Raw genomic sequence first — 57,671 nt, 5'->3', positions numbered from 1 at the left:
ACTCTTACCGTGGTCAACCACGCTGCCTCAAGAGTGTCGCGTTCCTACGAAATCTAAGTAAATCTTAACATAGGCCCACATCTACATAATAGGTGTGGGCTGTTTTACGCTTACCTCTGTATAATTCTCATCATCATCTTCTAGACCATTATCTGTCTCGAAAAGTGTATCTGGTTCACCAATAATTTTCAATCCGTTCTCCCATTCTATTATTAGTTCACCACTATTATTTTTTAATGCATCTATTAAAGGATCATATCCCATAAATATCCTCCTTTTTTACTTTCTAAGTGGTTCTGATGGTACAATATGAGCGCCACCAAGCTATCATAGCTTCTATACTCTTCTGGATGTTTTTTACTTGTGTATGTACTTGTTCTAGGCGTGATATCGTTTTGTCAATATAGCTATGGAGGTCGCTCACATAAAGCTTTTAATGAACATCCCCTCCCATCTTAGTTAAAACTTAATTCCCCCTTTAGTTGCATTATACTAAATGCACAAAATTTATTGAATTGTTTATGTATAATTATTGACATAAATTACATATTAAGTTATTTTTGTTATGGGAGGAGATTTTTATGAGAAAAGTGAATTTTAGGTATTTTCTTTTGCTTATTTGTACTGTTTTGTTAATCTCTAGTATTTCCTTATCTTTTGGAACTTCAGCGCAAGCTGCAGAAAACGTTACTGCACAACCAGTTTTAGAGGAGGAACTGCTATCACAAAACAGTGACTTTGTTAATTTTTTGGATGGGGTTGAACAACTTCCTTCTGTTATAATTGAACAAGGTCCAGAAAAGACTGCAAATTGGCTTTCTGAAAAGACGGGGGTTGAAGTCACTACTGATGGCCAAAACTTATATATACCATCTTTGGCTAATGTAAATCTAGAGGATAATCAACCTCTTGTCGAGTCTCGAATAACGACTTTTAGTACTTGGGGTTGCATAACTGCTATAGGATTGATGATAGGATCGGTCGGTTTTCCTTTTTCAAAAATCTTAAAGCTGAAAAGCTCTATTAAACTTTTGGGTGGCGTTAAAAAAACCGTTCAATCAATTCATAAAAATTATAAAAAGTTACGTAAAAACAGATGGAGAAAGAAAGATGCGTGGAAAGAAGCGGTGAGGCAAACTTCCAGTGATCTTCCAACAGAAGTTAGAGACGCTTTTCTTGATTTTTTTAACATAAGCAATGTTATTAATCAATGTACTTAATGTACAAGAAACAGGTGATATCCATTAAAAGGTCTAAAACACTACCATTTAAATTGGCGGTTGTTATTTTGGTTGTTTTCCAGTTATATACAATCTTTGAAAACTGGAATGGTGATCTTAAAACAAACATAATTTCTGCATTAATTCTTATAGGCTGCATTATTTTAATAACACTAGATATTTTTTTAAACAGATAATTGATTAAAGAGAATTACCCAAAGAAGTCGACTGTTCTGAAAAAAACGGTCGACTTTTTTAAATGAAATTCTTAAACGACCACCTGCTTTAGCAGGTGGTCGTTTGAGACTTTTCCCGCTGGAATAATAGAAGCGCCAGTCCATAATCTTTCACCTGTAGAGGTCTCTGAGTCCAGAACGGTTTTTATATCATCTACAATAACAAAGTCTAACGCTTTCTTGGAAAGTTTTAAGCCCGTTTTTCCAGTCTTATGTCCTGCTAAACCTACGTGTAAACCTGCTTTGGCTATTCCTTGTGTTGTCTTTTCAATCCAATTCTTTTCCGGATCTTTCTCATTCTGGCAATATTATTTTCGTCTAAACCTACTTTTTTAGACAATTCATTCTTATGGCGTGAGGCATTTTCAAATTATTACATCAAAAAAGGAAATAATTTTAATTTTTCGTTTTTAGCATAACACTCTACATGATAAGCCATTCTAGAGTGTTATTTTGGACTACTTCATATCCGACGGTACAAAATCATAATTATTCACTCTCTTTTGCTCAAATCCCATAGTAAGCATTTTTATATTATATGGAGCAACTATTTTTTCTGTATCCTACTTAGATTACAAACGAATGTTCCTATATAAAAAGGGGCTGTCGCAAAATGCATAAAATGCATTTGCTGACAGCTCCTTATTTTTCGTTGAAGTTTTGATTCCATTATTTTATGTTATTTAAAAAACACCCTTTAAAGACTCGACTGATCAAATATTGCGACTAAATTTAAATTAAACTCATTATCTCATCAACTGACTCTTTAAACATATCAGGGTCTTCATTTTTTATTTCAATTAATAAGCCTATAACCACATTTCTGGTTGGTGAATCTAATTGTGAAAGTATTTCCCCGTATGTTAGCCTAACTCTAGAGTGATTAAGAATTCTGTAATGTAAAATTTCTGCCCACTCTTTGCCTCGGTTCATAATTTTAGGAATGCTTTTAGCAATTAAGGTAAGACCTTTTTCCATATTATTTTTATATAAATTTTCTATACTATGGATCAAACCAAACATGATTTCATACTGCTCAGTTTCATCATCAAAAGCTAAACATAACCTTGGAATAACCGATACATCCCCATAATACAATATCTTGGACAAGCACTCTTCAAAAATTTGTATTTCTGTTTCGTTTTCTAAAAGACGATTATCATATAATTTATTTAAATAGAGCTTAATATCCATAGAACCATCCCTTCCATAACTATTTTTTGAATAAGTCTGGATATAATTCTTTATTTTTTCTAATCACACTTTTAAGCCCTTTCCGGATTTCATGTGTATATAATTGATCTTTCAAATATATCCTTCTAGCATCAAATATATCATGGGCAAGAGCATTACGATGGCTTAAATCTAAATATTCATCTAATTTTTCACCACTGAGGCCATAAGTATAAGTCTCTCTATGTCGACCTCCAGAACCTGGATGAGGCTGTTCCATATTCATGCTCACACCATTGTTTCTTTTGACCCCAGCTTGCTTCATTTTTTTTGCTGAAGGCATATGATGAGGGGTAATATTATCAAATGCCGTACCCTGTTTTGCAAGCTGTTTAAACGTACCTGCTTTACCTTCAGAAGCAAGCAGTGTTGTACTGTTACTTTTATTATTCGCGTTGATCTTCTTCCCTTGCAATTTACCCTTATCCGCAAATTTAATAACTCCACCAGCCTTAACTAGCTTTAAGACTTTGCCCGCTGGAATAATAGAAGCGCCAGTCCATAATCTTTCACCTGTAGAGGTCTCTGAGTCCAGAACGGTTTTTATATCATCTACAATAACAAAGTCTAACGCTTTTTTGGAAAGTTTTAAGCCCGTTTTTCCAGTCTTATATCCTGCTAAACCTACGTGTAAACCTGCTTTAGCTATTCCTTGTGTTGTCTTTTGAATCCAATTCTTTTCCGGCTCTTTTGGCTTGTGTCTGTCGGCAGGAATAGCATCCACTAATTCATACTCAGCGTTTCCGAATTCTGATTGATATTTCCTTACGATTCTACCATCTGTCAAAGTATAGTAAGTTCCCTGGTGTACTTTTTTATAGTCGGAGATCTTTACTGAGGAAACTACTTGATGTTCAATGGTAGTAAATTCCCTTGTAGTTAAACTATCTCCTGATGCTGCCACAGCTGCCTGCATTGCTCGGTAGCTATAATCCAATGTTTGTAGCCCGAATTTTTTCTGTAGATAATGCACGAACAAGTTTGCTGGTCGCAAATACTGAGATAATAGATACTTTCCAACCTCACCAAGCACCGTCTCTAGCCCAACGGCATTTCGAACAGCCTTACTCCTAATGCCGCTTATTAGCTCTTTATGAAACCTTTGATCTGCTAATTGCCGTGCTTGGTAACTCCCAATATGTATTTGGCCATTATTTCCTAACTCGCGGATTTGGCTAATGTAGTTTTTCATCATGTGAATATCTTGTTCAATCGGTTCCAGCTTAGCTGTATTATGACGATCCAATTCATACAACTTTTCTAGGGTCTTATGGGTCTTTTTCTTTCCATGTTGTACATTATCCAAGAACTCGCTATCTTCTATCTTAGGTAAGTCCACAATATCACTTACCGATTGGATAATAGCATTCGCTTCATCTGTTAAATCCATCGTAACTTGTTCCATTCGTTCTAATCCCCGTCGTACATCTTGAGAAAGAAAATCTTCTCGAATAACCCCGTCTTTATCTGGCTCCATGTACTGAATCGACTTTTTCATTTTCTGTAAAGTATCGGTGTAATTCGTAATAAACCCCTCTAGAAACAACAAAAACGGCATGTGCACCTCTTGATAAAAGGCACGAATGGAATTAGCCAGTTTCCCTTTAAATTCATCCTCCAAAGCTATCAGAGCTTCTATACTCTTCTGGATGTTTTTCACTTGTGTATGTATTTGTTCTAGGCGTGATATCGTTTTGTCAATATAGCTATGGAGGTCGCTCACATAAAGCTTTTAATGAACATCCCCTCCCATCCCCATTGGTAATAATTTCAATGTAACCCTTTTAGTTGCATTATACTAAATGCACAAGGAATATGAAACGGTTGATCTGCAATTCATTTTCTATGCAACAAACAATATATACTACTGGTTATAAAAGAATAAAACCAACAACTTTTATCACTTTAAATATATACTGTGATATATTTTATTTCTTTTATATATTTCATTATATATTTTAGTATGTTATAATGTATATAAACAATAAATGACATGGGAGGAATTTATATGTTAGCTTTTTCGTTTGATGTGGGGAATGGTTTTGTAAAGGCAAGAAATAATAAAAGGAGTATGATTGCTCCAAGTTCCATTGCTAAAAAAGAAAGCATGGGAAGTTCAAGCATTACAGACATGTCTTCGAGCTTTGACGCCTCATTTGGTTACCGTGAATTTGAATCTAGCTTAGATGACGGAACAACATATATTTGGGGAGAAGAAATTGCTGATGTCGTGGATCCAAGTTCATTACTTCCTACATATACACATAACCACCGTTATACGCAAAAGCGTTTCAAACTTCTGTGCTCTTTCATTCTTGCTGAGCTTGCTAGCGATTATGAAGAAGATGAACTACGTGATGTCATTGTTGTAACGGGGCTTCCGTCACAAGAAGTAGGAACAACAGAGGCCGAAGACTTTAAGCGCTTTTTACAACAAAAACACATTGTGAAAATTAATGGCAAACAGTTATTCATCCATGTTACTGATGTACGTATTATTGAGCAGCCCTTAGGCACTCTACTTCACCAATACATGAATGAATCTGGACAAGTTCATAAGGAATTTTTAAACAACACATTAACCGTCATTGACTTCGGCGCAGGCACAACCATCATGGACACCTTTAAAAATGTAAAGCGCCTAGAAGATAAATCTGAAACATATTATGAGGGTATGAACGATATTCATAAACGAATTGCTAAACGAATCGAGCGTGAACATGGCATTAAAGGTTTAGATGCAAGCTTTGTAGAAGAAGGCTTTCGCAATAACACAATGGTTGCCACCGTATCCGAGCGAAAAAAATACTCTTTTGAAGACATAGCAAAAGACATCATTACAAACTTTATCGAGAAGCTTATCTCTGATATGGACGCTGTACTAACAAATCGAGATAGTATCGATAAATTCATATTAACCGGAGGCGGTGTTCACATCGTATCCACTTATTTTCAAGACACATTTGGTGAGGATTCCGTTCTTATAGTGGAAAACTCTCAAGAAGCAAATCTAAGTGGCTTTTACAAGTTAGCTTCTACCATTAGTCGTAAAGAAAAAGCTAGTTAAAATAGGGGATATCTCTCCCCTATTTTGCTTTAGGATGAACTATAGTATATACTATTAAACGTATTACATATTAAAATGAAAGGGGTAAACGCATGACTACACATCGGAAATTATTCTCCTATGACAGCTTAGAAGATGCTGATATTCATGAATTCTTTCAATCTTTACCCGATCGCCAAGCTTCCAAATATATTCGCATCGCTATTAGGAAACTAATGAAGGAAATGGAGGAAAAAGGGGAAATCAGCCCCATTTCAAAATCCTCTAGCTCTTCTACAGAAAGCAAAGAAGAGAATACAAATAAGCAACACCAGGAATCAAATAATGATACCTTTATAAACAACGACGATATTCTTAATTTAGGAAAATAGGTAAAGGTTATATTGTGCTACTCGTTATAAATAGCAGTAGCGCAATTTACTTTTAAGCTTCCATAGAAAGGGCTGCTTCTTTTTGTTTGTTGTTTTCTTTTGTTTTCTTTTTTTCATAAGGTTGCATCCCAAATTCAGCTAATTCATCAGCTGTTAGCTTTCTCTCATAAGCTACAATACCATGCTTACCTTCACCTTCTTTCCAATCCACAAATCCTTTGGGTTGAGAATTGTCCCCTATCGGCCTTTCTTTCATTTCATACCAGAATAAGTTGTTCTTATGATTGATTGTATCCTTATTTTCTTCAAATTCATGCTGCATAGTTTTTTGCTTATTTAACCCTTCTTCCATTGCTCCAATAAATTCTGTCGCTGTTTCTCTTACTTCTTGTAAAAGTTTTTCCTTGTCGTGTAAATCCTTGCCCTTAGTCCAATTTGCTAAATAACTGAGAGAATAATCACTTGTATCTATACCAAAATAACTTGCTACAGTATAAGCAGTCATTTCTGCTTGGAATTCCTTTTCAGCAGTAGAAAGCTTCTGGTGATTTTTATGCTTTACGTGATGTAATTTTGCATGTGCTAATTCATGTAGCAATGTTTTAACATTCTGCAATTCACTATTCCGAGGATTTAAACCAATGTGACCATTTCTTTTACCAGAATCGTCATAGTAAAAAGCTCCTTTTGCATCACCTAATTCATCAAAAGGTTCTCCTACTGATATATTCATTTCATTGGCCATATTTTTGAGACTTTCCAGGGTAGCTTTATAGTTTTCCACCTGTCCGTCTAACCATTTATTTGGAAAGATATGAGGTAAATCATTTGATGTAGCTTCTGTCTGACTAATATCAAATACATGTCCCACTGAAAAAGAAAGACGGCTTCTTCTCTTCTCCAATTGATTTGCTTTTAATTTTTCTTTTTCCTCATCTGTTGCATCCTCTATACGTTTCCATTTCCCATCCTCTGTTTTAAACTTGGGATCCGTTTTATTTGGCACGAGTATTTGAATTCCTTTTTCCCCTTTCTTTACCGGAAAACCATTATCCTTCCAATACTTAGCACTGGCTACTGCTGTTGCTCCCTGAAATTGGCTGTGAATCAATGCTGTGTTTCTAAAGGAATATTGATGAAAATTTCCTATAAATGATAAATATTCTTTGAGACGTTCAGGAGTTACAAAATAATCTTCAATATCCTGTTCTATTTCATTCGTCAAATGTTCAACTTGTTGCTTTTTATCTATTTTATTATTACGCGTATAATCATTTTCAACTCCAGTTAAAAACTCGCTCTGTTTATAGGGAGCTTCCATCGTTCTATTATTAGCCCTTTGAGTACTTGCTTCTTTTTTGCTGTTTTTTTGCGTTTCCACTAATTCTTGGTGCATTTTTCTTTCTTTTTCTAATTCTGTTTCTATCTGCTGAAGTTTTTCCTGTTGAGCTGGCGTTAAATCCATTTCTTTGATTTCATCCAATACTTCTCTCTTAAGCGCATAAACAACATCATATCCATATTTTTGTTCGAATTCCTTCGCTTTGACTTCGTATTGCTGCTTGTTAAATGGAGTCGCTTCTTTTTGCTGATTTGGTACAGGCTCACTTAACTCTTCCAAAACTTTTTGCATGAACAGCTTTTTAAAAGCTTCTCTGTCTTTATCACTGTCTAAATCATTCTCCACATTTTGCTTGTACAAGCCAGCAAATTCTTCAAGCTCATTGATCACCTGTTTTTCCATTGCTTCTAACTGTTCTTTTGGTAACTTCGATCTAAGTACGGCATCCCAATACTGCCTTTCTATTTTCTCACGCTTTTTTACATAGCCTTTTTGTTCTGGATACCTCTGTTCATTTTGCTTGGCAAATAGAAGCTCGCTATACTTTCTTCTTAAATCTTTTTCTGTGTTCATCTCCTTATTCTCCCTTCCATTTGTTATTAAAGATAAAAATCTCCTTTAAAATTTCATCCCTGCATTTTGTGAAAAAAAAGCTGTGAACAGGAAGTACCTTGCTCACAGCTTTTTAGGGAAATAACCTATATTATTACTGTATCATGTAAATTATTGAGTTTCGTATAGAATTCGTATGCAAAAAGTATATCTATTTTTACTTTTGTTAATTTAACTTTTTAATGTTTTTAGCCAAGAAGTCTCCATCTTCAAGCGTGTGAAGGGTGAAATCCCAGCGGTAAGGTGGAGATGAATGGGCTTTCGATCAAGTACGTCTTTAGACATGCTAATTGACCGAACGCATGTTACCATAAGAGCATGAAGTGTTCTTTGAAAACTGGATATATGAGGTTGCATGGAGAAACTAATAATGCGAAAACCAAGCGAATCCTTCCATGCGTAAAATATCCAAGGTACGAAAGAAACTCCGATTCGTCGGACATCTAGGGCAGGAACTTCCCGAAGTAACGCTCATGGAGACGAAAGGTTGCTTTCGTCGTGGAAATGAGAAACTCCCACTTCAAGCGAAGCTAAGTGGTGAGTAGTTCACATTTAACTGATTCTTCAGCTTTACGAATTGTTTCATCATCAAAATCTTCATGGTTTGAGTTCACAACACAATCTCCTAATAGTATAATTGTGATAATAAAAATTGTTGCAATAAAAAGTTTCATTCGTATCACATCTTTACAAGAAATAAGAATGGGAACAGATCCAGTAAAACCTGATACGGACGGAGATGGCATTCCGACATTATTGATCGAAACCCTAGAGTTAGTGATACAGATAGAGGAATTGAATTGGAGTTAGGCTTGTAAATATGGATACAAGGTGGTGTAACATATGAAAAAAAGTAAAAAATACATTTTAACTGATGAGTATTTACAAGATGTCTTAGTGAGGTTGGCTCATCATTCATCTGCAATAGAGGGGAACACAATTAGTTTAGCTGATACAGTTTCCATTATTCTTCACGATACAATACCAGGAAACACTTCAAAAAGAGAATATTTTGAAATAGAAAACCATCGAGAAGCATTTAGATATGTCATTGATCATGTTGCAAATGGAGTAGAGATGTCTATTACCGTTATTAAGGACATACATGAAAGACTAACGGATCGCTTATTAGTAGATAAAGGACAATTTAAACAATCAGAGAATGCTATTTTGGGGGCTGAATTCCCTGCAGCAAGCCCCCGGGAAACTCCTACATTAATGAAACAATGGGTAGATAACTTGAATTACCAGTTGAAACACGCACAATCACAGAAAGATATAATAAGTGTTGTTGGTGACTTTCACATCCAATTTGAACGCATACATCCTTTTTCTGATGGTAATGGCCGAACAGGTCGAATGTTAATGAATTATTCGCTACTTGAAAAGGGGAGTCCTCCATTAATTATAAGAGCAGAAGACAAGGCGGAATATGTAAATATACTAGCTAATAGTGATATAGCTAAGTTTACTCAGTTTGCTACTCAAAGAATACAAGAAGAGTCTAAACGTTTAGAACGTTTCATGAATATGAATGAAAAGGCAATAAGCGATCCAAAAAGTACAAAGAATCATGATTTAGAATTATAGCGTGTAAAAAAACGTTTTTGATTGCATACAAAACGCATTCTAAATATAATACAACATATAATTACAAACCAACCGTTCAACGGGTGGTTTGACCCAGCCCTATACATAAATGAATAGGCTTTTTCATCTAACATAAGCAAGGGTATCTAGTTTTATCAACATAATGTTTAAAAACTAGCGAAAGACGTGTATCATGTTCACCTACTTTACGTGTTTCAGTAGCAACTAAGAGCTGAACCATAAATTATGTTTAGCTTTCACTAATATATATTTATATATGGAAACGGTTAGTTTAATTTAAAAAATTAACAAGTATAAAGGAAAACAAGATTTATATATGAAACAAGCACCGTAAATCCTTAATACTCTCAAAGACGTCGCAAATTTTCAATCGAAGGAATTATCATTACCGATAAACGCTTGAAAAGATTAATGGAAAAATGTTGTTAATGTAATAAGCGAAACTTCACCAAGCAAAGGAAAATCTATTCGCTTTATACCGTTTTTTCATTCGAAACTCCAGATGCGATGAAATCACTCTGTAATGAACTAAATGAGAGAATGGGCACAGAGGATGTAAAACCACTCGTTTTAATAAGTGTGATTATACTGGACTTTTTTCTATACACCCAAAAATCCTATTATGAATTTAAATAAATTTATAGATATTTCTAAGAATGTTATATACCATTAAAGGAGTAATTATGACTTCATTACAAAAAGTTTTTATTATAGTTATACTTTGTTTCGTAGCAGCCATTATAGCAACTTTTACTATGCCATTCTTGGGGAATGCGCTGCGTATGGTAAATGTACGTCCCATTTTTGATCTAACCATCTTTTTCATGTTAATCGTCTTGCTAAAAATTACAATTGATAAAAATAATTAGTTACTTGCAATAAAAATAAACGTTCTCTAAGATGATAAAATGAATAAAGACTCAAACAACTCGCTGTGAACTTTATAGCCATTCCTCTTGCAATAGCTGTATTTCAAATATGACCAAACAATATTTTGATGGTTTTCATGATCTTGGATTTTACCTATGAGGCCATTAAGAGCTACTTCTGTATTGTGTGTCGTCAGGTGTGAAGTAAAAAAACGTTGTATTCACTAGCTTAAAAATTATAATTTCATTTTCTTGGATGTCACTAATTTGAAAATGCCCCACGCCATTAAAGATACTATAAAACTTTCTAGCAAGGTTCTACCGCTTAATTTAACAGTTAAAAACGCAAATATAATAAAAGTCCCTGCTCCTAAAACCTTTTGTATAGAACCCTCTTTCAATGTTAACGACCTCCTTTTTCCCTAACCCTAATTGTAACAATTGAAATCTTTCTTTTCTTATAAAGATCACCACATGCCTTTAACTCGTCTCGATTATGATTGCAGGAGGTGTTTTTATTATGAGCAAAAGCTTGCTATGTATTGAATGTTTAGAAACACGATTTTCATCCTGAGTTTTTACTCATGTTTATTTTTATTTGTTTTATGAAAATTAGATCGAATCGTTTGATTTGTTTTAAAGGTTGGCAAAAAGAATGCGCAAGCCAGAAAAACACCAAAGAAATTAAAGGTTGATTCCCCAATATAAACCACTCCGTGCAATATATAGATGATTGATAATCCTATTACAAGCGTGATATTATCTCTTATATTTATTGCTTTTATTCTTTTTTCATCGTTATAATAAGATCTAATCTTTTTTGCTGTTAAATATAAATAAATCGCCAAAAATAGAAATACAATTAAAAGAACAATCCACCTGTTTTTTACTCCGAATAAATCAAACGATATAATGCCTCCAATTACTAATACAATTATTAAAACGTTAGAATACCCCATATAGACAATAGATCGAACACTTTTACTAGTTTCACTAGAAGATTTATCATTAACGTAATCATCAATCAAATCATTAAATTCTTCCTTTGTTAAGGAACCCCCTTCTACATCTTTTTGTTGAATATGACTTAACAGCTTTTTCATCCTCACTTCAACATAAATATTTATCATCATAAAAATGATGGCTACACCAAATAGATAAATATATGGGATATGAACTAAGTTACTTAGTGCAAAAAAATTAAAAAATAAAATGAAACACCGTGACAGAAAATCTATAATGGACAATTTCCTAACCGTTCCACTTAGTATCTTCTTTGAATTCTCTATCATTGAAGTTGTAAAGAGAATAGAGATAAAAGGGGTAAAAAACCACAGAGCTGCAATGCTATTTAATCCAAAGAGATATACAAGTAGGATCAGAATAAAATTGTTTATATGAAAAACTGTATTATAAAACATCAAAATATTTAGTTTTCTATTCATTTTTACATATTCCTCTCCAATATCTTACTCAAGGTCCATATTTTACGAAAATGATACCACGTTAATTTGCTTCATACTTTACGTATACCATTTATTGTAATTGATAAAAATTAATTAGTTACTTATAATGAGAACAAACGTTCTAAAAGGTGATAAAATGAATAGAGAACTCAAACAACTCGCTGTGAACTTTATAGCTATGCCTCTTGCAATAGCTGTATTTAAACACGACCAACAATATTTTGATGGTTTTCACGATCCCGACTTTTATCTGGACTTTACGGATGAAGCCATTAGACTCATTGGAATAGATTTAGCTACCACTAAAAGGCAACTGTATAGCCAATACCATTTGGATATTAAAAGGATTGGCAAAACCACATATAAGTGGCAGCATAAAAATAAAACCGGGGTTTGGGAATATACGCCACATCAACTGCGAGAAATGACCGCTAAAATTTGTACCAGATATTTATATAAGGCTGTGGGCTTTGAGCAAAAGAGAGCCACTTATGTTAATTTTATGCCACCGGATGTGGAGTAATAAAATGGTTTATTTAATAGATTTAAAATTATTATTTCAATTTTTCGCCAAAAATCTATGTTTAAGATTTGCAAAAAGAGAAAGACTAAGTTTTTTTTTTATTTTTTCTTGAGCTTTGAATTGTATTCACTCACATATTTTCTTTAAATATTGATTTTACTTTATTCTTAAAATCAATGTCGGTGGCTATACTGAATATGAAATCATTAAAGATATTTTGTATCCAATATGAATCTTCGGCTTTTTCATCACGCATGAATAGTGAAATAACAATAGAGTGCTCTGCGTTTTCTTTATACAGAGAAGAAGTTAACACAAATGGAGTTGCTCCTCCTTTATACCAGAAGTAATCATCTTGATTTCCTTTTATATTTTCCCCAATTAATATTTCACTAAATAATTTTTTCTCTTCATCACTAAGAATCTCTTTTCCAAGTTTATACATAAGGTCTACGTAATCCTTTGTAGTAGAAGATGGAAGCTTCTCAGTTATTAAATACTGAATTTTCCGACTCAACATTCGTGATGTTTTTTCTTTTAAATCTTCACATTCTCCTTGTTCCGTTTTCTTAAATAGTTCTTCTGATAATGATTGGTAGGAAGCGGACTTCATAGTTTGCATCTTTGTAGTTGCTATTTTCTTCTTATTTGATAAATATCCCGGCATTAATACGGAAGGCGTTAGATAAGTGATTTTATCGTGTGTATTAATTTGCAAATCTCTTAAGCTCTCATTAATAACATCTAACCCAATTCTATTCATTAGATAATCTGTACAAGCATTTGAACTAAATTGCATCATTCCTTTAGCTACGTCTAACAATGATACTTCACTAGAATTATCCATTGATTTTTTCCATTCAGGATGTGCCCCACCATCAGTATTTACAACATAAAACTTGTCAATATAGCTGAGACTCACTTTTTCAGATAAAGAAAGTTTACAGGTTGTAACCAATCTGACAAAATTAAAAGCAATTATTATCTTTACTGTACTTGCCAGTGGAAATTTAACATTTTGATTAAATGTTAAAGTGTCATGTCCATCTTCTTTTATAGTGATTGATAAGTTATCTTTATGTTTCTCTAAATATTCTAGCAAATCATATTCATTATTCTTTAAATTTCGTTTATACTGTTTTATACCAACAAGAAAACTTATAAAAACCATAACAATTACTATTAACGATAATATTATAACGACCATAGTTTCTAGTCACCTACCTTTGTGTCTTCTCTCGAACACACATTATTTCACTAGCGTTGCATTAATTAAAACAAAATATTAAAAACACCCTAAATATTCACTAATTTACATTTTTTGGCTCTCTTAAGAAAAAATATTAAAACTGAAATTACGACGTTATTTATGCAACGCTAGTGAAAAAGTATATCTTCTTTTGCTTTTGTCAATTTGACTCTTTTAATAATCACATGTTCTTTCTTTGCATTCCTCTTTTATTTCAGGAAATTCATTCCCTTCGGATATCGAACCAACTCTAAAGTTACTTTGATAATCAATGCCGATAGAGAAAGTCGCTTCTTTATTATTATTAACTATTCCGCTAATTACCATTCCTCCCATAGGAGTACTATAATCACCTTTTTCAAAATCTACTGTACGGATATCTTTATAGTTATTTTTTAAAAACCTTTATCAACAGCAAAGATTTTATAGCAATTTGGGTAGATTTCAATAATTACAGTCTTTTTCTTTACATTGTTCTTTTTCTTCCGGAAAATTCTTGCTTTTTACCACAAGACTTCTAACTTTTAATTTATCAGTAAAGGTTATAGAAAATTCTTCATTACCATTAACTTTACCATCAACTGTTATACTCCCCATAGGCGATTGATATAGCTCACCTAATTCAATATCTTCGATGCCATGATAATTATTGATTAAATAACTCTTAACAATTGACTTTGCTTTTTCTGATGTTTCATCATCATAAGTTTTTTGACTAGAGTTCACATTACAACCTCCTAATAGTATAATAAATATAATTAAAACAATATTAAATATTTTCAAAGCGGTTCACCTCATCTAATTAAAATAATAAGGGGCAGGATAAATTGAATAATCACATTAAAGATTTAGAGGCTGCTACTATATCTGAAAATACATATCAAGATGACGTTCTACAAATAAAAATAAAGATAAGTGATGACGCAAAAACTTCTTGGTATCCTATCGAAACCATTAAAAGCGCTGATACTGGATTAGACGGTTATGTACTCAAAAACCCCGCCACAAATGAAATCGTTATCAGTTTCAGGGGCACAGAGCCAGATTCTCTTAAAGATTATGAAGAGGATCTTCATGGAATTATTCTTGGTGATTCCGATTATACCAAAAAAGAACATGGAAAAACACCTTATTTAGGAACCCCGTCTCAAGACGCTGCTTTAACAACGGGGAAGGCAAAACTTAACTCCAAAGATAAAACCCTCACGTATACGAACAAAAACCAATTTACAGAAGCTGCGCCCATTGTTGAAAAATATGTAAAAAAACACGGAGCAAACAACATCGTTTTTACCGGACATTCTCTAGGGGGAGGTCTTGCGCAGTATTTCGCTGTCAAACATGACTCAAACGCTGTCACGTTTGCTTCAGCTGACGTGTTTGATCTGTTATCCAAAGAAGATCAAGAACGGGCTTTAAATGGGGAGTTTAAAGATAATATTATTTCTTACACATACCCTGATGACTTCGTGGGAACTTTTTATAAGCACTCTGTTGGTTCTGTATATTATGTCGGTGATCCAGCAGAGAACAATGGAAAAACCCTTAAGACACATCGTATCAAGAACTACGTAAGCGAGGATATGTATAATGAAGAAGGATATTTTCTTCCACACTTATTATATGGTGAAAAAATTAAAGGAAAGTTACAATCCTCTCCACTGGAGTTGAAAAATAGTGGCGTTCATGACTTTCATATTCGCATCCAAACAGAACTTATGCATCAATTAGCCACGGAAATGGAGGAAAGTGAAGAACTACTTGCAACCACAAGAGCTGCGCTAATTCGATTACTGGAAGATCATCTAGATTCAATGAAACAATTAAGAAATACATATAGAAACATAGTTGGATCAGGAAAATACGATAAATTAAATACCTCTCATGTGGATGAAATATTTCGTGAATTAACAAATGTTGGGGCAGATGGAATTCCTTCTTTAATCGATATAGATGTGTTTGAACATCTTTTGGAAAAGCTTCGAAAGAATCAAAATGATACAGGAGAAATAGCTTACCATATGGTTAAAATGAGTAAAAATTTTAAACAAATCGATCAAATACTTGCTCAATGGCTACATATACGTTAATAAGGGGATTGTGAAATAATGAGTAGTAGAAGTGATTGGTGGAAAGATTACCTAGAAACTAAAGCACAGAAAGAAGCGTTAGAGAAGCAAATTAAACAGAACTTAGAAGAAAATGTGGACATTACAAAGATGCAATTAGAGCACAGTTACGCTGTTTTGTCACTTTTACAAAAACATCAGGTTATTTTAAGCAAAATCAACCAATATTTTGACGGAAAAGCAAATCACGCCTTAATGGAACGCTTTATAGATAATATAACTCAACTCAAAGAAATGGATCGTATTTACAAGGAAAACTATGAAAATATTCAACTTAAACAATGGTTTTGGTAGCAATAAATCTTAATAAAAGAATACATTCATTGAAAAGAAGAAGCTTTGAACTAAAGTAAAGAAAATATATACAATTATATACTTGGTCTGTCATATTTAACTGGAATCAGGAGATGTTACGCATTATTAACATTGACACAATTAATAAAGAGTTAGTAAAAGACATTAAAAAGGAAACAAAATACAAAAGAAAAAATGCTCAATTTATTAAAAGCCAACAAATTTTTTTAGAATGGAAAAACAGATAAAAATTAAGCGATTCTAACTTAGAAAACCATTTACTTCCTTACATTCAAATAAAAATAGATGAACTAGAGTCATACTCTATTAAAAATTTTTAAAGTCCGTTATTCCTTCTACAATTGTTTCTTTACCTATAGCATTTTTAGCTTTTTTATTTACGCTTTTCCTTAAAGATACAGATTCCTGGAAAGACGGGATAGGTGCTGTTATGAATATGATTTCTTCTGCATACGGCATGATAGCCCTTGTTTATTTTTAGTCGGGATTATAATGTATAAAGGTATTCTTTTTGTACATTATAAATTTACGTTCGAATTTTCAGATAGAGTGTATTATAAAGTAATCCAAACTATATTTTATGATCATTTAATTAAAATTAAATTCAACTACTCAGAGATTACTAGATTAAATAAATAACAATTGGATCCATTAGTATACAATGAGCTGTAGTTAAACCTAATTTAAACTACAGCTCTAACCTCACCCAAAATATAAAACTACGATTTCCTCCTGCCTCTCTTCGGGAATTCAAAGGTTATTTTCCCTTCTAAATCCAACGTTAAATACGCATCAAACTTCTTCCCTTTCTTACTTTTAAACCCCTTAATCAAATTCGTTCGCTTTCCTTTTAAAAGAGATTGAACAGCTGTTTGGGGCAACTTCTTCGTTAACATTGTTTTAGGCAGGCTAAATGTACAGCCGTCTTGATAGCCACTACATCCGTAAAATTTCCCCTTATCTTGCAATTTACCGGTTTGACACATGGGACAATCGCCAACATAGGATTGCTCTGACACCTGGTTGATTTCACCTTTTAACGTTGCTACTTGATTAGGTGCTTGTTCCAATAAATAAGTAACGAATTTCTTTATATTAGCTACAAATTTATCCTGAGAGCCTTCCTTTCTCCCTATTTTCGCTAGATAAGTTTCCCATTTTGCTGTCATTTCTGGACTAGCTAGCAATGTCCCATCTACAGCTTGGCAAAGGATTTTCCCTTTTGATGTTACGTACACCACATTTTTCTTTATTTCAATATACTGCTGGTGTTTTAACGTTTCAATAATACTTGCCCTAGTAGCCTCTGTTCCAATGCCTTCCTTTTGTTTTAAAATATGCTTTGCTTCTTCATCCTCAACGTCCTTTCCTGCATGTTTCATCACCTGAATTAAATTACCCTCCGTATACGGTTTAGGAGGTTGCGTTTTTCCTTCTTTTATAAATACATCGATCATGCAAGCATCGCCTTGCTTCATGGCAGGAAGCTGCGCAGGTTGTTCCCTTTGCTTCTGTTGCTTCTCCTGTGGAAATAATACCTTCCATCCTCGATTCTTTTCTACTTTTCCAGTTTTATAAAAGCTTAACCCTCGCACATCAATGATTACTTTTGTTTCTTCATATTCATAATCGGGTGCAAACATGGCCAAGGTTGTTGCTAAAATTTCTCGATACACATCCTTTTCTTTTTCTGTCAAACGTTCCAGCTGTGGAACTTGTTTGGTTGGAATGATGGCGTAGTGCTCTTGTACCTTCGAGCTATCCACGTACGCTTTTCTTGCTGCTGGATACTTCACAGAAAAAGAAATACCTAAAGACTCTTGATAGGCAGTCAAGTTTTGCTTCACATAAGCAAATTCATTCTCTGTAATAAAGTGACAGTCCGTTCGAGGATAGGTGACCAATTTCTTTTCATACAACCCTTGAACAATCTCTAGCACCATCGATGGACTATACTTCCGTTGTTTGTTCATCTTTGTTTGTAACGTAGATAAAGAGTGCAGCTTCGGAGCTCTCGTTTTCTTTTGTGCCTTTTCTAGTTCTTTTACTTTCCCATCCTGCTCACCTTCTTGAATACCATGAGACTGTAAAATATCCATCGCTTTTTGTTTGGTATCATAGCGCTGATTATGTTTAGCTTCAAAGCTTTGCTCATGCACCGTCACATTTCCTCCCAGCTCAAAAAATGGCTGGGACGTAAAGTTTGCAATTTCTTCTTGACGTTTATAAATCAAATAGAGCGTTGGTGTTTGTACGCGCCCAACACTAAATACCCCTTGTAACCCTTTCTTTTGCAAAAGCAATGTGTATAAACGAGAAGCATTCATGCCAACTAACCAATCACTGTACTGTCTTGTTTGTGCTTCTTTATATAAAGCAATGTAGTTATTGCCATCTTGTAAGCGTTGCAATCCTTTTTCAATCTCTTCGACTTCCAAAGAATTGATCCACAATCGTTTTATCGGTTTATGGTTTGCACCAGCTTGTTGCAAAATACTTCTTGCAATATTTTCTCCTTCCCTGTCACTATCTGTAGCGATAATAATGCCTTGCACTTGGTTGCATAAATGCTTCACCACTTGAAATTGTTTCTGCTTATCTTTAGCTACTTGAAACTGAAACGCCTCAGGCATAATAGGCAACTTATTCAAATCCCATTTCTTCCAACTCTGATTATATGCTTCAGGAGGCACAAGCTCCACTAAGTGACCAAATCCCCAAGTAATATATGCTTTTTCTCCATTAAAAAAACGACTATCTTGCACTTCCAGATACCCGTCTCGTTTGCTTACATTTTGAAACACATCGCCATAAGCTTTTCCTTGACTTGGTTTTTCAGCTAAGATTAGTATGTTTCCCATTTAGATATTTCTCCCTCTTTCCCGCTCATAATTCCAGCTCAAATGCCATTTGTTTACCTCTTTTTATCTTAGCCTGTTTTTGAACAAAACTGCTATAATCTTTATTTCTACATACATATTCAGGAATATATTTTGCAAATGAATAAACACTTTCTTTTCCGACAATAAAATGATCTAAAAACTGTATATTCAGTTTTTCCGATACCTCTTTCAGACCTTTGGTAATTTGTTTATCTTCAGGACTTGGTTCAGGTATGCCTGAAGGATGATTATGAAAAACAGCAATCTTTGAAACATCGTCTTTTGACAATAATGCCTTTGTAAACACCTTTCTATCTACAATACTTGCATTCGGTGACCCTTTAAAAAGTTCATTTACAAACACTACCTTATAATCGGAATCGCAAGCAATAATCCCAAAGGATTCTTGCCAATCATATTGATAACCAACTTTTAAGCTTTTCTTCACCTTTGCATTGTCTTTTAACAAGTTACTTCCTACAATCTCTTGATTAGCAAAAAAAGAGCTGAATTCATCAAATCCATGAAAAGTAGTGATAGCGTTTTTCATTTCATAAGCCGTCCCCCTACCACCATCTCTTTCGGCAACCTCACTAATAGGCGGGGCATATTTACTAAGACGATACGGGATCATTTCCCTATTAGATGTAATTGTATCACTAATTTCGTTATAACTAAATCCATCAATCACATCTATACCAAACGTCTTAAAATAATTCCCCATTTCTACCTCATTATCCGTAGACATAGTATCGTTTGATAGATAAAACAGGGATACGCCACCAGCATTTAAACCTTCTTTTAACACCCTTTTTAAATCAATTTGATCGTGCTTTTGATACCGAGTTAAATATAATGGTTTATTTTTAGTTGAACAAAAAACAAGTGTTGTTTCACTCTGAGAAGGCATTTTACTCTTCGCTACAAATTCGATAAAATCCTGTGGAGAAGTGATTGCTTTTTCTTTACTATTCATTTGCCCCTTTGAGAAATCGATAAAATCTACTAAACTTCGTACAGAATCATCACCTTTTGTTACCTTTTGATAGAGTTCTTCTTTGGAAGAACAACCAAAGTACTCATACAAGTTATTCATCCGTATTACCCCCATATTCCATACGAATAAGCAGTTCCTTCAACAAAAGAACATCTTTATCTTCTGGATGCTCTTGCATAAACTCCAGTAATTCCTTATGACTATGCACACCAAAATAATCTAAAATACTCTGTTCTTTGTTTCTCACTCCAACCATTCCTTTCCCATTTTTTTACGAAACCAATTCGAGGCATTTATATTTATCTTTTATGATTTGCTTTATTTAATAAACGCTTTTTTTCTTAGTACTTCCTTTGGAGATTGTTCAGGATTAATCTTGATAATAAACTGTTCTAGTTCGTATCTATTCAATAGTTTTACTCCACACGCTTTAGCAAGCTCTATCGCTTGCTTCGTAAAAAAGGAATTGGTTATCACCCAAGCCTCATCTGCTTGATAAAACGCTTGTGCTGCATACACTTCTCTTACAGCATCCATACTAACACGATTCTTATAGCCATATCGTTTTGCTTGAATGACAACTTTATTCTTCCCTTTCAAAATGACATCCGCCCCATAATCTCCAGATTTTTTCGTAACTACAGGACGATAACCCAGCTTTTTAAACAATATTTTGAGATACGCTTCAAATTGAAATCCATCCATACGATCAATATCTTTTATTCCTGACTGAGCCATTCGTTTCTGTGCTTTCCACTTTAAAAATTGTTTATAGAAGAATGAACTACACTTTACAGCAAGTATAGTTAAAATAAAAAAAAGAACCATCATTATAGCAAGTACTTCATTTTGCTGAAACCATTCTAACATATTCTATTCCTCCTTGTATTTTCATCACATGGTAATATGTTTATATTATTTCTTTGCCCCTTTTCACCTCCCCTAGTAGTGTCATAAAAAGAAAAAGCTTTGAACAAGAAACACCTTGCTCAAAGCTTTCAGGAGATATTTTAAAAATATCTGTTGGGAGTCAATTTCAATAATTATTTATTTTGATCTTTTAGAAAGATTTCTTTAGCTAATAAATTGGCATATATTAAACCAATAAGGTATGGGACAGTTAAAATATTAGATGAAGTAAAATGAATGTATATTCCCACAACAACTAAAACAACGGTTAAAAAATTAATAATTTGTTTTCCCATTTAAAAACCTTTTACGATTATAAGGATAGTTGCCAATATAATAAACAAACCAAGCACAATAAATAATATCATTTCCCTTTTATCTTTATTACGGTACGAGTTATAGACCCATTTAATTGATAAAGTTAAAAATATAATGTTGAATGTAATAGCCCACAAAGTATTGTCATTATCTAGATAATTATAAATTGATACATAACTTATGACATATACTGTAGCAAAAATCCATAAAAAATTAATCATTCGATGTCTCTCCATTTAAAGTCGTGGGTTGACAATCTATGATTGTCAACCCAATTAAATTTAGATTGGAAGTATAAAAGTAATTGTTTTCGCTATTATGTCAGCTACATATCCTGGAATAGGCGATATATCCGTTATTGCACCAGATATAGCATCTTCAATTGTACCAGTAAAATCAGTATAATGAGAAAGCGCCTCAATTAGAGCATAAACGGTTACTGCTTCTTTCCATCTTTCTTTTAATGTCTCTTTAACGAACGGAATCTTATCTATTGCTGTATTAATACCATTATCAATTTTAGTTTTATGGGCTTTCATATAGTCTATAGTTGCTTTAATCATTACGCTTCCTTTACTAGCAGGTTCTACTTGAGGAAGGTCTGAATTGTTTTTTATATACAAATTGTCTGAGTTTTCCTTCACGTATAAAGTCAAAGAATCAAATGACTCTTTGGCCTTTATTGCATTTCCTTCAGACATACCCATAGACATAGCCTTTTGAGTATCAAATAAGTAAGTTCCATCTTTCTTCACTTCTAAGCTTTCAGTAATAATATCTGTTTTCGAATAATCTACTTTCGAATTTTGCGCAAATGCAACAGATGGTGTAAGCGTGGTGATCAACATTGCTAAGATCATAAGTGGTGCTACTACTTTCGCTTTAAATTTTGTTCTAAAAATAAATAACATCCCCTTTTCTCTCTCAGATATTTAACAACAAGGAATAGTAAAACTCAAGGTTTATTGCGCATAGTAAGAACTCAATAAGTTCTTAAACAGCAAATCGATTCTATCCAACTATAATTCTTGTAATAACACTATTCCAAATATTAAATACGAGAAATATTGTTTACTTACACTAAAAGCGTAACAAAGATTAAGAGATTTATGCAATAGTTGCGAAAATTTTTTATTAAAAATTTTCGCAACTATAAAGAGAATATTCCCAATTAACAACAGTTACAAACAATCAACATGTTGTTTCCCCCTTAGTTATTTTTCTTCCATCATTCGGTCAAATTCTTCAATGTTTCGTTCACGTTTATAGTCATGATAGGTTTTCCTTAGACTGTTATTTAACCTCATCAAAGAATAATTAATATTTAGCTTTCGTTCCCAAGCATACGGGATATACGTAAAATTAGAATATGGACGACCTTGCTTTTGTTGATAAAAACGCTTAGCACGATCTTCTTTTATCTGTTCTCTCATTTCTGTTAAAACAGCATTTCCCATGCGCTTTTTTAAATCGTTTAATTTTGTCTGTTTATATGCTTCATGCTTGCTATCTTCTCCGTATAGTCGTTTGGAAATTTCCACTTGCTCATCTAATAGTTGGTTCAATTCCTGCATTTCTGTTGCATGATTCGTTTCTAAATAAACGGAAACCATCTCATCAATGTATGGCCTTGCATCATTAACAGACTCATAGCCATACCTCCATTGCCGTAAATCTTTCGGCAAATGAGTCAATGCTTGCATGTACAATTTCTTTGTGCGTTTAAAGTTTGCTAGATTCATTCGCTGTTCTTTTTTGGAATGAACAGCACCACGAATTAACGCATCGATCCGATTGTATTCTTTACTTCGATCTAATATTTGGTTGGCAACCTTGGATTTCATTCTGTTTAAAGAATTTTGCTTTCTGTTACCACGAAACTGTTCTACCCACATATCATTTTCCTCATCATAAAAGCGCACAGTTTCTCTCATTGGCTTCGGCTCAATCATTGCAATATGCACGTGAATATTATCAGTATTATGATGAATGGCAGCTGCCCAGACAGTTGTATCATTCATCTTTTCGGCCTGGAGCATTTCCTTTACTGCACCTCTGACAATATTCTTCATACGCCGTTCATCTAACTGTTTTGTTTTCGAATTATACAAGCCTTGTTCTTCTAAAAAAGCATTATCAAACGAAAGGACATCCTGCCACATAGGAGAGCCCCTTTTCTGACCCAGTTGAAACTGTTGCTTCATTTCTTTTTTTTGTTTATTATCTAATTTATTATGATGTTGCGTAAACAGTTCTCCTTGCTTTTCTTCATCTCCCATGTATTCCATGTAGTAGTGAAATATCCGAAAGTCATCCTCATGATCACGCTTAAAGTTCAATTGCTGTTTTACTTTCGCTTCATCTCTATCAATATAATTAATATAATCTTGATACTCTTTGGAGTCGGCCATCACAAATTTACTGACTAAAACAATACCTGGACTTGACAAATAATCACCTCAAAAAAAGAGACTTCTACACATACATGTAGAAATCTCATTGATAAAACTTACTGTTTAGCTTGCTTTTTTTGCTCCCACTCTAGCCTCCGTTGTCTATGTTTTGATATGCGATCTTTAATTAATGTTTCAGCTTCTTTTACTTCATCCGTTTTAAACTTCTCTGTAGAAATAAAGTTCTGAAACTTATTTACGACAAAATAATGATTCCAGAATTCCAGAATCATTTTTGTGTCTCTATCAATTACATTGCCAGTCACTTGTAATCGGTGAAGACTCTCTTTTAGCTCTCCTAATTTTTCATCCATTAATTGAGATACAGCATCTAAAAGAACACTTTGCTGTTCTTCCTTTTGTTGTATATAAATATCAATAACCCTTGTGATAGCATTGACTTCTGAGCACTTATTTTCTTCAGCAATTTGCTTTATTTTATTTTTTGTATCACGAGTAAACAGGTAATAAGATGGCACTTTTTCTGGCATCATACATGCTCCTTTCTTTGTGAGTATTTTTGAACAAAATACAAGAGGAAAGAACAGATTTTATATTCTAATAGCAGGAACAGAAGAATATAAAAAACTCCAATAAATTGATAATTGAAAGAGCATCCCTCTTGATAAATTATCTTTAAATGCTTTAATATATTGTAAACACCCATACAATTTAGGCTTAAATATAAACAGTAAATGACTAGTTTCGTAATACTATTATATTTCTTTTGTTTAACTAATTTGGATATTGTTATCAAAGGAAGTAACAGTAAAAAAAATAAGGAATAAATTAGAGTTTCTACTATATCTAACACTTTAAGTCACCTCAATAATTTTAGAAGGGTTTGTTATACTTGTTGAACCAATTAGCGCAAATATCAAATATTTTAGCTTTCTTATTGTCAATAATACTTTTTATTAAAGATTCTGCTGATCCTAAAACAAACATCATATTTAAAGGTAGTCCAACTATACATATACAATCCGACTATCAAAATAGATCAAAAAGAAATACTACTCTATTCATTATTGTTTCTATTATATGTGGAATTTTGATCCCTTTTGCTGCTATACAAATTAATTCCATTCTTCTTCTAATATTTTTTGTTTCATATCTCAAGCAATTCATCAATATACAAAAGATTAAGAAAAACGGTACCCCTATTAATTTTTTCTCATATTTTTCACTTATAGGGATTGGTGTTGGATATTTTTATATCATCAATAAGATAATTGACTTATTCCCAAATATAACTTTATCAGAGCCTATAAACATTCAATTTTCTCATTTCTTTCAAGGCATAAGTGAAAGTGATGGAATCGAAAAAATCTTTACTCTTCTGCAAAATTCATCTATTGTTATTGAAGAAATAATTCCTATTTTTTTTGAACACCTTGACGTAACATTAATATTACATATGTTGGCAATTAGTATGTTAACTTACTATACACTTAATTTTGGAACAAACAATCAAAAAATGCGGTTTATTAGCGTTAAAGGTTTATTAAAATATAGTATACCTGACTTTATTGTATTTTTAATTGTAATATTATTGTTAAACACTAACCTTTCAGTTGATTTAGAAAACAAGATAATTATCCTATTTATTGTCATTTGGTTTATAAATTCCTCCAAAAAATAAAAGCCTATTATTTCTAGCTAATAGGCTTTTATCTAACTACTGACATATCAAAACCTTCTTCGGTTACATAATCCTCGACACTCCATATATTGATTTCTTGTTCTTTTGCCTCTTGTTCTGCTTCTCGAAATGCGTCTAGATATTTCGTATTTGGCTCATAAACATAAGCTACTCGTGCATATCCTTTTTCGATCAACAGCTGATTAAAATTCACATCATCTACCCATATGTAAGCAAGTAGACGACCATATTTATCTGTTTCTGGATCTCCCAATTCTATTTGCACAGTTTCCCCTTCTAACTGCTCTTTCACGAAATTACTTGCTTCTTTTCCGAAAGGTTGTACTGGTTTACGTGGATGCACACTCTCTGGTGTATCCAGTAACAAAAAACGAACCCTTTCTTCCTCTCCTTTGGCATTTTGAATAACAATGGTATCTCCGTCCACCACTCGTTTTACAACTACTTCTTCTGCTTGTAATTCTTGTTCCGTAAAATAATGTTTAATGTCTACAAGCAACTCATCTCCATCAAAAAAGAAAAAAGAAAAAATGAGTACTACGATTGTAGCTATAACTTTAATTAGATGTCGCATTTAATTTCTCCTTAGCTTTATTCTTTTGCAAGCATAGTCACTGCTTTTAGAACTTCCTCCGTTTTCTTCTCTAAGTTCGCAGTATGAAAATGAATATAATTTAAAGCCTCTGTTACTTTATTAAGTGCTAATTCGTAGCGTTCATATTCGTTTTTCATACCATTAAATAGCGTAATATGTTGCAACTGAATACGCAAAAATTCTTCCCTGGACAATCCCCTTTTTCTTGCTTCCTGGTCTAATTTTTTAACAGCCATGTCGTCGACATTACGAACCAATACATCCATCATTCTACCCCCTTTTTTACATTACTGTCTCCCTAAAAATGCATTGACGTCTTCCATATCCACGTTGGTTATTAAAGATAAAAGAAACAGCACCCTCTCGTGCTGCTTTTCTAATTGTTCTAGGCGATAGTAATTTGATTCCAGAACTTCCCTCACTTGGCGAAGCACTTCTTCAAACCAAACACGATCATTTTTTACTCCATTTATGATTGCAAAACTTTCGAGTTGCTGTTTTAAATACGCGTTTCTAGATAATCCTTTGTCCTTTGCATTTTGATCGATTCTTTTCACAATTGTAGGGTCTACATCTCGTATTTTAATCTCCATTCGAACAACCTCCTTCCTGTAGCATAAAGGCGCAAGCGCAGGCATCTACCCGTTATACATACGGGGAGATGTGAAGAGCATAAGGGGAAAATGCCCCCACATGAGGTGGGGGACTAGGCAGAGCCTAGTTTTCCGTTGTTATCAGATTTTCGCAAGAATATATAACTTTTATATATGTTTTTTGCATAGAAATAGTGGATTTTATTCAGGATTGCTGTATATTTATACGTTTTTTGTATAAATATATTATTTTTATATATGAAAAAAGCCTAAAAAAATAGCAAGTAAAACCCTTAACAGGGTTTGTTACTCACTATTTGTTTTACGCAAACGTTTATTTTCCTTCCTTATTTTTCACTTCTTTTTTTGGTCGTTCATCCTCCTTCTGTTCGTTCTTTTTTTCATTTGAATCATCATGTTTAGCTGTTTTTTTTCCGTTTTCATCTTCTATCCCTTTTAATTTCTTCTGTAACATGGCGTGTTTTTCGGCATGCTTTTCAGCTAATTTTTCTAACTCTTTTTTCTCCTCTCTTGTTTGTTTGATGGACTCTTTCTTCTGATCAATAGATGTTTTTGTTGCTTCTTTTTCTTCCTCCGTTTGATATTCTAAATCAGCTTTTAAGGTGTCTATTTCCTTTTTTAATTTGGTTGCTAATTGATCTTGCAACGGAATTTGTTCCTCTAAAATATACGTTCTTTTCTTCTCTAACTGCTGCATTTCTAACTGGATATTATCCTTTTGATAATCCATGGCATCTTTCGTTTTTAATGCGTTATTAATCGCAATTTTACGGTAATCACCAACGATAATTTTTTCCGATGGTTCGGGTAATTTGACCTCATTTAATGCTTCGTTATCTACACTTTCTTGTTCTAGTAACTGGTCTTTATATTCCGTTAATAACATTTCTTTGTCTCTTTTTTCTCGTACAAACAAACCAATAACTTGATAATCTTCAGGAACATTTTTAATTTGAACGATGATATTGGAGTCATCTTTGTACACGACTTTGACAGGATATTCTTCTTTCGAATCACGCTCTTTAGCTGCAAAAGAGAACGTTGGTTTCACCACATCGGAACCAGAATGAATGGTTTCAATGGTCACTTCCATTAACTTTTTCTTCGGATTATATTCCCAATCCATGAGCTTTAAATCTGTCTGATCTAGTCCAGAAATAGTTTCATGGAAAGGGGTTTGCATAATTGGACTATCATCATACATCCACCATTTAGACGTAAAAAAAACACCAAATAGAATGGCTACTACGATTAACAAAATAATATAAAATTTGTTTTCTCTTGCTTTAGATATTTTCCCCAAAGAGCATCAGCCCTCCTTTCCATTTTTCGTTAAAAACGGTTTTAAGAATGGAAGTGGATCTACTTTTTTCCCGTTAATAATGATTTCAAAGTGTAAATGGGCAGCTGTAGAAGCTCCCGTAGAACCGACTTTTCCAATGACATCACCTGCTTTTACTTTTGTCCCTTTTGCTATTCCTTTTTCGTCAAGATGCAAATATCTTGTTTGCAAACCGTCTCCATGATCAATGACAACATACCATCCAGCTCCTGAACCCATGTTGCCACTTGTGGAGTGATGTAGCGTCCCGTTTGATGTACTTGTCGTTACTGTACCCGAAGCAAAAGCGACAATTGGCTTTCCTCTTACACCGTTTGCTGCAATATCGATACCAAAATGATTGGCACTACAACCTGCACAATTTCGTCGTCCGAACTTTGAAGTAATACGTTTCGTATACGGAACCACCCAAGCTTTATCTCCTTTAAATTCGACATCTACACCTTCCATTGGATCACAATTCATCGTAAGTCCACCAAGCTTTGCAGCAATCCGTTTTGTATTCGGAGCCCAGTGTACATTTAAATTATTTGGATCGTTATCTGCACCAATCGGAGCATAAACACTACCTAACTTTTCAATCGTTACTAACCCGTCAACAATAATACGATTATAAAGTGTATTCGCCATGGCACTTAACCCTTCATCCAAGTTACTAAAACGATATAATCCACTACCATTAGGGTTCATTAAACCCCCTGGATTGTTTTTATTTACGACAGCCTGTGACTTACCGTAAGCTGTTTCATGTAAAGCAATAGCGCCAAATAAAACCGGATCAATCCCTTTTTCTTTTGCCAACTCAATAATCGTGTCGCCATGTCCTTTGAATGCACCTGACTTGTTCGTTTCAAAATATGCATTCCAAGCTTCCATGTTCATTTCTCCCGTTTGCGAACAACTATACATTCCTCCAGTTCCACTTGAATCATTCTTTTCTGCTGAGCCTCCAGCTACTCCAAATATGACTAATAGTAGAATAAAAAACAGAAAAATAACAAGGACTCCTGATACACCCAGAAGTCCAATTAAAGCAATACCTATTTTTTTAGTGATAACCGTTTTGGCCATCTTCATGAAGTTTTTCACTGTCCTCCACCTTCCATGGAAGCACCAGTAGCGTCTACGTGACTCACCAACCATTCATCTTCATGTTGCTTTACTGTGACATACATCATGTCCATTTGTTCATTTACTTTCTCATCATTAGCTATTACATCCCAAGATACGAACACACCCAAGACCATTTCATTGTTTGATATTTCTTCTGCTGGTGCGACACTTAATTCTTTAATTTCTCTTTGGACATCATTCCCAGATGGCTTCTTCTTTTTAATCGATTTTAAGTATTTGGGAGTAACCAACGCTTTCCAATTATCTATCGTAAAATCTTCTTGAACCCATAGCGTGGCTACTTCTTCTGCCATCGTTTTAGCCTTTTGTAACACATCTTCCCCATATGTTTTTTGGAAAAGAGTATCCATATCTCTTTCTTCAAGCTCTACTTCTTCTGCCTCCTCCTGAGGTGCTTCTCTTTCTTCTTCCACTGTTTGTTCCATTTGTTTGTCTAATTCTTCTATATAGGCTTCATCAACTTCCTTATCGTCTTTACGCTCTGGTTCTGTATCATGGAACATTTCTTCCACGTCTTTGTGATCATCTGAACCGAAATAATTAAAAAGCATAACCGTTAAAACACCAAACGTAATGACCAATAAAAACACAAACTTCGCAACCGTTTGCCGTTCCAATGTTACATCCCTCCTCGGAAGAGTGCTAATTCTTCTTCAGAAGCTTCTATGTTTAGCATCAAATTTCCAACACCATTAATGGATAATAAGCAGTCTCCTTGTTGAAATTGTGGAATTTGTGCTAGCTCCGATTCACTCATCTCTCCTTCAAATATTGCTCGTAACGAGTCCAAAGTGTTTGTATCTTGTTGCATAATAAACTTGTATTGGGTAAGCTCAAACAAAGTTCTAATTTTTGTTACGGTTGCACTATCCGAATGGTCAGGAACAAAATCTCGAATTGATTGGCTAGCCAGCACTAACCCCCCGAAATACTTTCTGGCTTCTCTTGCAAAGTCTGTCAGAAATGAAACAGCTAACATATTATCTGCGTTAATAAACCGGTGTGACTCATCAATAAAAACCAATAATCGAATAACTTCATCAAAATCAAATGCATCATCTTCATACATTTGACTTAACTGCGGTGCGCCAATTTGAATTAAATTATCCCAAATTAAACTCAAAGCATTATGCATTTGTGCGTTAAAGACGCTTTTTTCTAAACCCGTTAAATTTCGAACGGAGAAGAAAATAACTTGTTCATTCGTAAAGTCTGGAATCGTTGTATGACCGTTAAAAAGATAGCCATAGCTATGGACTAAGTTGTCAATAACAAGCTCTATTTTTTCTAAGCGATTCACTCGTGAAAGGGATAGTTCAGAACGAATAATTCGTTTTGCTGGGTTTTCATACAGTTGCTCTTGAATAAAGTTTAATAAGTCACTAAAAATAGGATATTCCTCGTTTGGAAGGGTAGTAATCCCTGTTGTGTGCATTTTCTCTTCAAATCCTAAAGCACCATAAAACAAACGTAAAAGCTTTTTGAACTCCTCTAATTCTTCCGATGTCGGGTCATTTGCTAGGTAGTTATAAAAGTCTGCCATCTTGGATAAATGTTGCATGTAGCTTAATTCTTCTGCTTTTGTTTCGTCCTTTTCTTCCCCCTCGGTACGATAAATTTGTAGTGGATTAATAATACCGTCGCCACCATCTAAACGAATACTAAAACCATTAAACTCATTGACAATGGTTTCAAATTCACCTGTTACATCAAACCCTCGAATAAAATTTCCTCGAATGGTGTTATCTGACATTAATTTTTTCAGTGTCGTAGACTTTCCAGCGCCCATTGTACCGACAACAACAGCATTATAATATCTCCGCCTTGTGTCTTTATGGAACAGATCAAACAATACATTTCCCCCTGTGAATGACATGCCTAAATAAGAGCCGTTTGGATCATTTAATTCCGCAAAATGATACGGTAAACCAGAAGCTAACGTCATCGCTGGCATTCCCTTGCCTTCTCGTTTATTTGGGAGTAACTGCTGCTGTGAAAATGGTAGAAACATTGAACGCCATTCCCAGCTCGTTTCATTTAAAAAGATTTGCCCTTTAAAACCATAAGAGGTTAAATCTGTTTGTACATTCTGAACTTTTCTTTCGAGTTCAAACATAGTTGGGGCATGGATAAATAAACGCAAATGAATAAGTTTAATGACTTCTCCCATTTGACTAATTTGTTCATATAAACTCTCCATTTCTTGGTAGCTTGTTTGTGCATCCCTGCGAGCCGATTCTTGTTTGGCTTCTCGGAATCGTACGTCTTGTTCGACCATCGATTTATTAATCGAACTAATCGTTTCATCTTTATCCATGGTGGCCACATCTTTTACTACAATGACATCTCGCATAGAAGACAAGTTTTCTAACCAGAGCATATTCACCGATGAAGGATAATCCCATATATGAATACAAGCTTCGTAACCGTCTCCTTTTTGCACATATTTATCTTTAAAATTAATGCCACCTTGTGGTTGAATTTTAGCTAAAAAATGTTTATCTGCTTTTATTTTGTTCTTTTTTTTCGCCTCTTCTACTCGCTCTTTCTCATTTTTATTACGTTTTAACAGTGCCATATATCCACCTCAGTCCTTATAATTTTGTGTTTTGATTATTTAACAAGAATAGAATATCTTCCTTTTTCTCTTGGCTAATTTTCTTTATTGGAAAGGATTGTTTCATCCCCCTAATAACTACATCTTTTCGCTCATCTAGTTGCTGTTTGTTATCTGCATATAAAAAAAGAAAGAACTCCCGATTCGTTCTTTCTTTCTCTAAAAAATCAAACTCAAATAACTTGCGATCAATAAACCTTAACCGCAATGGATCGGTGGTTTTTTTTCGTTTTTTTAGCCAATACCTTTTTTGTCTTTCTGTATTAGCTGGAAAGTTAAGCGCTACTTCTTTATAATCGTAAAAATAACTTCTAAGAAATCGTGTTTGTGCCAAAAGCAATATATTTAAATCTGTATCGTTTAACGATTGCAAATCGCTTGTTTCAATTTGAAGAATGTCCATAACGCCTTCCTTTAAGTAAATGACATCCTCCTGTATTTGTAAAAAGGGAACAACATATGGGGTTTGACTCAACACTTTACCTTCCCTTTTTCGTTTCACTTCTTCTCGCTGGTCTTCCTTTGTCTTTTTTCTTTTCCATTTACGAATAGCTTTTCCTAAAACAGCAGGCTTTTGTTTTTTCTTTTTGTCCTCCTGTTCTAGATAGGAAGGTACAACAATAGGTTCTATATCTTGATTTTCAATTTCTTGTTGGCTCATTCTGTTCCTCCCTTTCCTGTTCGTTTAATATGCCCTGGTAATCCAGTGCGTGGTACGTATTTCTATCCTGTTTAAAAAATAAAATAATAGACATATAGTTTTTCAAGTTTGGATTACTCGCAGAAGGCATAACCATGTAAAATAAAAACGAAATGGAAACAATAAAATAAGGTATCACGAATACTTTGTGTACCATATCTTTAAGTACAGTGAAAATAAAAAAGAGACTAACAAATATAATGATTAGCTCTCGAATTTCCAAGCCCAAAAGTTTGGGCTTGGCTTTAATCTCTTTTGGTATTTCGTATTTCATTGTTCCTTAATCCCTCCTTCTGGTTTTTTGCTAGAGAAATCTTACTTTCTCTCTGCTTATTCCCTCTTTGGGAAATATCTGTTTTACTATTTAAACGTTCTTGAGATTGATGATTTGTTTGTATTGTTCTTCTACTGTCAGTTGACTGGATAGGTTGCTTCCCCCCTGAAACAAATGATCCTCCATGAGTTGGAGAAGGTGTGCTCACTGGTGTTCCTCCTTGTGTCCTAGATGTATGCATGCTATGGTTACGTCTTATTCCTAATTGTTTCGGCGTTGATTGGCCAAGTGGTGTTTTTATTTGCTGTGTCACTTGTCGCATACCACCAACTGTTTTAGACATACCAGAACGGACTCCTGAACCAACACTTCCAATTGTTTGTTTCACTTTTGCATGGCTGGAACGACCAATATGTTTTGCTCCCTCAATCGGATGTGCAGCTGCTCTAGCTGTTTGCATTGCTCCCTTACCTGTTATTTTGCCAGCTCGTCGTATTTTCTGACCAACATCAAATCCTGTATTTTCCGCTCTTGTTGCAAAAGATTTCATGCGTCGCACTGCAGGCATACCGCCAATAAGCGTGTTTTTAAATTGTGGCTCTTTATGACCATAAGGCAATCCTTGATTTTCCGTTTGTGATGGACGTTCTGAAGTAGATGCGCCCATTTCTTGTTGCTGTAATTTTTGCCCTACTGCTGTATCCATTGCTCTTTGAACAGAATCGTTTGTAGTTTGCCCTTCCCCTACACCAATAGACTGGTTCACTGGTGATGATGAGATTGCCTGCATTCCTTGTCCTAACCCTTCATGTTCAGAAGGTGATGTGCTGAATGATCTTGATAAGTTAGCTAGTCTAGGTTTTTCTATTTCAGCATTTGGAGAACCTTTAGCGTTTGGTGCGTGCTTTCCTTCATTATTTTCTGATTTACCTGGTGAATGAGGTACAAGCAATCCTCCAGGTGTTTTCATATATCCATCTTCACTACTTCCATTATTATCTGGAGACATACTTCGTTCTCCATTGCCAAAGCTGGATTCACTTCCGAATGAAGGAATTGGCTCTCTATCTAATCCTTGGTTTGGCGTTTTCCCCATTGCTGGTATTGGCTTCACTTGATCGTTATCTTTGCTCATTCCGCCTTGATGTTGGTTTTCTTTTGGCGTTTTTGTACGCATACCTCGAAACATGCCTTTTGCTCCAGAACCAATTCCAGCAGTAGCTTTACCGACACCACCAGCTACTTTTCCTGCTCCTTTAGCAGCGCCTCCTGCTAGTTTCGTACCAGCGTATGCACCCATCATCGCTTGCCAACCAGAACGTAGACCAGCGTCAATCCCCATTAATCGCTGTACGATATCTGGCGCATCTATTAATGCCCACGCACCAGCAACAAGCATGAGGACTACCCCAATGCTACCAATATCAGGCTTTAGCGTATTTACCCAATTGCTGTAAATGATGAACATTTTTAATAAAACAACCATAATAAAGATCACAGCAAATGTATTTACAATTTCCATCAGTACTTTTTTAGTTCGTTGACCACCAGTTAAATCTGTTGTTGCCACAAACATCCCAAAAATTTGATGAAAAGCCAAATCAAACACAGCTCTGCCAATCTTTATTACGGTAATAGCCAAAGCCACTGATGTTACGATTAGAGAAAAGAACAGAACGCCCCAATTAACGTGGTAACGATAGTATGATTCTTTCCCTAATTCCGTAGTAACAATTTGTCTATCTCTTAGTTCTGCTACCTTTTTACTATCTCCATTTCCCGTAGGAACAGCTTTATTTTTTAATATTTCATTATCTGAATCCATTTTTTCAATAATATATAAAGATGGGTTACCCGTTGACAACCTATTTGCATACGTATAATCACTTGTTCCAACAGTTGATTTATCTTTGTCAATTGGTCGGGGCGGGGTAGATTCATCTCCTATATAGTCACTGCCTTTTCCTGCGACTCGAAACCCCTTTTCTTCATAATACTTCAAATCGGCTACATTACTTTTAATAATGCCACCCGCAAGTGTTTTATCTCCTGTTTGTTGCATCCATCCCAAACCGTAACCAACCATCTTGTTCATTTCTGTCATTAGTACAGGAATAACTACTATAATCCCTACAGCTAATAACACATTCATAAGCACTTCATGGCGTTTTTCAATCTTGTTTAACATAAATAAGATGCCTAAAACGAATACTGAAATAACAAATACACCAAATACTAAAGGCTTAATGACATCCATAACCTTTTCCATTCCTGGCGATTCATAAAAGTCATTAAATAAAACGACTTTATGTACAATGTTTTCCATCATATTGTTAACAAAAACGAGCATTTTAACTAATCCCCATAAAAACGCACGAACTAAATCGTTCCAAAGCCAACCGTCACTAATATTTAAAATAGACTCTAATTGCTCATATTTTGGCAATAAATCCTTTTTATCATCAGCATGAATAACCATTGGTTTTAAGTAAAGAAAGTGAGCTACTACAACTAATATTAAACTAATCAGTTTCCAGCATTTATGTTTCAATTAAGATAGTTCCTCCCTTCTAAAAAAAAGAACCTACTCAAGTATGAGTAAGCTCTTTTCAACAATTAATAAGATGTTAAATTAATATTAAGATACTGCGTATATTCAAGAATGTCTTTAATCCCTTCGTCAAACCAATCTCTATCTAAAGCACCATCTTCTGTAATCCATTCATTTAATACCCATATATCAATAGAGTCTTGGCTTAATGAAGAAGATGCTGCATCTGCAACAACAGATCCATTTTCAACAAGAACTATACCATCCTCATCCGGATCCCATGTACTACTCGATTTTGGATTATTAAATGTTTCTCCTAATTCCTCTATTTCTTTTTCTTCCATTCCTTGTAAACTAACATAAAATCCTGGGTACCCTGCTCTTTCTAATGATGCATCATAAGCTTCTTTTATTTCTCTTTTTTTAACTTCTTCATCCTCTATAGCATGAGTCATTAAAATGAACGTTTCATTGTTATCAAACTTTTCCTTTAGCTCTTTCAAGCTTAACTCATTGATTCCTTCTTCAGGCTTCCCACAAGCTGATAACAGGAACAACAAAAACAACAAGATACTAACCCCAATATACTTCTTCCTCAATGTATAACCCCTCACTTTATAATGTTTTCCGACACTATTATAGCAAATTTATAACCTTACAGATATATCCAATTTCTTTTTTTGGAGAAAATATAAGTTTAGTTGCACGAATAGGTAGGTCATCCCAATTAGTCCTAAGCTTATAAGTTGAAACTCTAGGAAAATATCCCATAAGTATGGAACAAAAACTCGTAAAACAACCATCATACCTACCACCAAGGAAAGTAGAATGTAAACATTAAAGGCAAAACCTTTCTTTTTTCGGTATAGTTCATCTCGTTTCTTTAGTTCAAAGAGCATATTGCTTTGAATCTGTGAAAATAAATCGTTTGCATCTCCACCACGACTATATTTAATAAGCAAATTGTGGTGAAATTGATCCAGGGAAGGAAAATTATATTTTTTAAAGTGAGAAGTATCTAATACCGCATCTTTCTCCAACTGTTCTATCGTCTTATCTATATCTTTTTGAATCTCTCTACTGACAGTTTCTCTAGTATGCTTTAAAGCATGAAGCACATTCTCTCCTGTCTTTAAGAAAAAGTTCATGTTGGTCATATATTTTAATAGCTCGTGCAACTGTTGCTGATACGTTTTTAAACGCTTATTCGGTATGGTGAACACATAGATAAAAAACACCATGCCCCAAAATCCAGTTACCATACCGAAAACGGCATTTTTAGAGATAAAGTAGAAGAAACCAAAATTGACTATAAACCAAAAGACAATATGCAAAAAGAGCTCCCAACCTACAAAGAGAGCTCGCAAATCTTTCCATGCTATTTTTTTCACAACAACAAACCTCCTATCAATTCATCTACATTGCTTGAAATAAATATTTATATATTTATGTTCTAACGTTTTTTAATTTACTAAGATAAATAAGGTTCAAATGTCTCAATTTTTTTCCACTTCTTAATTTTCTACAAAGACAGAAGGCAATAAATGATACAGACGTTTATTCTTCAGGTATTGCAACGTTTTTTCTGACAAAGGGTTGATGACTTCCCTTGTCTGGTATGATCCATTATAGTTTTTTTCTTCTCTATATAAATAAGTTCCTACTGCACCTTTTTTTGTAAAATCGGTAAACTCCACCATTTCTTTAATTCTTCTTTCTATTTTTCCGTTCTCTTCATCCATTTCTAGATGAATACCGAACGGAAATAATTCCGTAACCTCTCGTCCGATAAATTGTTCACTCATACCCTGATAAGCTGGTGATTGGCGTATCATTGGAATAAAACGAGAAGGGATACTCATTGCTCCCTTCGCATGAAGTGTCGTAATAATATTGTGATCCGTTTTAGCTGCATCTAACATATCAGCAGCTTCCACCCCACGAGTTTCTGCAACATTAACCCAATCAGGGTTATTTCTCAGTGCAGCTTTCACCAAATCTTGAATGGTTATATTATTTTCCATTTGATCAGACTCCACCGTTTGCCAACTGGTTATATCTTTTTTGGGATATAAGGTTTTTATATGGCTGTCTCTAGTATCTTCAATTAAAATAATAATGTCCTTTTCAGGAATATAAGATACGAGTAGTTTTTGTAATTCTGTTTTTCCAGAACCAGTACGCCCACTAATCACCAAATTGGAACCAGCCATAACTAAGATTCTTAACAGTTCCTCTACATCCTGCCGTTTATTTACCGTTAAATCTTGAATATTCGTAACCGCAAGTCTTGGTCGTGATATACGAATTGCCATCGTCATTCCATCTGGGCTGACGCGATCATGCATGACATTAATTCGCATATAGCCAAACTCCGTATTTAGTTCTGGTTCACTATTATTTATTTCTTTACCTTGCACATCAGCAATTTGTTTTGCTAAACGCTGTACTTCTTTCAATGTTGGTTGCTGTTCTGCTCTATAACGTCCATTTTGGTTATGTTGCAGTCGCAACTCCGTACCATTAAAGCGAATATCTGTTATTCCTTCATCTTTTAAAAACGGACGTAAAAAAGACTTTTCAATAATATCTTGAATGCGTTTTTCTTGTTCTGTATTCACTATTTATGTGCTCCTTTCATACTTCTAATTGTTGTGGCAATGTTGCAATAACTTTTTCCAGTAGGGCAATTTCATCTTGTGTTAACGTCAACCCTTTGCCCACATATTTTTTATCTGGCGACCACCAACGTACATCAAATTTTGGCTTTTGTCCGTTCCAACTAATATAATTAAGTTCTTTTGTCCACCCATTTTGGCCTGTTCGTAAAACAGCAATTTCCTTAATAATTTTCCAATCTGTTTTGTATTGCTTCACCTTTCATTCCTCACTTCCTCCAATCTTTTTATCTTTCTTATCCGAAAACATTCATTGCATCCATAACATCTTCCATGTAGTACATAAAAATAACTACCGCAAATCCAACCACAATAAACAACGAAATTAAAATAGGGGGAATACCCAAGTTTTCCATGGCGGTCATGCTTGAATCAATTAATTCATTTGTTTTATTTTCCTGAATGCCTTGAATATATTGTTGTAATTCTCGTAGTGCCTCAGGTTTTATACCAAAAATACTAAACTGGTAAATCTTATCCATAATCATATAAGCTTCTGATGAACCGATATATTTTGCAAAATCCATATAAGCTTCTCGATCATTATCCTGCTCAATACGCTTGACTAACTTCTCTAATTCCTTTTTTAATGGCTCACTCGTATAATTTACCGTCTCTTTCAGAGTTTGATATATATTTCCTGATGAGGATTGTAGCGCCATAAAACTTTGCAAAAACTGCGGAAATAGAAAAGACATAAGCAAGTCATTTTTCTTTTTGTTTAGCATTAAATCAAGATATGGCAATTTATAGCCAATAAAAAAAGCAACAGGAGATCCAATAAGCCAAACTGGCTTTTGGAGAATCAACACTCCTATTGCAAATAAAAGAAATAAAACAATACCTAAAATCCAACGCATTTGGCTAAACTTCTTCTGGCTTCGATTAAAATAAGCCAAGTACGCCTCTCTTTGTTCTTCTCGAATGAGTTCCATCAATTATCAACACCTCCATGCAGTGCATATTCTTTATATTTTTCCCTTTCATCTCCATCATCTTCATCAGTTGGGGATATCTGCAATTCACCTTTTGGTTTATCTCGTTTTCGACCTTTCCATTCTTCTAAGAATTCCTCAGATACATAATGAGCAATTCTTTCTTTGATCTTCTCGATGATAAAAGGTTTTACTTCTAATTCAAAAATGAGATAACTTAACAAGTGTACAAATGACCAGTTGTCCATTTCTTCTAAATAGCCAAATTCTTTATCCGATGCAAAAGCAATCTTAATTAGGTCTGTTTTCAATTGTGCAAAGTTATTAGCTCCCATTGCATCTTTCATAAATACATGCGCATCTTCTTTTGTTTTAGAAGTAAATACAATGTTTTCCAAAAGCGTGTTATGGTACGTTTTTGACATAATCGGTAATGTTAGAACAGATTTACTATTATCAAAATCATCACTCAAGTAATCCCAACGAGGTTTTAAAGATGTGATCCCCGTATTAAAAATGGGCTTTGGCGTAATTTTTCTGCGCTTTTTATCTTGTCGTTTATTGACACGAATAACGACGGATTGTCCTTCTTTAAACTTCCTTAATTCATCCGGCATTAACAAAGGGCGCTCTTTTACTGATTCGCTATGCGATTTATCAGCTGATAATAACTTACCACTACGACTCACATCAGTAATCGTTTTTGTCCCTAATAACGCACTAAACTGCTCCGATGTTTCTTTATCCTGGGTTAATATATAAATTTGATTTGAACAGTTCCCAATGATAGTGTCGGAATCTGTGTCTCCATACTTTGCTTTTAATTGCGAATAAGATTGTACAATTAAGTGATAGCGAAAACCTCTTCCAGCACCTACTGTTAACATACTAGCCATTCCTTCAATTGGTGGCATATTACCAAATTCATCTAACATAAAATGAACTTGGCGCTTCATTTTTCCACCAGGACTCATTGTAGCTCTTTCTGCATTAACACGATATAACTGACTAACGAAAATACTCGCTAAAACATGATTGGATGAATCGAAATCTGGTGTAACCATAAAAATGGCCACTGGTTTATCACCAAAACCTACTTCCGTCAAGTCAACGCTGTTATAACTTGTCATCTTCGCATTAGGTTCTAACGTAAAAATTTGTAACTTGTCCATGGCTACACTGAAAATACTGGCTCTGGTGTTACCAGCAGCAAAGTTACTCGTTGCATACATCATGCGTGCAGGATTATTCTCACCTCGGGATTGGAAAAATTGATCCAATGCGTTATTCCCTTCCTCATCTTCTTCACTTCCTAATGTAGCGAGAAAATTAGCGACGGAATACATATTGACTGTTTCTTCTTTTCCTGTAGCAATCGCATCTTCTGTTAATGCCAAAATAATAGCATTTACTAATGATTTTGCCGAATTAGACCAGAACGGATCTTTTGCATTTGGTTCATGGTATAGGCTATGAGATACACTGTTTGCATACTGTTGTGCTAAACTTTTATTTCCTTCCTTCCAGGCATTTACCACTAAATACAAGGGATTTGAGCCCATACCCATCCATTGTTGAATGAGATTATAAATATATACGCTATATCCTCGCTTTTTAAATGTTTCATAAGAAGCTCCAGCTAATTCCCCTTTAGGGTCATTTATTACCAACGAAGGCTTGTTTTTAGCACGAGTTAATACATCCAACGTTGGAAAGACAAATGTTTCTCCTTTTCCTGAGCGAGTAATTCCTATTACAAGGTTATGAACAGGTGAATCATCAATGAGTAACCGATACGGTTTATGTTTTTCCTGCAATCCCGAAATAACTACTCCACCATCTCCGTTATACTCCTTTTCCTTTGCAGGGACAATCTTATATTGCTTTTTTAACTCCTTAACTTGTACAAATTCACTTGTACCATGCTGTCCTTTATTTAACGTTTTATAATTCATCTGCACATTATAGATCAGCTTTAATATTCCGATTCCTGTTAAAATGTAAAAACCAATGTAATACGCCGACATGTTGCTTTGAAACTGAAACATACTCTGCCAATCAAATGAGAAAGTTACTTTATTCGGATCATCTGCGAATAATTGGATGGCCGTCACTAACTCCTGGAGAAAAGCAAGTAACATGTTGGCAATAAAAAAGGATGCGACTAAAACAAACAAAATGATTAGCGCAACCACTTTTGTATTGAATAACTTTTCATACAGCTGCATAATATCCCCCTTTCTTTAGATATAAAAAAACACCCTATTTACATAGCGCGTGAACTTATTTGCCATATTCATTTTCTTTTCTTTTTCTATATTCAAAAAATCGTACTTTAATATGTTTTACCAACAGACCTTCCAAATCTCTTGTCGTTAGTTTCCCTATTTTTTTAAACAAATGAATTGGTTCTTGAAGTTTATAGACATCTTGTGTATTACACTTAATTATAGACGGTTTATCTAACCCCGCAGCTTTCCAATCTTTTATTTTATACCCATATTTTTGGTTTAATTTATTTTGCACACGACTTGTTACTTTACATGCGAAATATTGATTTTCTTCTTGGTCATGAATAATAACAACAGGACGCTTCTTCCCCCTTGTTTATCTTCATATTTTACATAAGCAATAAAACACTCTCCTGGTTTATATTGTTGTTCTTGCAAATAATCACCTCTTTTTTCCATAAAAAACCAACCTAATTAAAAGGTTGGCTTCATTTGCATTGCTTATCTAATTGAAAATCGTAGTGTCCATCATTTTCGTACCATTCCCGATCATGTTGGTTATTGGGATCTAGTATAAAGCTACCTTCTTCATCTTGTTTCAGAGTGCGAAATGTAGCTTTTTTATTCACCCGACTAAACTCTCGCTGCAATTCCTCCATAGACATATCTTCAAGATTTTTCTTCGGACGACGAATCACATAACCACATCCTTTTACATACTGTCTTTAGTATATCATATTAAGTTCATTATTTTCTTTTTATATACAATACTTCATCTGGATCAAATTCTTCTTCTTCCTCATCTTCATCTAATCTACGCAGTATAAAGTTATCCAAAGCCATCCCAGAAAATTCATCTTTTTTAGTTAACTTTTCCATAGCTTCTTCAAGATAATCTTGCTCATAATCAGGTAGTGCCATCTCATAAATGACTTGCTCTTTTGTTTTCCCTTTCCAAGAATAATTGAGCAAAAAGTCGCTTGTCTTTGTATAAGCCCTGTACTCTTGTTCAGTATTAAAATCATTTCTTGTTTTCAACATACTACCACTCCTTAGGAAGTAATAGTATATCTTATTATACTAATTTCACTTTGTCAATGAATTACCTCCTGTTTATAAACACCGTATCAAACGCATCCAATGTTCTGTCACCTCTTACGTCTTGATACGTATAGTTATACGTTATTTGAATTTCGTCTCCATAATCTTGCTTGGTACTTATTGTTGTTCCATCTTTATTCTTAAATGTGATGGCATACCCTCTATCTTCTAATTTTTCTACCACTTCTTGGACATGATGCGTTACTCCACCTTCCTCTTTCACTAGTTCTCCTACTTCAGTAGTTACTTTTAGAAAAGCATGTTGATGAATGCTGCCAATGCCTATTGTTAAAAAAACAGGGACAACGAAACCGATAAATATAGCCATTGAAAAAATAGCGCCTTTTAGTTCTGCCAAAAGATCACCCCATTTCTAAACAACATCGCCATTTTTCAAGAGCTCATGGATATTATTTAACTGTACTTCATAAGAATAGAATCCTTTCTCATGATCATGGAGTACAGTCACTACCGATGCACCCATAGAAATAAATCCTGGTGCAACTTCTTCTAAGAATTCCTCTCTAGTTAATGGATCATGCTCATATTTTTTCCAATGAGGAAATGCTTCCTGTTCATGAAAATCAACGCTTGTCCCATGGTTATTAAAAGTAAAATTTGCTATTGTAGCCATCTTACCTTTCTCCTTCCTACAATTGGTTAATACTTAAACGCCTTTCTGCTGTTCCCTTTACTTCTCCTTCCTTGTTTACATATTGCACTCTGAACTGAATACCAGTAATGGACGATTCCTCTTTAGTTACCTTTCCGTTTCTATCTAAAAAGAGATAATCCAGTGTAATATCATATGGATGTGTTTTTTGAACGGAAACAACTTCCGCCGTTAAATTAGCAATTAACTCGTCTTTATCTACATATGATCCTTTTGTTTCCCCTTCCTCATCTGTCTTTGCTCTTAGTACGCCTGCACTTACAGTATCAGCTAGTATTTCAATATCAGCTGTAGTGCGTGTTGTTTGGTTTTGCATAGACGAAGCATAAGCTACTGAAAGGACTAAAACAATCACTGCTACAGAACCAAGCAACCATTTAACTGGACTTGCCATGAATTCCCTCCTCTCCTGTAAAAGCATCATAGCTCCATTTCTAATGCAGCCTCTCTTTTACGTTGATGTGTTTTAAACGGCGCAATAGATTTTATATACTGCTTTTTAAAGCGTTCACGATCTGCTTGTAAAAACTCATTTGGATCTTTTATACCTTCATGGTAAGAAAACACATTCCAATCTCGACCTACCCGCGCGTTTTCTAAAATGCCTGCCACCTTTTGATTTGCTTCCCATCCTGCTTCATCATCATCCATGGCCAGAAGAAAAAAAGTATCTCGCAAAGCTTCTTTATACTTTTCTAGGTAGTCCATTACTTTTCTTGTTTTGGAAGCTCCTGTTAAGGCAATGAATCCAACATTTGCATCCATTTCTCTAAAACTTAACCCATCTAGGATAGATTCTGTAACCACTACCGTTTTGGCATTTTTAGGGATGTCCATAAAAAAATCCCTCGTATCTTTGGAGGGATTCATAATAAGCTGTATTTCTTTTGGTTCCAAGTCAGGATTGATACTCGACCGTAATAAAATGCGATCTAACGTGTTATCTTCTCCATATAGTGGAAACACTAAATTCCGTTGACACATCCATTCATTATTTGCATAGGCTTTTCCAAGTAAAGGTTCTGTTTTTTGAAACATGAATTGAACTAACCCTTCATGTTGCAAATCCACCATAAAATCTCTAGCTACTTCTTTAGATAAACCTCTATACCCACTGTCCAAAGTTTTGCTCGGAAAATACCGTTGCATGTGATTATACGCTTTTTTCGCCCAATCTAATGCTTGTACTTGTTCTTTGTTTAAGGACGGATAGGCTTGTTTCAGTTTAAACTGTTGTAATTCCTTCGGCGTTTGCTTCTTATGATATTGAAGGATCATACGCTCTCCACAGTGATTCTCCCTATTACATTGGATATAGTTCAAATTATTTTTATACATAAAAGCTTCATGTTGCTGACATTCAGGACAATTACAAATATAATAATGCCCTTTATCTTCAGCATTAAGCTTTTCTAATGCTTCTTCTACACTACGAAAGGTGATTTGCTGATGCTTGTTCATCGGCATTCACTTCTTCCTGCATTTTTGCCTTCACTTCTTGCATGACAGGGTATAATACAAGAGATTGCACCATATCATCATTTTTTAATACAAAACCTTCGAACAAAATGGCATGATATTTTTCGTACATGGATTCCATCACATTTAAATGTTGTGTAAAAGCCCATTCAAACCCCATTACTTTTGCAACCTCTTGAAATAAATAATTCTCATACTCTTGATAAAGCTTAAACCTTGGTAACAATGCCCGTAGACGGTTTTCAGGAACAGATTGATATGCTGCAGCAACATATTGAATAAAACAGTTCAAGTTTTCTTGTTTTGAAAACCATTCTTCTACTAGCGCTTGATCTAGCATGTGGTGTCTTAACTTATTATGCATAATAGCTTGGTAAGAGCGTTTTATAGATAAAACGACATCTTCTAACTCCGAATAAAATCCACTCGTCACATGAGGGTATACTTCTAGAAATAGTTTATGAATTTGCTTTATACTTAATATTAACGGTACTGGTGTTGTGTGTTTGTGACCTAGTAACTCGTCAAAGCGAATAGCAAAAGCTTTAAACTCAGGACTAACTAACAGCTGTCTTTCTTCCTCTGCGTATGATTTAAATTGATTAATGTATTTATGTCGTTTTTCTTCTTCCCAAGCACCATGTTTTAACATTGTTTCTTGCAGTTGTTCTTCCAGCAACTCTTTTCGTTCAAATGATACATAGGTCACGACCAATTTCTTACTGTCTAGCCAAAGCTCAAACGACTTAGGTGGAGATTCTCTTTTTTCTTTTCGAAGTCTTTCCCTTATCTGTTTTACAATTTCCTCGGCTTCTGAAAAGAAGTAGTTACGCTCTCCATCAATTTCACGAAACATTCCGCCTTCTTCACGAAAACGAATTATTAATTCTCGCAACACATTCCCTCCTATCTTCGTTTTTTACAGTAAAAAAAGGACTTCTCTTTAGAAGCCCTTTATTGGATTGGTTCTTCTCGCAACAGATCAAAAGCCAGTAGGACAAATTCTAAATCCTTATTGCTTTGTTCTTGTTGGAGAAAAGTTTCAATGCCTCGCACGAAATCAAGACTATTAATTTTTTCTTCCGAATAGATTTCATCTTTCTGGTAAGTTCTATTATCTGTATTAATCACGATATATTTCACTAGATAAAAATAGCGTACGTGAGATGGAGAATGAGTCGCTTCATTCTCCTCATTTGTACGCCTTAAGTAACGGTAATCGATGATTTGAATATCTTGTCCTCCCAATATTTCAGGAAGTTTTTGTTCTATTTCTTGCAATTGACCAATGCTATTAATTGGTGTTGTCATTTCCACTTCTGCATTGGCATAACCGTCCTGATGTTTGTAACTAATAAAATACACATATCCTTCATTCTCCATGTTCTACCCTACCTTCTTTTAGAATCCAACAACTTGATTGCTTAACCAAGAAACGATAGATGTTCCTAGGTATACAAGTCCAAACCCTATTGCCACATTTACCATCCAACCTGTATACATTTCCTTTTTGTTTGGATCTTTTGCCGTTGTCCATAACAACCCAATAACTATTAAAATTAACCCCGCCAATACTGGAGCTACAGGTTTAATACTATCGGCAACATTTCCAATCGTACTAATAACGGATTCCATATGCTATTCTTCCTCCCTTGCTAGTTCAGCGATTTCCTTTTGATTTGATAGATTGAAATTTAAAATGATTTCCTGGTGCTTTTCATGCAGCCATTCAAAGTAAGAAACCCCTTCTGCCTCCAAAATTTCTTTAGCCAATGTTTCAAATTCCTTATATCCTTGAGGCTTTGTTACGGTTCGCTTACTCTTTCTTTTTGGCCTAGACTTAGCTTGTTGTTGCACCGTTTCTTGTTTTTCTGTTTGTTCCAACGTTGTCACCTCCAAAAAATAAAGAGAGAATGATTGACATTCCCTCCTACTTCGGCATTCCTTCACCGCCAAAAACATTATCTACCATTGTATTAAAACCACTACCGATCTTCTCGATCATTGGGTCTAACACGCCTGTTGATAATGCTACAAAACTACCAAATAGGATTAATGCAACAATGATTAATGTAATCGTCGCTTTATAGACACTCATGCGCTCACCTCCTTCTTTTTGTATTCACATACATTATCTGGTTACTTCGGCATTCCTTCACCGCCAAAAACATTATCTACCATCGTATTAAAACCACTACCGATCTTCTCGATCATTGGGTCTAACACACCTGTTGATAACGCTACAAAACTACCAAATAGGATTAATGCAACAATGATCAATGTGATCGTCGCTTTATAGACACTCATGCGCTCACCTCCTACTCATCTCCTGTTGTAGTATTAAAAGGTGGGAATTATAGGAGTCGAACCTATTTACAGCCACTATTCCCAAAGAAAAAGCCACATGACTGATTCATGTGACCGAATATAAAAGTATATTTATTGTTCCAACTCTTGCTCTTGTTCCTTTTCTTTTGCTCGAATTTTCTCTGCCATTGCATCATGTGATTGCACAAGTTTTTCTAAGTCTTTTCGACTTACCGTAATCATGGCTTGTTCTTCGCCAAATAAATCCAAATCATCTTTAATTCGTTTTAGATAATCAGTCAAGCTGTTCACCTCCTTCTTTGTGCAAAGAAAAAAGCCACACAACATATAGTTATGTGACTTCGGTTCCTCACTTCGCAAAATTTCGTATCATATTTTATTTTCATTAGGAACTTGTTTTCATTTTTAAAAAAATCGTGTATAATATAGATAGATATTCATATAATAAAAATACCGTTAGTGCTGGTAACACTAACGGTACGCAATAGATAAGTTCCCTACAAGGGAGATCGACATTAGAGAAGAATAATCCACCCTAAATGAGTCGCAAGCTCAAGGGTGGATTTATTTTTTTTGGTTAAATGACAGTACCGCAACGATCAGACTAGAAAACGCCACAGCGAACATTAGAGTTTCAAAAACTGTCATACAGCCACCCCCCTTCTATTGGGAGTGTGCCGACCACCCTTGAGAAATCTTATACTATTGCTTCCTCAAGTATAGCATAATTAGTAGTGAATCTTCATAGCATTAGGAACATTTTTTGCTTCCTGTTGATATTGATGCTTTATCTTCGCCATTTCATAAAGGACAGCGATGCGAAAATCAACCACTTTTATAAAATCACCACCATCCCAAAATGTTAACCTTTCATTCGTATGAGCATTTATCCAATATTCACCATCAGTTGATATATGTTCAAACAGTTGCTCTATTTCATATGAATCGACTTCTATATATCCTGATTTTTGTACAATGCCAGAAGCAATAGAATGATTACCACTTGTTATATAGCAAATATCTATTTCCTTAAAATAAGATCGCATATGGTTATTACTATGGAAAATAAGCCCTTTTTTAGCAATATTAATAATCGCATCTCTCATTCTAGGACGCTTCCAAGGAATTACTATTGTTACAACTTCATCTAAATTCACCCGTTCTTTCCCAGCGGATTCCAGTCTCCGTCTTTCTCCCTCACTGTCTATGTACGTTAGAGGAATAAAAGCCTCCCTCAACAGATTAGTTATTTTCCCTTCTTCTTTATAATACACTTCGCTCAACAAATCGACTTGAATGTCTCGTTTTACAATACTTGAAAGAAAATGAAGTAATTGTAGCTTTTCTTCCAATTCGTTTCGTTCTTCTAGCCATCCATGTACAAGAGAGAATAAGCTCTCATATTCATCACGGGGAGCAATTAATATGCGTTCATCAATAATTCTCTGCTTTTTTTCTTTTTTCAAGAAAAATAGCGAATACCTCCCTATATCAAGGTTAACAAAGTTATTTTTCATATTTATCATCCTTTTTCTACTTTTTCCAATATAGGAATGAGATTGAAATAAAATCTAGGTTGCATCACATAGTCTGCATCCTCAATCATCATATGATTTAGCCTATCCACTACTTTTTTATAATTTTTTTGTTGGATTTCTTCTGCTAAACCTACTAAGTAAGGTACATATCCAAGATGCAAAATCCTATCCGATTTATACTTTTTATCCATATCCATCTTTTTCAAACAATGCATAAAGTTTATAATTAAATTTTTAGCATCAGCTTCATCCTTTGCATCCAACATATCAATTAATTCTGTTGCAATTTTATCTTCCAAAGTTTCACCACCGTTTCATTCCTTATTACTAAAAAAGCGCTTATCCCTTAAAGAGATAAACGCCTTTGTTTAAAATCCTTTTATTACTTTTTTTACCTTATCTACAAAGTCTCGATCTACTAAACGAAACCTGTGCAATCTTTCATCTGGTCTTTCTTTCAGTAGTTCCACGATTTTCTGTTTATCCTCATGTTTTATCGTAATTGTGTTTACATCACTAGATTTAAAATTTCTAACTCTAGGATCTGGCTGCTCTATAAACCATGCTTCATCATGTCCGCTCCCAAACAGATAGTGTTCAAATGAGAATTGTTGCCCATATTGCCAAGTAATATCGTTTAACCCAACATTCTCTAGCACAATTTTATTTGTATATGTCTTGTTCGGCTTCAGTTTGGACTCAGGCGAAATTGGGATATAATAGCGTTGCAACTTTTGCTTATCGGATACTTTATTACCATTCAAATAGAGAATGTCGTCTCGATATGCATGTTTTGTTTGTCGCAAATAATCCTGTTCTAGCTTCTTTATCGCTAAAGGGATTACTTTATCATCTGTTGGTTTATCCTCTCCATACAACAAATGCCTGTTTAGTTGATAAGCAACAGGGTAACCTGAAATAAAGCCTGTATGCTTTGCAACAAAAAAGTAATCACTAATGAAATCAATTTCGTAACTTCTTTTACCAGCTCGAACGCCTTTATCCTGCATTTCATCTTGTTGCAAGAAGAAAGCATAGTCTCCTAGTGATTCATACTTCGTGTGATTTGTGAAATCTTCTTGTAAGCTTTTATCTATATCCACAGGGAAATAGTGACCGTTGATAAGCCCTTTTTGTAATACATTGAAATTCTTCTTTTCATGCTCATTGGATGGAAGTTCCAATGTATACTCCAATCGATCTGGTGTAACTGGAAGGGCAGTTTGTGTTTTCAGTTTATTTTTAGCCTTCATACGATCAGTTAGCTTTTTAAACCGTTCCCGATAAACTTCACTTTTTCGCTTGTTGTCTGCAAAAGAATCACTTCGTCCAATGATTGGAGCTTCTTTTATTATATCCTCTACCGCATCTTTTTTAATGGTTTCCCCATATCGATGGTCTAATTTAATAGATACGGCTTCTTTCTCACCTTGAAGGGTCTCAGATAGCTTGAATTTTTTTCCTTTATCCCAAACAGGTGTGTATTTATCAAATTCCCATTTAAAACAATGAGAGCCTTGTTTTTCTACACATTTGTAATTTTCTCGATACGTATTCGTGTACTCATATGCAAAATTGTATTTCAAAGTTTTATCTTTCACACTTTTTGCATCAGCTAGTAGAGCAATTGGATCTTCCTTCTCTTCTTTTTCATAACCAGGTAATACCAAAGAATGCTTCATGTTTCTAATCGCATAATGCTTGCCACTAGGTGTGAAATTCATTTCGGCATACACTTGGCTAGGCTGGTTATCTTTTAAACGGCGTAGCTCCCAAAAGGATTTTCCATCGACCTTGCCATCAGTTGTTTTCGGCATTTCAACATCTTTAGATGGATCAGGTAGATCAGCTTTATAATAAAATCTAATTGTTTGATCGTGTTTTACAACTTCATTAAACATCTGACCTTCAGGAGTCGCTATATATGGGTTTCCATCTTTATCTTTAAAGTACCCATTTTTCTTAGGGTAGAAAGAATATTTCTTATTGGCTCTTACTACTTCTTTTTCTTCTTTTAATAAATTTTGCGTCGTAGCATCTATATGTTGAATACGAAGATGCACATGCGTCTTTTCTAATGATAATGTAGCTATACTTCCTCTGAAATCCCAATATGTTGAAGCCGTCCAACGGTTTTTATACGTAGGTTTATAGTATGGCGGTCTGTAGGAACCAAATCCCTTTTGGGTGTCCTTAACTCCATACCAATTAGCTACACCTTCTGACTCATTGAATCCTGTTGTCGTATACGTTTCACCTGGAACGAAATAACCAAGAGTCCAACCATTTCCACCACCCCGTGGCGATTTTCTCTTTATAGCATTATCTACCGTCATGGTGAGCTTGTCATTATCCAAACCGCTCTGCATCGTTACTTTGCCTTGATTCCCCCATTGATAAGATTTCGTTTCATATGGCAGGATCAATTCATCATACACAATTTGATTTTCTACACGCTTGATCAGGTACATTTCCCATTCTTTATCGTAACTTTGCCCTTGAAACAAATCTTCTAGTGGAATATAAGCCCGAAATTGCGTATATTGATAATCCATATTACAACTGCTACTTAAATTCTTATCGGCTTTTTTCTTAAATGCGTTTTTTCCACATGTTTTTAAGGACGCATCTCGCAAATCAGGATTCGCATTTGTGTTTCCTAGCATTCTCGTTTTGTAGATACGTTTCTCTGTTGGGTTGTTTTTATTAATTAGTCCAATGTAAGTAGCCTGATTATTTTTTGTATGATGATGATAACCAAAATTAACTGACCAACCATCAAAAGTGAAATATGGTTTTCCTCCGCTAGTTACAACTCTCCACAATCTCTTTTTGCTTTGATTGGTGGCACCAGAATAAATATCATAAATCAACTTTTCTCCTCTAAATTCACTGTACTTAAATGTGTTTTTCCCTCCTCTAACTAGTGTCAATTTTCCATTTTTTGAATCTGGTTTGTATTTTCCATTATCCCACATGCTTTTCACCGTATGATGAACATCACTAGCATCTTGATACGGTCTATATCCCTCCGACCACATCTCTCCTCCATCGGGTATCGATTGTGCATGAATAGGTTCATTAAAAAACACGCAGGCAGTAAAGATAGAAAAAAGCACGAAAGCAAGCATTTTATTCAATTGTAATCTCCACAACAATTAACCCCTCCTTATTTTTACAAAGCAAAAAGCGCTCCATTTCATACATGAAGCGCTCCTCACAACGTATATGGACATTTGTTTGATACTAATAATGTAACACGGATTTTAGCTAAAATCGTACAAAAAAAGTATAAAAAAAGTATGCCAAAAGTATTCGAAAAGTATTTTGATCTTTACCAGTTGGACATATCTGATGTGGAAGAAGTATTCTCTCAGTTCTCTAATTTTGTGAAATCTAATAAGTTAGATAAACATAAAAAATAAGAGTCTCATGACGAGGCTCTTATTCATTGACTGGTGTGTTTTATTCTTTAAATCTCTAATTCATTATCTTTTATTTTTAAAGACTTGTATTCATTAATTAAAGTTTGGTCTGGTTGTTTATTAACAATTGCGTTATCAAATATTTCATTAAAGGAATTTGAGTCTTTAACAGACTGAATAGATGCTTTTATCATGGATTCTGAATCTACATTAGACCAATCAAGTTCATATCCATTTTTTAATGCTAAAACTCTGAAAAACTCTCTCTGTGTTCGTCCATTTCCTTCTCGGAAAGGATGAAGCATATTTACTTCTGCGAAATAATATGACATCTTTTCCACAAATCCATGATACTCTAATCCTTTTAAATGTTTATCACTTTTTAACTGCCGAAATATATCACTGGCATAGTTAGAAAGAAACATTGGATGAGCAAAAGGTGTATTCCCTTTTTGAATTTGTTCATCTCGTAATTCGCCAGCAAATGGATATATATCTTGGAAAATGAATTTATGAATTTTTTGCAAATGTTTTAAACCAAATGCTCCATGTATTGGCTGATCATAAAGCATTGTTAATCTCTCATAAGTCAGTGTTGTTTCTAGGTTTTCTAATGCCTTTTTATCTTTAAGATCAAATTTATTTATTAAAATGTCTGTACCTTCATAACAGTACTTTGATTGTGTATTATATTTATCCATTTGCTAACTTCAAAGCCTTTTTAAGAAATTGATCGTGAGAAATTTCACCTTTTAAGCTTTGTTTGACTAAATTAGTCTGTTCTTCGCTTACCTTTAGGTTTTCAATTTCTAAAGTTTTCTTTGCATATAGCAAGCCTTTTTTCATTCTGTTTTCATTCATACAAAATCCCCCTTAAAAATCTATATCCTCAATTTCTTCCTCAATGCCTCCAATTATTTTATCGGATACATCAATGTCACCTTGAACGATTTCTTCTGGCTCTTCTTCTTATGAATGTCCTTTATAAATATCTATATTACCAGAAGATATTGCCTCAAATATATGATCAACCTTGTGCTCAATGTCTTCCATTCTTTCTGCAACAGAGCTTAAACTTTCGATGAGTTTATTTGTATGCTCTTCTTTTTCAATAAGGCTCACAATGTACGGCGTGAGCCTTCTTGTAGATCCTAACTCTTCTAATTTTTTATAAACTTCCTCAGGCATCTTATTGCCTGTTAACGTTAGTCTCTTCTTTTCTTTGGCCATAACATATCCTATCCTTGTTTAATTTCATTTCATTTAAGCTTAAAATCTCTAGTGCAACTAAAATGATAGTCCTTGCGGTCGGTTTAAAAAATTATTTGTTGAATTACCAAAATCAGCATTTAATCTTTTTATTTCCATCATGTATCACTCCATTCATTTTAGTTCACAACGTTGTGAACTTATAATCCTATTATCTCATAAATCGAGGGAAAGTCAACTGTTTTCACGTGATTAGTCAACAACTTTGTGTATTTGTTTTAATTTCCACTTGAATATTACTTCTACAAGCATCCTTTATATCCTTTTAAAAGACATTTGTACGAAATGCATTATTACAATAAATGTTGTTTTAATGCAAAATGACAAACCTGTTTTCATTTTATTGAAATTCGGGTATACTATATGTAGAAAGACATACAATAAAAAAACCGTTTGACGTAGTAGCGCCAAACGGTTTAGTGCAATAGCCCTTCAAGGGGGCAGCTCGCATAAGATAAAAAGTAATCACCTAATGCTTGCCAGGCTTGGGTGGTTACTTTTTTTTGTGACAAAATAGCAACGATCTGTGAAGCGAAAGAGATCATTAAGACCAAACTTTCGAAAACTCACATAGGCTTCACCCCCCATAAAACGGGAATGAGCCACCACCCATGAAAGCCTTATACACTTAGGGATATTGTAACATTGTAGGTATGGAAATCTACTAAATTTTTGACTAATCAAATATAACCTATAGAAAAAGCCTATTATGATAAAAAGAGAGCTAGTTTTAAGCTCTCTTTTTATCTATTAAACTTCTTTTTTTCTTCTAAGTAGAAAGAATGAACCGATACCGATAAGTAATGTAGTTGTGCCTACTAATAAGATATTAAAAGAATTAGTAGCCGTGTTCGGTAACATCTTCCCTTCTTTTTTCTCTGAAATAGCAGGCTTTGACGTATTATCTTTACCTACTGTATTTGTAGAAGTGACATCCGTATTGCCTGGCTGTTCTGGTGTTTCTTCTTCATTTCCTGGTTGTTCTGGTGCTTCTGGTGTTTCTTCCCCATCACCTGGTTGTTCTGGCGCTTCTGGTGTTTCTTCTTCATTTCCTGGTTGTTCTGGCGCTTCTGGTGTTTCTTCTCCATCACCTGGTTGTTCTGGCGCTTCTGGTGTTTCTTCTTCATTTCCTGGTTGTTCTGGCGCTTCTGGTGTTTCTTCTTCATTTCCTGGTTGTTCTGGCGCTTCTGGTGTTTCTTCTCCATCACCTGGTTGCTCTGGCGCTTCTGGTGTTTCCTCTTCATTTCCTGGTTGCTCTGGCGCTTCTGGTGTTTCTTCTCCGTTACCTGGTTGCTCAGGTGCTTCTGGTGTTTCTTCTCCATCACCTGGTTGTTCTGGCGCTTCTGGTGTTTCTTCTCCGTTACCTGGTTGCTCAGGTGCTTCTGGTGTTTCTTCTCCATCACCTGGTTGTTCTGGTTCTTCTGGTGTTTCTTCCCCATCACCTGGTTGTTGTGGATCTGTTGGTTGTCCATCATCGTCGCCTGGTTGTTCTTCCTTAGGAGGAATAACAGTTACTTTCACTGTTTCTCCAATAGATAATTCAACAATTTCACCGTTAACAACTGTTTTAGAATGTGATCCTAACAACTGTGCTCCATCATTATTCCAGTAACCCGTCACATCCGAAAATTCGCACCCAGGTGTCGGTAATGCCTGATTAAAATAGTCGTGTTTGTTAGCATCTATTGTAATAGAGCAACTCGCTTCTTCTGCATGGGCATTAGGAACGAATATATTACTTATGGCTAAACCTAATGCAGCTACAGTTACAATTGTTTTTTTCATTTCTACTCCCCCTAAAATTAGAAATATTTTTATAATAAACTCTAGGCTACTAACATAATATGTAAATTATTAGTTAATAGTCAAGAGATTTATCTCCTTTTTTGAAATCTTCTAAAACCTATTCATTGACTTTTTTCTTACGCTTATAAACAATAATGCCCGTGATTGTACCTACAACAATTAAAGCCATGATAGCTATTAATAAAACTTTAGTATTTCCTGGTTCTTTTTCCTTTTCACTTGAAACTTTGCCTTTATTATCTATCACTTTCTCGACGTCTTTACTATCATTTTTGTCCTTATTGTCCTTATCTTTCTTACTAGATTCTTCAGGTTTTTTATTTGCTTCTTTTCCGATTTTTTGAGCTGTTTCCTTTGAAACTTCTTTTTCTACTGTTCTGCCTTTATCGTCTTTGTATGTAGCAATATATTTACCGTTCTTTTGAGTAACTACAGGATCTTTTCCTTTAATTTCGCTAAATCTTAGCTTATTATTACTATTTTCTCTTTCACTACTTCTAGGTTCGGCACTTGAAGCAAACTTGTTTTTCCCCTCGTTTTTTGGCTGAGTTTTTGACGAAGAAGCCGTTTCTTCTTTTTTAGGCTTAGCTTTCTCTATTTTTTTATTAGGTTTGCTAGGGCTTTGTTTTTGCTCTTGTTTTGGTTGAGACTCCTGTCTTGGCTTGGATTTTGGTTTTGGATCTGGTTTAGGCTTTGCCGGCTTGACTTCTGGCTTTGGTGTCGGTTTTGGCTTAGGCTTTGGTTTAGGTTTAGGCTTCGGTTTCGGAGTTGGTTTTGGCTTTTCAGGCGGAATAACAGTTACTTTTACCGTTTCTCCAATAGATAATTCAACAATTTCACCGTTAACAACTGTTTTAGAATGTGATCCTAACAACTGTGCTCCATCATTATTCCAGTAACCCGTCACATCCGAAAATTCGCACCCAGGTGTCGGTAATGCCTGATTAAAATAGTCGTGTTTGTTAGCATCTATTGTGATGGAGCAACTTCTATCTGCGTAGCTAATACTCGGTGCAAACAACATGTTTCCCATTAAAAATAACGCTGTTATAATTAAAGTAAATTTCTTCATTTTTACTCCCCTTTTAGGTTACTTTTAGAGACTATCACTCAAATCAGAAGTGAGAAAATCGGTCATAAAGTCGGTATGCAACAGCAAATTTATACCTTGCAAAAGAAGTATACCTATGAAAGCAAAAGTCAATAGACCTAATGAAACGAACCAAATTGTCTTAATAAAATTTATAATCATTTCTAACCACCCCTTGGAAACATTAAGAAAATTAAACAGTTTGCTTCTTACATCGTCTAATTCAAGCAAAGTTTAAAGCGCATTTTTAGATTTCATAAATTATTTAATTAAAATTCATGACCAAACAATGCTCTTCCTAGCTCTTCTAATGCTTTTTTCTTCATTTGATAATATTTGGCTCGTGAAATATTCAATTTTGGATAAATAACCTCATCTTCATATGTCTGTCCATCTCCCCGCCTCTGCAAATATTTCAATCGAATTAACTTGCTGTAATCTCTTGGCAAATTATTCACTTCTGTTTCTAACGTGTCTATCCACTCTGCAGCTTCAATAGACTTTAAAGCATAATTTTCTGTTTTGCTTACAAATTCATTTGTCTTACTTTTTGGCATATCTGATATTGTAGCTGTAATACTAGGTACATGTGTTTTCTTAGACATCGATTTCATTCTAAAGTATCGGTTAAGCCAATACTTTTCAACATAGTCAATGAAGAATTGTTGTTCATCTTTAAACAACTGGTCTAACTCTTCTTCTGTTAGGATTTTATTTAATTTTTCATAATAGAGGTTAAAGGCTAATTGCATAAAAATCCCCTTTACATAGAATCAATTTTCTTCTCAAGCAATTTTTTGGAGCAAATGTCGCATAGAAACTTCTTTTCTCCCACAACTCTCTTGCATTCTACACATCTACCATTCTTCATCTATTTCCCCTCCAATAACTGTTCTTTAATGGCTGTTACTCTATCTAGTAAATATTGCTGCTCTGGGTACGGTAAGTTTAAGCCAAATGCAATATCATGCTCTAAGCCTAAGAGAAGGCAGTATGTCGCATTTAATGTTGGCACTTTTTTTACTACTACATTACCTGTTTTATTAAAACTTTTTTTGTTAAATTGTAGCTTCAACAACTTTAATCCACCTTTTTCCATCACTTTAATTGGATTTACTATATAGATCTCTAAACTTCTGCTCCTTTACAAGGATGCTCCTAATAAAATACTAAGGAAAAGCAAGACACCTAATGCAACTACATCGATATAGAAATTTCTTGGTTCCAACATATTTCACCTACTACCTTTTCAACTATCTTCTCCATGCTCTTGCCTCCACTTTTTTATCCGAGCTTCTGCAAAACTTCTTCCTGACCAGTGGTTTAGCTCTTCTAAGAAAAACGGTTCACTACACCTCGGACAATTTGGCAACATCTTTTTTCCACGGTACTGTTTTTCTAGGTTTCGAATCGTGATAAGCCAAGGTTTGTAGTTTTGTATTTGCTTTCGTTGCTTTAATAAAAGATCGATTTGTTCGTTCACGCGTTCCCAATGTAACGCCATTTCTCTCATCGCTTCAAATGGATCAATTATTGCTCCGCAGCTACTGCAATGGACTCTCCTATTCGTTGTATCCAAAACATATTTCTTTTTCTGGCATCTACAAGCCTTCGTAATTCCTCTGTTTATCCGTACCTGATCCATATGGACAACTTTATCTGGTAAATCGTTCATTGAAAGCCTCACCCTTCTTAACTTCTCGTTTTTTTAATAATTAAATCAAGCTTGAAGTTGGATACTTTCTGCACAAATTAATTAAATAACCTCAAAAATTATCGTAGGAAAAATAATAAGCGTAAGACAAAGCATAATAAACGTCCCCATA

The 57,671-nt window shown here is 34.6% G+C and carries 69 protein-coding genes (2 of these 69 running past the window's edge); 9 read left to right on the top strand and 60 right to left on the bottom strand.

Features of this window, described 5'->3' with window-relative positions; translation table 11 throughout:
- Nucleotides 1-61: the final stretch of an IS66 family transposase gene (locus D9780_RS05735; RefSeq protein ID WP_121639575.1), read on the top strand. The gene continues 1,517 nt to the left of window position 1, outside the view; the window shows 61 of its 1,578 coding nt (coding positions 1,518-1,578); its start codon lies beyond the left edge, outside the window; the stop codon is at nt 59-61.
- A gap of 20 nt (nt 62-81) precedes the next feature.
- Here D9780_RS05735 and D9780_RS05730 read toward each other — a convergent pair whose 3' ends face one another.
- Nucleotides 82-264 carry a hypothetical protein gene (locus tag D9780_RS05730; protein WP_121639574.1) on the bottom strand — a complete coding sequence of 61 codons (183 nt, stop codon included), beginning with the start codon at nt 262-264 and terminating at the stop codon, nt 82-84.
- A gap of 317 nt (nt 265-581) precedes the next feature.
- Between D9780_RS05730 and D9780_RS05725 the strand changes: the two genes are divergently transcribed.
- A complete protein-coding gene (locus tag D9780_RS05725) occupies nt 582-1,220 on the top strand; it encodes a hypothetical protein (RefSeq protein WP_121639573.1) in 639 nt (212 codons plus the stop codon).
- Between the two features lie 968 nt (nt 1,221-2,188).
- Here D9780_RS05725 and D9780_RS05720 read toward each other — a convergent pair.
- Both D9780_RS05720 and D9780_RS05715 read right to left on the bottom strand, forming a co-directional pair.
- Nucleotides 2,189-2,650, bottom strand: coding sequence for an Imm30 family immunity protein (locus tag D9780_RS05720; protein ID WP_116279815.1), 462 nt, complete (start codon nt 2,648-2,650; stop codon nt 2,189-2,191).
- 19 nt (nt 2,651-2,669) lie between these two features.
- Nucleotides 2,670-4,412: a ribonuclease YeeF family protein gene (locus tag D9780_RS05715; protein ID WP_121639572.1), complete on the bottom strand. Its 1,743-nt coding sequence runs from the start codon at nt 4,410-4,412 to the stop codon at nt 2,670-2,672.
- A gap of 285 nt (nt 4,413-4,697) precedes the next feature.
- Between D9780_RS05715 and D9780_RS05710 the strand changes: the two genes are divergently transcribed.
- Together D9780_RS05710 and D9780_RS05705 are read left to right on the top strand one after the other, a co-directional pair.
- Nucleotides 4,698-5,756 (top strand): ParM/StbA family protein, encoded by a 1,059-nt coding sequence (locus tag D9780_RS05710; RefSeq protein ID WP_121639571.1) that lies wholly within the window; start codon nt 4,698-4,700, stop codon nt 5,754-5,756.
- A 92-nt stretch (nt 5,757-5,848) separates the two neighbouring features.
- Complete coding sequence (locus tag D9780_RS05705; RefSeq protein WP_121639570.1) at nt 5,849-6,127, top strand: hypothetical protein; 279 nt, start codon at nt 5,849-5,851, stop codon at nt 6,125-6,127.
- 52 nt (nt 6,128-6,179) lie between these two features.
- On the opposite strand, the gene D9780_RS05700 is transcribed toward D9780_RS05705, so the two are convergent.
- Nucleotides 6,180-8,042 (bottom strand): ImmA/IrrE family metallo-endopeptidase, encoded by a 1,863-nt coding sequence (locus D9780_RS05700; RefSeq protein WP_240458786.1) that lies wholly within the window; start codon nt 8,040-8,042, stop codon nt 6,180-6,182.
- An 882-nt stretch (nt 8,043-8,924) separates the two neighbouring features.
- On the opposite strand from D9780_RS05700, the gene D9780_RS05695 reads away from it, so the two are divergent.
- Nucleotides 8,925-9,671, top strand: a complete 747-nt coding sequence (locus D9780_RS05695) for a Fic family protein (protein ID WP_116279803.1) — start codon at nt 8,925-8,927, stop codon at nt 9,669-9,671.
- Between the two features lie 1,126 nt (nt 9,672-10,797).
- On the opposite strand, the gene D9780_RS21035 is transcribed toward D9780_RS05695, so the two are convergent.
- Both D9780_RS21035 and D9780_RS21030 read right to left on the bottom strand, forming a co-directional pair.
- Nucleotides 10,798-10,962 carry a hypothetical protein gene (locus D9780_RS21035; RefSeq protein WP_162985803.1) on the bottom strand — a complete coding sequence of 55 codons (165 nt, stop codon included), beginning with the start codon at nt 10,960-10,962 and terminating at the stop codon, nt 10,798-10,800.
- A gap of 177 nt (nt 10,963-11,139) precedes the next feature.
- Complete coding sequence (locus D9780_RS21030) at nt 11,140-11,694, bottom strand: hypothetical protein (RefSeq protein ID WP_162985802.1); 555 nt, start codon at nt 11,692-11,694, stop codon at nt 11,140-11,142.
- 469 nt (nt 11,695-12,163) lie between these two features.
- On the opposite strand from D9780_RS21030, the gene D9780_RS05680 reads away from it, so the two are divergent.
- Nucleotides 12,164-12,550 (top strand): YhjD family protein, encoded by a 387-nt coding sequence (locus D9780_RS05680; RefSeq protein ID WP_121639567.1) that lies wholly within the window; start codon nt 12,164-12,166, stop codon nt 12,548-12,550.
- Nucleotides 12,551-12,680: 130 nt separating this feature from the next.
- Here the strand turns inward: D9780_RS05680 and D9780_RS05675 are convergent, their stop codons facing one another.
- The 3 genes from D9780_RS05675 to D9780_RS05665 all read right to left on the bottom strand — a co-directional run bounded on the left by D9780_RS05675 (nt 12,681) and on the right by D9780_RS05665 (nt 14,525).
- Complete coding sequence (locus tag D9780_RS05675; RefSeq protein ID WP_121639566.1) at nt 12,681-13,757, bottom strand: serine hydrolase; 1,077 nt, start codon at nt 13,755-13,757, stop codon at nt 12,681-12,683.
- Between the two features lie 216 nt (nt 13,758-13,973).
- Nucleotides 13,974-14,177: a DUF1433 domain-containing protein gene (locus D9780_RS05670; protein ID WP_121639565.1), complete on the bottom strand. Its 204-nt coding sequence runs from the start codon at nt 14,175-14,177 to the stop codon at nt 13,974-13,976.
- Between the two features lie 66 nt (nt 14,178-14,243).
- Nucleotides 14,244-14,525, bottom strand: a complete 282-nt coding sequence (locus D9780_RS05665) for a hypothetical protein (protein WP_121639564.1) — start codon at nt 14,523-14,525, stop codon at nt 14,244-14,246.
- A gap of 101 nt (nt 14,526-14,626) precedes the next feature.
- Here D9780_RS05665 and D9780_RS05660 point away from each other — a divergent pair, with 101 nt between their 5' ends.
- Nucleotides 14,627-15,889 (top strand): Tle-like phospholipase domain-containing protein, encoded by a 1,263-nt coding sequence (locus D9780_RS05660; RefSeq protein ID WP_121639563.1) that lies wholly within the window; start codon nt 14,627-14,629, stop codon nt 15,887-15,889.
- Between the two features lie 18 nt (nt 15,890-15,907).
- Nucleotides 15,908-16,222: a hypothetical protein gene (locus tag D9780_RS05655; protein WP_121639562.1), complete on the top strand. Its 315-nt coding sequence runs from the start codon at nt 15,908-15,910 to the stop codon at nt 16,220-16,222.
- Nucleotides 16,223-16,962: 740 nt separating this feature from the next.
- Here D9780_RS05655 and D9780_RS05650 read toward each other — a convergent pair.
- The 8 genes from D9780_RS05650 to D9780_RS05620 all read right to left on the bottom strand — a co-directional run bounded on the left by D9780_RS05650 (nt 16,963) and on the right by D9780_RS05620 (nt 24,296).
- The gene (locus D9780_RS05650; RefSeq protein ID WP_121639561.1) at nt 16,963-19,104 is read right to left on the bottom strand and encodes a type IA DNA topoisomerase; all 2,142 of its coding nucleotides are present in this window, start codon (nt 19,102-19,104) and stop codon (nt 16,963-16,965) included.
- Between the two features lie 25 nt (nt 19,105-19,129).
- The gene (locus D9780_RS05645) at nt 19,130-20,221 is read right to left on the bottom strand and encodes a JAB domain-containing protein (protein WP_162985801.1); all 1,092 of its coding nucleotides are present in this window, start codon (nt 20,219-20,221) and stop codon (nt 19,130-19,132) included.
- Entirely contained in the window at nt 20,214-20,369 is a 156-nt protein-coding gene (locus tag D9780_RS21025) for a hypothetical protein (RefSeq protein WP_162985800.1), read from the bottom strand. Before D9780_RS21025 ends, D9780_RS05645 begins: the two co-directional genes overlap by 8 nt.
- A gap of 71 nt (nt 20,370-20,440) precedes the next feature.
- On the bottom strand, nt 20,441-20,860 hold the full coding sequence (locus D9780_RS05640; RefSeq protein ID WP_240458820.1) for a restriction endonuclease: 420 nt from the start codon (nt 20,858-20,860) through the stop codon (nt 20,441-20,443).
- A gap of 305 nt (nt 20,861-21,165) precedes the next feature.
- Nucleotides 21,166-21,327 (bottom strand): hypothetical protein, encoded by a 162-nt coding sequence (locus D9780_RS21020; protein WP_162985799.1) that lies wholly within the window; start codon nt 21,325-21,327, stop codon nt 21,166-21,168.
- Nucleotides 21,328-21,630: 303 nt separating this feature from the next.
- Complete coding sequence (locus D9780_RS05630; RefSeq protein ID WP_121639558.1) at nt 21,631-22,260, bottom strand: hypothetical protein; 630 nt, start codon at nt 22,258-22,260, stop codon at nt 21,631-21,633.
- A 303-nt stretch (nt 22,261-22,563) separates the two neighbouring features.
- The gene (gene mobP2 / locus D9780_RS05625; RefSeq protein ID WP_162985798.1) at nt 22,564-23,799 is read right to left on the bottom strand and encodes a MobP2 family relaxase; all 1,236 of its coding nucleotides are present in this window, start codon (nt 23,797-23,799) and stop codon (nt 22,564-22,566) included.
- Between the two features lie 59 nt (nt 23,800-23,858).
- Nucleotides 23,859-24,296 carry a hypothetical protein gene (locus D9780_RS05620; protein ID WP_121639557.1) on the bottom strand — a complete coding sequence of 146 codons (438 nt, stop codon included), beginning with the start codon at nt 24,294-24,296 and terminating at the stop codon, nt 23,859-23,861.
- A 359-nt stretch (nt 24,297-24,655) separates the two neighbouring features.
- Between D9780_RS05620 and D9780_RS05610 the strand changes: the two genes are divergently transcribed.
- Entirely contained in the window at nt 24,656-25,444 is a 789-nt protein-coding gene (locus D9780_RS05610) for a hypothetical protein (RefSeq protein WP_116278784.1), read from the top strand.
- Between the two features lie 28 nt (nt 25,445-25,472).
- On the opposite strand, the gene D9780_RS05605 is transcribed toward D9780_RS05610, so the two are convergent.
- From D9780_RS05605 to D9780_RS05420, 43 genes are all read right to left on the bottom strand, one after another.
- Complete coding sequence (locus D9780_RS05605) at nt 25,473-26,039, bottom strand: thermonuclease family protein (RefSeq protein WP_121639555.1); 567 nt, start codon at nt 26,037-26,039, stop codon at nt 25,473-25,475.
- A 17-nt stretch (nt 26,040-26,056) separates the two neighbouring features.
- Nucleotides 26,057-26,329, bottom strand: a complete 273-nt coding sequence (locus D9780_RS05600; RefSeq protein WP_121639554.1) for a ribbon-helix-helix protein, CopG family — start codon at nt 26,327-26,329, stop codon at nt 26,057-26,059.
- An 18-nt stretch (nt 26,330-26,347) separates the two neighbouring features.
- The gene (locus tag D9780_RS05595) at nt 26,348-26,653 is read right to left on the bottom strand and encodes a hypothetical protein (RefSeq protein ID WP_121639553.1); all 306 of its coding nucleotides are present in this window, start codon (nt 26,651-26,653) and stop codon (nt 26,348-26,350) included.
- 334 nt (nt 26,654-26,987) lie between these two features.
- Entirely contained in the window at nt 26,988-27,977 is a 990-nt protein-coding gene (locus D9780_RS05590; protein ID WP_121639552.1) for a hypothetical protein, read from the bottom strand.
- A gap of 6 nt (nt 27,978-27,983) precedes the next feature.
- Nucleotides 27,984-29,105, bottom strand: a complete 1,122-nt coding sequence (locus D9780_RS05585) for a peptidoglycan DD-metalloendopeptidase family protein (RefSeq protein WP_240458785.1) — start codon at nt 29,103-29,105, stop codon at nt 27,984-27,986.
- Entirely contained in the window at nt 29,102-29,767 is a 666-nt protein-coding gene (locus D9780_RS05580; RefSeq protein ID WP_121639551.1) for a hypothetical protein, read from the bottom strand. The genes D9780_RS05585 and D9780_RS05580 overlap by 4 nt, the downstream gene beginning before the upstream one ends.
- Nucleotides 29,768-29,769: 2 nt before the next feature.
- Nucleotides 29,770-31,728, bottom strand: coding sequence for a VirB4 family type IV secretion system protein (locus D9780_RS05575; protein WP_121639550.1), 1,959 nt, complete (start codon nt 31,726-31,728; stop codon nt 29,770-29,772).
- Nucleotides 31,729-31,744: 16 nt separating this feature from the next.
- A complete protein-coding gene (locus D9780_RS05570; RefSeq protein WP_240458784.1) occupies nt 31,745-32,428 on the bottom strand; it encodes a hypothetical protein in 684 nt (227 codons plus the stop codon).
- Nucleotides 32,409-32,741 (bottom strand): DUF5592 family protein, encoded by a 333-nt coding sequence (locus D9780_RS05565; RefSeq protein ID WP_116278792.1) that lies wholly within the window; start codon nt 32,739-32,741, stop codon nt 32,409-32,411. The genes D9780_RS05570 and D9780_RS05565 overlap by 20 nt, the downstream gene beginning before the upstream one ends.
- Nucleotides 32,713-35,292, bottom strand: a complete 2,580-nt coding sequence (locus D9780_RS05560; RefSeq protein ID WP_121639549.1) for a pLS20_p028 family conjugation system transmembrane protein — start codon at nt 35,290-35,292, stop codon at nt 32,713-32,715. The genes D9780_RS05565 and D9780_RS05560 overlap by 29 nt, the downstream gene beginning before the upstream one ends.
- 65 nt (nt 35,293-35,357) lie before the next feature.
- Nucleotides 35,358-35,891: a hypothetical protein gene (locus tag D9780_RS05555; protein WP_121639548.1), complete on the bottom strand. Its 534-nt coding sequence runs from the start codon at nt 35,889-35,891 to the stop codon at nt 35,358-35,360.
- A gap of 48 nt (nt 35,892-35,939) precedes the next feature.
- On the bottom strand, nt 35,940-36,683 hold the full coding sequence (locus D9780_RS05550; RefSeq protein ID WP_121639547.1) for a type II secretion system F family protein: 744 nt from the start codon (nt 36,681-36,683) through the stop codon (nt 35,940-35,942).
- Nucleotides 36,684-36,806: 123 nt separating this feature from the next.
- Entirely contained in the window at nt 36,807-37,913 is a 1,107-nt protein-coding gene (locus tag D9780_RS05545) for a CpaF/VirB11 family protein (RefSeq protein ID WP_162985797.1), read from the bottom strand.
- Nucleotides 37,914-37,929: 16 nt separating this feature from the next.
- On the bottom strand, nt 37,930-38,169 hold the full coding sequence (locus tag D9780_RS05540; RefSeq protein WP_121639545.1) for a YdbC family protein: 240 nt from the start codon (nt 38,167-38,169) through the stop codon (nt 37,930-37,932).
- Between the two features lie 37 nt (nt 38,170-38,206).
- Nucleotides 38,207-38,908, bottom strand: coding sequence for a flagellar assembly protein FlaJ (locus D9780_RS05535; RefSeq protein ID WP_121639544.1), 702 nt, complete (start codon nt 38,906-38,908; stop codon nt 38,207-38,209).
- A complete protein-coding gene (locus D9780_RS05530; protein WP_121639543.1) occupies nt 38,905-41,133 on the bottom strand; it encodes a VirD4-like conjugal transfer protein, CD1115 family in 2,229 nt (742 codons plus the stop codon). Before D9780_RS05530 ends, D9780_RS05535 begins: the two co-directional genes overlap by 4 nt.
- 55 nt (nt 41,134-41,188) lie before the next feature.
- Nucleotides 41,189-41,482, bottom strand: a complete 294-nt coding sequence (locus D9780_RS05525; RefSeq protein WP_240458819.1) for a hypothetical protein — start codon at nt 41,480-41,482, stop codon at nt 41,189-41,191.
- Nucleotides 41,440-41,595, bottom strand: a complete 156-nt coding sequence (locus D9780_RS21015; protein ID WP_162985796.1) for a hypothetical protein — start codon at nt 41,593-41,595, stop codon at nt 41,440-41,442. Before D9780_RS21015 ends, D9780_RS05525 begins: the two co-directional genes overlap by 43 nt.
- A gap of 29 nt (nt 41,596-41,624) precedes the next feature.
- The gene (locus D9780_RS05520; protein ID WP_121639541.1) at nt 41,625-41,834 is read right to left on the bottom strand and encodes a hypothetical protein; all 210 of its coding nucleotides are present in this window, start codon (nt 41,832-41,834) and stop codon (nt 41,625-41,627) included.
- A gap of 49 nt (nt 41,835-41,883) precedes the next feature.
- The gene (locus tag D9780_RS05515; RefSeq protein WP_121639540.1) at nt 41,884-42,177 is read right to left on the bottom strand and encodes a hypothetical protein; all 294 of its coding nucleotides are present in this window, start codon (nt 42,175-42,177) and stop codon (nt 41,884-41,886) included.
- Nucleotides 42,178-42,238: 61 nt separating this feature from the next.
- A complete protein-coding gene (locus D9780_RS05510) occupies nt 42,239-42,595 on the bottom strand; it encodes a hypothetical protein (protein WP_121639539.1) in 357 nt (118 codons plus the stop codon).
- A 15-nt stretch (nt 42,596-42,610) separates the two neighbouring features.
- Nucleotides 42,611-42,871: a hypothetical protein gene (locus D9780_RS05505; RefSeq protein WP_121639538.1), complete on the bottom strand. Its 261-nt coding sequence runs from the start codon at nt 42,869-42,871 to the stop codon at nt 42,611-42,613.
- A 16-nt stretch (nt 42,872-42,887) separates the two neighbouring features.
- Entirely contained in the window at nt 42,888-43,304 is a 417-nt protein-coding gene (locus tag D9780_RS05500; protein ID WP_121639537.1) for a hypothetical protein, read from the bottom strand.
- Between the two features lie 26 nt (nt 43,305-43,330).
- Nucleotides 43,331-44,371 carry a toprim domain-containing protein gene (locus tag D9780_RS05495; RefSeq protein WP_240458783.1) on the bottom strand — a complete coding sequence of 347 codons (1,041 nt, stop codon included), beginning with the start codon at nt 44,369-44,371 and terminating at the stop codon, nt 43,331-43,333.
- A complete protein-coding gene (locus D9780_RS05490; protein ID WP_121639535.1) occupies nt 44,340-45,284 on the bottom strand; it encodes a hypothetical protein in 945 nt (314 codons plus the stop codon). The genes D9780_RS05495 and D9780_RS05490 overlap by 32 nt, the downstream gene beginning before the upstream one ends.
- A 59-nt stretch (nt 45,285-45,343) precedes the next feature.
- The gene (locus tag D9780_RS05485; RefSeq protein ID WP_121639534.1) at nt 45,344-45,772 is read right to left on the bottom strand and encodes a hypothetical protein; all 429 of its coding nucleotides are present in this window, start codon (nt 45,770-45,772) and stop codon (nt 45,344-45,346) included.
- 18 nt (nt 45,773-45,790) lie between these two features.
- Complete coding sequence (locus D9780_RS05480; RefSeq protein WP_121639533.1) at nt 45,791-46,024, bottom strand: pilin; 234 nt, start codon at nt 46,022-46,024, stop codon at nt 45,791-45,793.
- 3 nt (nt 46,025-46,027) lie between these two features.
- Nucleotides 46,028-46,273, bottom strand: coding sequence for a hypothetical protein (locus D9780_RS05475; RefSeq protein WP_258871884.1), 246 nt, complete (start codon nt 46,271-46,273; stop codon nt 46,028-46,030).
- A gap of 46 nt (nt 46,274-46,319) precedes the next feature.
- Nucleotides 46,320-46,487, bottom strand: coding sequence for a hypothetical protein (locus D9780_RS21010; RefSeq protein ID WP_162985795.1), 168 nt, complete (start codon nt 46,485-46,487; stop codon nt 46,320-46,322).
- 41 nt (nt 46,488-46,528) lie between these two features.
- A complete protein-coding gene (locus D9780_RS21005; RefSeq protein WP_162985795.1) occupies nt 46,529-46,696 on the bottom strand; it encodes a hypothetical protein in 168 nt (55 codons plus the stop codon).
- 132 nt (nt 46,697-46,828) lie between these two features.
- A complete protein-coding gene (locus D9780_RS21000; RefSeq protein ID WP_162985794.1) occupies nt 46,829-46,999 on the bottom strand; it encodes a hypothetical protein in 171 nt (56 codons plus the stop codon).
- Between the two features lie 446 nt (nt 47,000-47,445).
- Nucleotides 47,446-48,234: a DUF6710 family protein gene (locus D9780_RS05470; protein ID WP_121639532.1), complete on the bottom strand. Its 789-nt coding sequence runs from the start codon at nt 48,232-48,234 to the stop codon at nt 47,446-47,448.
- A gap of 5 nt (nt 48,235-48,239) precedes the next feature.
- A complete protein-coding gene (locus tag D9780_RS05465) occupies nt 48,240-48,554 on the bottom strand; it encodes a hypothetical protein (protein ID WP_121639531.1) in 315 nt (104 codons plus the stop codon).
- 69 nt (nt 48,555-48,623) lie between these two features.
- Nucleotides 48,624-51,413: a hypothetical protein gene (locus tag D9780_RS05460; RefSeq protein ID WP_162985793.1), complete on the bottom strand. Its 2,790-nt coding sequence runs from the start codon at nt 51,411-51,413 to the stop codon at nt 48,624-48,626.
- A 314-nt stretch (nt 51,414-51,727) separates the two neighbouring features.
- On the bottom strand, nt 51,728-52,381 hold the full coding sequence (locus D9780_RS05455; RefSeq protein WP_116278816.1) for a Fic/DOC family protein: 654 nt from the start codon (nt 52,379-52,381) through the stop codon (nt 51,728-51,730).
- Nucleotides 52,374-52,541, bottom strand: coding sequence for a hypothetical protein (locus D9780_RS20995; protein ID WP_162985792.1), 168 nt, complete (start codon nt 52,539-52,541; stop codon nt 52,374-52,376). Before D9780_RS20995 ends, D9780_RS05455 begins: the two co-directional genes overlap by 8 nt.
- Before the next feature lie 108 nt (nt 52,542-52,649).
- Nucleotides 52,650-52,910 carry a hypothetical protein gene (locus tag D9780_RS05450; protein ID WP_121639529.1) on the bottom strand — a complete coding sequence of 87 codons (261 nt, stop codon included), beginning with the start codon at nt 52,908-52,910 and terminating at the stop codon, nt 52,650-52,652.
- Between the two features lie 789 nt (nt 52,911-53,699).
- On the bottom strand, nt 53,700-54,734 hold the full coding sequence (locus D9780_RS05445; protein ID WP_121639528.1) for an LPXTG cell wall anchor domain-containing protein: 1,035 nt from the start codon (nt 54,732-54,734) through the stop codon (nt 53,700-53,702).
- A 118-nt stretch (nt 54,735-54,852) separates the two neighbouring features.
- Nucleotides 54,853-55,827, bottom strand: coding sequence for a hypothetical protein (locus D9780_RS20990; protein ID WP_162985791.1), 975 nt, complete (start codon nt 55,825-55,827; stop codon nt 54,853-54,855).
- Between the two features lie 287 nt (nt 55,828-56,114).
- A complete protein-coding gene (locus D9780_RS05435) occupies nt 56,115-56,597 on the bottom strand; it encodes an ArpU family phage packaging/lysis transcriptional regulator (protein ID WP_121639526.1) in 483 nt (160 codons plus the stop codon).
- A 119-nt stretch (nt 56,598-56,716) separates the two neighbouring features.
- The gene (locus tag D9780_RS05430; RefSeq protein WP_121639525.1) at nt 56,717-56,923 is read right to left on the bottom strand and encodes a hypothetical protein; all 207 of its coding nucleotides are present in this window, start codon (nt 56,921-56,923) and stop codon (nt 56,717-56,719) included.
- Nucleotides 56,924-57,094: 171 nt separating this feature from the next.
- Complete coding sequence (locus D9780_RS05425) at nt 57,095-57,520, bottom strand: hypothetical protein (RefSeq protein ID WP_121639524.1); 426 nt, start codon at nt 57,518-57,520, stop codon at nt 57,095-57,097.
- Between the two features lie 81 nt (nt 57,521-57,601).
- Nucleotides 57,602-57,671, bottom strand: partial view of a hypothetical protein gene (locus D9780_RS05420; protein ID WP_116279732.1) — the end only. The gene runs 224 nt beyond the window's last position; the window shows 70 of its 294 coding nt (coding positions 225-294); the start codon falls outside the window, past its right edge — the gene reads right to left on this strand; it ends in the stop codon at nt 57,602-57,604.

The sequence above is a fragment of the Virgibacillus sp. Bac330 genome (assembly GCF_003667845.1).
Taxonomy (GTDB): domain Bacteria; phylum Bacillota; class Bacilli; order Bacillales; family Amphibacillaceae; genus Virgibacillus; species Virgibacillus chiguensis.
This window is presented reverse-complemented; position numbering and strand designations above follow the sequence as displayed.

What these genes read in the sequence shown, in the direction of transcription:
- D9780_RS21015 (WP_162985796.1), bottom strand. Translation starts at nt 41,595, where the DNA reads ATGGAAAAAAGAGGTGATTATTTGCAAGAACAACAATATAAACCAGGA.
- D9780_RS21020 (WP_162985799.1), bottom strand. Translation starts at nt 21,327, where the DNA reads ATGGGAAAACAAATTATTAATTTTTTAACCGTTGTTTTAGTTGTTGTG.
- D9780_RS05595 (WP_121639553.1), bottom strand. Translation starts at nt 26,653, where the DNA reads ATGGAGATTAAAATACGAGATGTAGACCCTACAATTGTGAAAAGAATC.
- D9780_RS05655 (WP_121639562.1), top strand. Translation starts at nt 15,908, where the DNA reads ATGAGTAGTAGAAGTGATTGGTGGAAAGATTACCTAGAAACTAAAGCA.
- D9780_RS05605 (WP_121639555.1), bottom strand. Translation starts at nt 26,039, where the DNA reads ATGCGACATCTAATTAAAGTTATAGCTACAATCGTAGTACTCATTTTT.
- D9780_RS05710 (WP_121639571.1), top strand. Translation starts at nt 4,698, where the DNA reads ATGTTAGCTTTTTCGTTTGATGTGGGGAATGGTTTTGTAAAGGCAAGA.
- D9780_RS05720 (WP_116279815.1), bottom strand. Translation starts at nt 2,650, where the DNA reads ATGGATATTAAGCTCTATTTAAATAAATTATATGATAATCGTCTTTTA.
- D9780_RS05620 (WP_121639557.1), bottom strand. Translation starts at nt 24,296, where the DNA reads ATGATGCCAGAAAAAGTGCCATCTTATTACCTGTTTACTCGTGATACA.
- D9780_RS05725 (WP_121639573.1), top strand. Translation starts at nt 582, where the DNA reads ATGAGAAAAGTGAATTTTAGGTATTTTCTTTTGCTTATTTGTACTGTT.
- D9780_RS21005 (WP_162985795.1), bottom strand. Translation starts at nt 46,696, where the DNA reads ATGAGTGTCTATAAAGCGACGATCACATTGATCATTGTTGCATTAATC.
- D9780_RS05730 (WP_121639574.1), bottom strand. Translation starts at nt 264, where the DNA reads ATGGGATATGATCCTTTAATAGATGCATTAAAAAATAATAGTGGTGAA.
- D9780_RS05480 (WP_121639533.1), bottom strand. Translation starts at nt 46,024, where the DNA reads ATGGAATCCGTTATTAGTACGATTGGAAATGTTGCCGATAGTATTAAA.
- D9780_RS20995 (WP_162985792.1), bottom strand. Translation starts at nt 52,541, where the DNA reads ATGAATGAAAACAGAATGAAAAAAGGCTTGCTATATGCAAAGAAAACT.
- D9780_RS05445 (WP_121639528.1), bottom strand. Translation starts at nt 54,734, where the DNA reads ATGAAAAAAACAATTGTAACTGTAGCTGCATTAGGTTTAGCCATAAGT.
- D9780_RS05495 (WP_240458783.1), bottom strand. Translation starts at nt 44,371, where the DNA reads ATGAACAAGCATCAGCAAATCACCTTTCGTAGTGTAGAAGAAGCATTA.
- D9780_RS05570 (WP_240458784.1), bottom strand. Translation starts at nt 32,428, where the DNA reads ATGAGCCAACAAGAAATTGAAAATCAAGATATAGAACCTATTGTTGTA.
- D9780_RS05505 (WP_121639538.1), bottom strand. Translation starts at nt 42,871, where the DNA reads ATGGCTACAATAGCAAATTTTACTTTTAATAACCATGGGACAAGCGTT.
- D9780_RS21030 (WP_162985802.1), bottom strand. Translation starts at nt 11,694, where the DNA reads ATGATGATAAATATTTATGTTGAAGTGAGGATGAAAAAGCTGTTAAGT.
- D9780_RS05680 (WP_121639567.1), top strand. Translation starts at nt 12,164, where the DNA reads ATGAATAGAGAACTCAAACAACTCGCTGTGAACTTTATAGCTATGCCT.
- D9780_RS05700 (WP_240458786.1), bottom strand. Translation starts at nt 8,042, where the DNA reads ATGAACACAGAAAAAGATTTAAGAAGAAAGTATAGCGAGCTTCTATTT.
- D9780_RS05425 (WP_121639524.1), bottom strand. Translation starts at nt 57,520, where the DNA reads ATGAACGATTTACCAGATAAAGTTGTCCATATGGATCAGGTACGGATA.
- D9780_RS21010 (WP_162985795.1), bottom strand. Translation starts at nt 46,487, where the DNA reads ATGAGTGTCTATAAAGCGACGATTACATTAATCATTGTTGCATTAATC.
- D9780_RS05675 (WP_121639566.1), bottom strand. Translation starts at nt 13,757, where the DNA reads ATGGTCGTTATAATATTATCGTTAATAGTAATTGTTATGGTTTTTATA.
- D9780_RS05575 (WP_121639550.1), bottom strand. Translation starts at nt 31,728, where the DNA reads ATGGCACTGTTAAAACGTAATAAAAATGAGAAAGAGCGAGTAGAAGAG.
- D9780_RS05455 (WP_116278816.1), bottom strand. Translation starts at nt 52,381, where the DNA reads ATGGATAAATATAATACACAATCAAAGTACTGTTATGAAGGTACAGAC.
- D9780_RS05645 (WP_162985801.1), bottom strand. Translation starts at nt 20,221, where the DNA reads ATGAATAACTTGTATGAGTACTTTGGTTGTTCTTCCAAAGAAGAACTC.
- D9780_RS05485 (WP_121639534.1), bottom strand. Translation starts at nt 45,772, where the DNA reads ATGGAGAATGAAGGATATGTGTATTTTATTAGTTACAAACATCAGGAC.
- D9780_RS05650 (WP_121639561.1), bottom strand. Translation starts at nt 19,104, where the DNA reads ATGGGAAACATACTAATCTTAGCTGAAAAACCAAGTCAAGGAAAAGCT.
- D9780_RS20990 (WP_162985791.1), bottom strand. Translation starts at nt 55,827, where the DNA reads ATGAAGAAATTTACTTTAATTATAACAGCGTTATTTTTAATGGGAAAC.
- D9780_RS05530 (WP_121639543.1), bottom strand. Translation starts at nt 41,133, where the DNA reads ATGCAGCTGTATGAAAAGTTATTCAATACAAAAGTGGTTGCGCTAATC.
- D9780_RS05515 (WP_121639540.1), bottom strand. Translation starts at nt 42,177, where the DNA reads ATGTTGAAAACAAGAAATGATTTTAATACTGAACAAGAGTACAGGGCT.
- D9780_RS05565 (WP_116278792.1), bottom strand. Translation starts at nt 32,741, where the DNA reads ATGAAATACGAAATACCAAAAGAGATTAAAGCCAAGCCCAAACTTTTG.
- D9780_RS05705 (WP_121639570.1), top strand. Translation starts at nt 5,849, where the DNA reads ATGACTACACATCGGAAATTATTCTCCTATGACAGCTTAGAAGATGCT.
- D9780_RS05470 (WP_121639532.1), bottom strand. Translation starts at nt 48,234, where the DNA reads ATGAAAAATAACTTTGTTAACCTTGATATAGGGAGGTATTCGCTATTT.
- D9780_RS05600 (WP_121639554.1), bottom strand. Translation starts at nt 26,329, where the DNA reads ATGATGGATGTATTGGTTCGTAATGTCGACGACATGGCTGTTAAAAAA.
- D9780_RS05695 (WP_116279803.1), top strand. Translation starts at nt 8,925, where the DNA reads ATGAAAAAAAGTAAAAAATACATTTTAACTGATGAGTATTTACAAGAT.
- D9780_RS05435 (WP_121639526.1), bottom strand. Translation starts at nt 56,597, where the DNA reads ATGCAATTAGCCTTTAACCTCTATTATGAAAAATTAAATAAAATCCTA.
- D9780_RS05630 (WP_121639558.1), bottom strand. Translation starts at nt 22,260, where the DNA reads ATGTTATTTATTTTTAGAACAAAATTTAAAGCGAAAGTAGTAGCACCA.
- D9780_RS05640 (WP_240458820.1), bottom strand. Translation starts at nt 20,860, where the DNA reads ATGGCTCAGTCAGGAATAAAAGATATTGATCGTATGGATGGATTTCAA.
- D9780_RS05450 (WP_121639529.1), bottom strand. Translation starts at nt 52,910, where the DNA reads ATGGCCAAAGAAAAGAAGAGACTAACGTTAACAGGCAATAAGATGCCT.
- D9780_RS05500 (WP_121639537.1), bottom strand. Translation starts at nt 43,304, where the DNA reads ATGGCAAGTCCAGTTAAATGGTTGCTTGGTTCTGTAGCAGTGATTGTT.